The 49,301-nt window shown below is 73.6% G+C and carries 53 protein-coding genes (1 of these 53 only partly in view); 22 read left to right on the top strand and 31 right to left on the bottom strand.

The window, feature by feature from the left end; all coding sequences use genetic code 11:
• Positions 1-118 precede the first annotated feature (118 nt).
• Complete coding sequence (locus ABZY13_RS22545) at positions 119-958, bottom strand: SigB/SigF/SigG family RNA polymerase sigma factor (RefSeq protein WP_356633471.1); 840 nt, start codon at positions 956-958, stop codon at positions 119-121.
• Between the two features lie 170 nt (positions 959-1,128).
• Complete coding sequence (locus ABZY13_RS22540; RefSeq protein WP_356633469.1) at positions 1,129-1,551, bottom strand: ATP-binding protein; 423 nt, start codon at positions 1,549-1,551, stop codon at positions 1,129-1,131.
• A gap of 186 nt (positions 1,552-1,737) precedes the next feature.
• On the opposite strand from ABZY13_RS22540, the gene ABZY13_RS22535 reads away from it, so the two are divergent.
• Both ABZY13_RS22535 and ABZY13_RS22530 read left to right on the top strand, forming a co-directional pair.
• The gene (locus tag ABZY13_RS22535) at positions 1,738-1,953 is read left to right on the top strand and encodes a hypothetical protein (RefSeq protein WP_356633467.1); all 216 of its coding nucleotides are present in this window, start codon (positions 1,738-1,740) and stop codon (positions 1,951-1,953) included.
• A 268-nt stretch (positions 1,954-2,221) separates the two neighbouring features.
• Positions 2,222-2,680 carry a cyclic nucleotide-binding domain-containing protein gene (locus tag ABZY13_RS22530; protein WP_356633465.1) on the top strand — a complete coding sequence of 153 codons (459 nt, stop codon included), beginning with the start codon at positions 2,222-2,224 and terminating at the stop codon, positions 2,678-2,680.
• Between the two features lie 12 nt (positions 2,681-2,692).
• On the opposite strand, the gene ABZY13_RS22525 is transcribed toward ABZY13_RS22530, so the two are convergent.
• Entirely contained in the window at positions 2,693-3,307 is a 615-nt protein-coding gene (locus ABZY13_RS22525; protein WP_356633463.1) for a LysE/ArgO family amino acid transporter, read from the bottom strand.
• Positions 3,308-3,395: 88 nt separating this feature from the next.
• Between ABZY13_RS22525 and ABZY13_RS22520 the strand changes: the two genes are divergently transcribed.
• Positions 3,396-4,298 carry a LysR family transcriptional regulator ArgP gene (locus ABZY13_RS22520; RefSeq protein ID WP_356633461.1) on the top strand — a complete coding sequence of 301 codons (903 nt, stop codon included), beginning with the start codon at positions 3,396-3,398 and terminating at the stop codon, positions 4,296-4,298.
• Positions 4,299-4,611: 313 nt separating this feature from the next.
• Here the strand turns inward: ABZY13_RS22520 and ABZY13_RS22515 are convergent, their stop codons facing one another.
• The gene (locus tag ABZY13_RS22515) at positions 4,612-5,061 is read right to left on the bottom strand and encodes a DUF6098 family protein (protein WP_356633459.1); all 450 of its coding nucleotides are present in this window, start codon (positions 5,059-5,061) and stop codon (positions 4,612-4,614) included.
• A 73-nt stretch (positions 5,062-5,134) separates the two neighbouring features.
• Positions 5,135-5,884: a hypothetical protein gene (locus ABZY13_RS22510; protein ID WP_356633457.1), complete on the bottom strand. Its 750-nt coding sequence runs from the start codon at positions 5,882-5,884 to the stop codon at positions 5,135-5,137.
• A gap of 106 nt (positions 5,885-5,990) precedes the next feature.
• On the opposite strand from ABZY13_RS22510, the gene ABZY13_RS22505 reads away from it, so the two are divergent.
• Positions 5,991-6,341, top strand: coding sequence for a DUF488 family protein (locus tag ABZY13_RS22505; protein WP_356633455.1), 351 nt, complete (start codon positions 5,991-5,993; stop codon positions 6,339-6,341).
• A 25-nt stretch (positions 6,342-6,366) separates the two neighbouring features.
• Here the strand turns inward: ABZY13_RS22505 and ABZY13_RS22500 are convergent, their stop codons facing one another.
• Positions 6,367-8,040: an FAD-binding dehydrogenase gene (locus ABZY13_RS22500; RefSeq protein ID WP_356633483.1), complete on the bottom strand. Its 1,674-nt coding sequence runs from the start codon at positions 8,038-8,040 to the stop codon at positions 6,367-6,369.
• A gap of 17 nt (positions 8,041-8,057) precedes the next feature.
• Positions 8,058-8,693 (bottom strand): helix-turn-helix domain-containing protein, encoded by a 636-nt coding sequence (locus tag ABZY13_RS22495; protein ID WP_356633453.1) that lies wholly within the window; start codon positions 8,691-8,693, stop codon positions 8,058-8,060.
• 170 nt (positions 8,694-8,863) lie between these two features.
• Here ABZY13_RS22495 and ABZY13_RS22490 point away from each other — a divergent pair, with 170 nt between their 5' ends.
• From ABZY13_RS22490 to ABZY13_RS22480, 3 genes are all read left to right on the top strand, one after another.
• Entirely contained in the window at positions 8,864-9,490 is a 627-nt protein-coding gene (locus ABZY13_RS22490) for an alpha-ketoglutarate-dependent dioxygenase AlkB (RefSeq protein WP_356633451.1), read from the top strand.
• 87 nt (positions 9,491-9,577) lie between these two features.
• Complete coding sequence (locus ABZY13_RS22485; protein ID WP_356633481.1) at positions 9,578-10,324, top strand: MBL fold metallo-hydrolase; 747 nt, start codon at positions 9,578-9,580, stop codon at positions 10,322-10,324.
• Between the two features lie 9 nt (positions 10,325-10,333).
• On the top strand, positions 10,334-11,572 hold the full coding sequence (locus ABZY13_RS22480; RefSeq protein WP_356633449.1) for a DUF4032 domain-containing protein: 1,239 nt from the start codon (positions 10,334-10,336) through the stop codon (positions 11,570-11,572).
• On the opposite strand, the gene ABZY13_RS22475 is transcribed toward ABZY13_RS22480, so the two are convergent.
• A complete protein-coding gene (locus ABZY13_RS22475) occupies positions 11,569-12,441 on the bottom strand; it encodes a universal stress protein (RefSeq protein WP_356633447.1) in 873 nt (290 codons plus the stop codon). The two genes, ABZY13_RS22480 and ABZY13_RS22475, sit on opposite strands and share 4 nt — an antisense overlap.
• Positions 12,442-12,731: 290 nt before the next feature.
• On the opposite strand from ABZY13_RS22475, the gene ABZY13_RS22470 reads away from it, so the two are divergent.
• The 4 genes from ABZY13_RS22470 to ABZY13_RS22455 all read left to right on the top strand — a co-directional run bounded on the left by ABZY13_RS22470 (position 12,732) and on the right by ABZY13_RS22455 (position 16,379).
• Positions 12,732-13,403: an AIM24 family protein gene (locus tag ABZY13_RS22470; RefSeq protein WP_356633445.1), complete on the top strand. Its 672-nt coding sequence runs from the start codon at positions 12,732-12,734 to the stop codon at positions 13,401-13,403.
• Between the two features lie 125 nt (positions 13,404-13,528).
• On the top strand, positions 13,529-14,488 hold the full coding sequence (locus tag ABZY13_RS22465; RefSeq protein WP_356633443.1) for a threonine/serine dehydratase: 960 nt from the start codon (positions 13,529-13,531) through the stop codon (positions 14,486-14,488).
• Between the two features lie 384 nt (positions 14,489-14,872).
• Positions 14,873-15,844, top strand: a complete 972-nt coding sequence (locus ABZY13_RS22460) for an LLM class F420-dependent oxidoreductase (RefSeq protein WP_356633441.1) — start codon at positions 14,873-14,875, stop codon at positions 15,842-15,844.
• A gap of 109 nt (positions 15,845-15,953) precedes the next feature.
• On the top strand, positions 15,954-16,379 hold the full coding sequence (locus ABZY13_RS22455) for an SsgA family sporulation/cell division regulator (protein WP_356633439.1): 426 nt from the start codon (positions 15,954-15,956) through the stop codon (positions 16,377-16,379).
• 118 nt (positions 16,380-16,497) lie between these two features.
• Here ABZY13_RS22455 and ABZY13_RS22450 read toward each other — a convergent pair whose 3' ends face one another.
• The 7 genes from ABZY13_RS22450 to ABZY13_RS22420 form a co-directional block, all read right to left on the bottom strand.
• Positions 16,498-16,995, bottom strand: a complete 498-nt coding sequence (locus ABZY13_RS22450) for a DUF6328 family protein (protein ID WP_356633437.1) — start codon at positions 16,993-16,995, stop codon at positions 16,498-16,500.
• A 71-nt stretch (positions 16,996-17,066) separates the two neighbouring features.
• Positions 17,067-18,050 carry an aldo/keto reductase gene (locus ABZY13_RS22445; RefSeq protein WP_356633435.1) on the bottom strand — a complete coding sequence of 328 codons (984 nt, stop codon included), beginning with the start codon at positions 18,048-18,050 and terminating at the stop codon, positions 17,067-17,069.
• A 12-nt stretch (positions 18,051-18,062) separates the two neighbouring features.
• Entirely contained in the window at positions 18,063-19,280 is a 1,218-nt protein-coding gene (locus ABZY13_RS22440; RefSeq protein WP_356633433.1) for an FAD-dependent monooxygenase, read from the bottom strand.
• An 84-nt stretch (positions 19,281-19,364) separates the two neighbouring features.
• Entirely contained in the window at positions 19,365-20,075 is a 711-nt protein-coding gene (locus ABZY13_RS22435; protein ID WP_356633431.1) for a ribonuclease H, read from the bottom strand.
• 44 nt (positions 20,076-20,119) lie between these two features.
• Positions 20,120-20,917, bottom strand: a complete 798-nt coding sequence (locus tag ABZY13_RS22430; RefSeq protein WP_356633429.1) for a VOC family protein — start codon at positions 20,915-20,917, stop codon at positions 20,120-20,122.
• 147 nt (positions 20,918-21,064) lie between these two features.
• Positions 21,065-22,264, bottom strand: coding sequence for an esterase-like activity of phytase family protein (locus tag ABZY13_RS22425; protein WP_356633427.1), 1,200 nt, complete (start codon positions 22,262-22,264; stop codon positions 21,065-21,067).
• 96 nt (positions 22,265-22,360) lie between these two features.
• Positions 22,361-22,843, bottom strand: a complete 483-nt coding sequence (locus ABZY13_RS22420) for a VOC family protein (RefSeq protein WP_356633425.1) — start codon at positions 22,841-22,843, stop codon at positions 22,361-22,363.
• Positions 22,844-23,057: 214 nt separating this feature from the next.
• Here ABZY13_RS22420 and ABZY13_RS22415 point away from each other — a divergent pair, with 214 nt between their 5' ends.
• Together ABZY13_RS22415 and ABZY13_RS22410 are read left to right on the top strand one after the other, a co-directional pair.
• Positions 23,058-23,711: an ATP-dependent Clp protease proteolytic subunit gene (locus ABZY13_RS22415; RefSeq protein WP_356633423.1), complete on the top strand. Its 654-nt coding sequence runs from the start codon at positions 23,058-23,060 to the stop codon at positions 23,709-23,711.
• Between the two features lie 2 nt (positions 23,712-23,713).
• On the top strand, positions 23,714-24,316 hold the full coding sequence (locus ABZY13_RS22410; protein ID WP_356633479.1) for an ATP-dependent Clp protease proteolytic subunit: 603 nt from the start codon (positions 23,714-23,716) through the stop codon (positions 24,314-24,316).
• Between the two features lie 21 nt (positions 24,317-24,337).
• Here the strand turns inward: ABZY13_RS22410 and ABZY13_RS22405 are convergent, their stop codons facing one another.
• On the bottom strand, positions 24,338-24,679 hold the full coding sequence (locus ABZY13_RS22405) for a helix-turn-helix transcriptional regulator (protein ID WP_356633477.1): 342 nt from the start codon (positions 24,677-24,679) through the stop codon (positions 24,338-24,340).
• Between the two features lie 302 nt (positions 24,680-24,981).
• Between ABZY13_RS22405 and ABZY13_RS22400 the strand changes: the two genes are divergently transcribed.
• On the top strand, positions 24,982-25,824 hold the full coding sequence (locus ABZY13_RS22400; protein ID WP_356633475.1) for an RNA polymerase sigma factor SigF: 843 nt from the start codon (positions 24,982-24,984) through the stop codon (positions 25,822-25,824).
• 31 nt (positions 25,825-25,855) lie between these two features.
• Here ABZY13_RS22400 and ABZY13_RS22395 read toward each other — a convergent pair whose 3' ends face one another.
• Positions 25,856-26,311, bottom strand: a complete 456-nt coding sequence (locus ABZY13_RS22395) for an ATP-binding protein (RefSeq protein ID WP_356633421.1) — start codon at positions 26,309-26,311, stop codon at positions 25,856-25,858.
• A gap of 178 nt (positions 26,312-26,489) precedes the next feature.
• A complete protein-coding gene (locus ABZY13_RS22390; protein ID WP_356633419.1) occupies positions 26,490-27,680 on the bottom strand; it encodes a DUF6777 domain-containing protein in 1,191 nt (396 codons plus the stop codon).
• Between the two features lie 139 nt (positions 27,681-27,819).
• Here ABZY13_RS22390 and ABZY13_RS22385 point away from each other — a divergent pair, with 139 nt between their 5' ends.
• Positions 27,820-29,085 carry a streptophobe family protein gene (locus tag ABZY13_RS22385; protein WP_356633417.1) on the top strand — a complete coding sequence of 422 codons (1,266 nt, stop codon included), beginning with the start codon at positions 27,820-27,822 and terminating at the stop codon, positions 29,083-29,085.
• Here the strand turns inward: ABZY13_RS22385 and ABZY13_RS22380 are convergent.
• From ABZY13_RS22380 to mgrA, 5 genes are all read right to left on the bottom strand, one after another.
• Complete coding sequence (locus tag ABZY13_RS22380) at positions 29,082-30,077, bottom strand: serine/threonine-protein kinase (protein ID WP_356633415.1); 996 nt, start codon at positions 30,075-30,077, stop codon at positions 29,082-29,084. The genes ABZY13_RS22385 and ABZY13_RS22380 overlap by 4 nt on opposite strands.
• Positions 30,074-30,637, bottom strand: a complete 564-nt coding sequence (locus tag ABZY13_RS22375) for a hypothetical protein (RefSeq protein ID WP_356633413.1) — start codon at positions 30,635-30,637, stop codon at positions 30,074-30,076. Before ABZY13_RS22375 ends, ABZY13_RS22380 begins: the two co-directional genes overlap by 4 nt.
• Before the next feature lie 9 nt (positions 30,638-30,646).
• Positions 30,647-32,989 (bottom strand): FHA domain-containing protein, encoded by a 2,343-nt coding sequence (locus tag ABZY13_RS22370; RefSeq protein ID WP_356633411.1) that lies wholly within the window; start codon positions 32,987-32,989, stop codon positions 30,647-30,649.
• 46 nt (positions 32,990-33,035) lie between these two features.
• Positions 33,036-33,446: a hypothetical protein gene (locus tag ABZY13_RS22365; protein WP_356633409.1), complete on the bottom strand. Its 411-nt coding sequence runs from the start codon at positions 33,444-33,446 to the stop codon at positions 33,036-33,038.
• A gap of 525 nt (positions 33,447-33,971) precedes the next feature.
• Entirely contained in the window at positions 33,972-34,964 is a 993-nt protein-coding gene (gene mgrA / locus ABZY13_RS22360) for an L-glyceraldehyde 3-phosphate reductase (RefSeq protein ID WP_356633407.1), read from the bottom strand.
• 106 nt (positions 34,965-35,070) lie between these two features.
• Between mgrA and ABZY13_RS22355 the strand changes: the two genes are divergently transcribed.
• Both ABZY13_RS22355 and ABZY13_RS22350 read left to right on the top strand, forming a co-directional pair.
• Positions 35,071-35,955, top strand: coding sequence for a LysR substrate-binding domain-containing protein (locus tag ABZY13_RS22355; RefSeq protein WP_356633405.1), 885 nt, complete (start codon positions 35,071-35,073; stop codon positions 35,953-35,955).
• Positions 35,956-35,980: 25 nt separating this feature from the next.
• On the top strand, positions 35,981-36,496 hold the full coding sequence (locus ABZY13_RS22350) for a DUF664 domain-containing protein (protein ID WP_356633403.1): 516 nt from the start codon (positions 35,981-35,983) through the stop codon (positions 36,494-36,496).
• On the opposite strand, the gene ABZY13_RS22345 is transcribed toward ABZY13_RS22350, so the two are convergent.
• The 5 genes from ABZY13_RS22345 to ABZY13_RS22325 form a co-directional block, all read right to left on the bottom strand.
• Positions 36,460-37,557, bottom strand: a complete 1,098-nt coding sequence (locus tag ABZY13_RS22345; RefSeq protein WP_356633401.1) for an adenosine deaminase — start codon at positions 37,555-37,557, stop codon at positions 36,460-36,462. The two genes, ABZY13_RS22350 and ABZY13_RS22345, sit on opposite strands and share 37 nt — an antisense overlap.
• Before the next feature lie 52 nt (positions 37,558-37,609).
• The gene (locus ABZY13_RS22340) at positions 37,610-38,017 is read right to left on the bottom strand and encodes a VOC family protein (protein ID WP_356633399.1); all 408 of its coding nucleotides are present in this window, start codon (positions 38,015-38,017) and stop codon (positions 37,610-37,612) included.
• Positions 38,018-38,151: 134 nt separating this feature from the next.
• Positions 38,152-39,042: a glycoside hydrolase family 19 protein gene (locus tag ABZY13_RS22335; protein ID WP_356633397.1), complete on the bottom strand. Its 891-nt coding sequence runs from the start codon at positions 39,040-39,042 to the stop codon at positions 38,152-38,154.
• Between the two features lie 153 nt (positions 39,043-39,195).
• The gene (ssuE, locus tag ABZY13_RS22330) at positions 39,196-39,801 is read right to left on the bottom strand and encodes an NADPH-dependent FMN reductase (protein WP_356633395.1); all 606 of its coding nucleotides are present in this window, start codon (positions 39,799-39,801) and stop codon (positions 39,196-39,198) included.
• Between the two features lie 335 nt (positions 39,802-40,136).
• Entirely contained in the window at positions 40,137-40,307 is a 171-nt protein-coding gene (locus tag ABZY13_RS22325; RefSeq protein WP_356633393.1) for a hypothetical protein, read from the bottom strand.
• Positions 40,308-40,523: 216 nt separating this feature from the next.
• On the opposite strand from ABZY13_RS22325, the gene ABZY13_RS22320 reads away from it, so the two are divergent.
• The gene (locus tag ABZY13_RS22320; protein ID WP_356633391.1) at positions 40,524-41,009 is read left to right on the top strand and encodes a nucleoside deaminase; all 486 of its coding nucleotides are present in this window, start codon (positions 40,524-40,526) and stop codon (positions 41,007-41,009) included.
• A 204-nt stretch (positions 41,010-41,213) separates the two neighbouring features.
• On the opposite strand, the gene ABZY13_RS22315 is transcribed toward ABZY13_RS22320, so the two are convergent.
• Positions 41,214-41,939 (bottom strand): chaplin, encoded by a 726-nt coding sequence (locus ABZY13_RS22315; RefSeq protein WP_356633389.1) that lies wholly within the window; start codon positions 41,937-41,939, stop codon positions 41,214-41,216.
• Positions 41,940-42,216: 277 nt separating this feature from the next.
• Between ABZY13_RS22315 and ABZY13_RS22310 the strand changes: the two genes are divergently transcribed.
• Positions 42,217-44,010 carry an alpha/beta hydrolase gene (locus tag ABZY13_RS22310; RefSeq protein WP_356633387.1) on the top strand — a complete coding sequence of 598 codons (1,794 nt, stop codon included), beginning with the start codon at positions 42,217-42,219 and terminating at the stop codon, positions 44,008-44,010.
• A gap of 107 nt (positions 44,011-44,117) precedes the next feature.
• Entirely contained in the window at positions 44,118-45,134 is a 1,017-nt protein-coding gene (locus ABZY13_RS22305; RefSeq protein ID WP_356633385.1) for a Gfo/Idh/MocA family oxidoreductase, read from the top strand.
• Between the two features lie 57 nt (positions 45,135-45,191).
• On the opposite strand, the gene ABZY13_RS22300 is transcribed toward ABZY13_RS22305, so the two are convergent.
• Positions 45,192-45,599, bottom strand: coding sequence for an SsgA family sporulation/cell division regulator (locus ABZY13_RS22300; RefSeq protein WP_356633383.1), 408 nt, complete (start codon positions 45,597-45,599; stop codon positions 45,192-45,194).
• A 351-nt stretch (positions 45,600-45,950) separates the two neighbouring features.
• On the opposite strand from ABZY13_RS22300, the gene ABZY13_RS22295 reads away from it, so the two are divergent.
• Positions 45,951-47,291 carry a SpoIIE family protein phosphatase gene (locus ABZY13_RS22295; RefSeq protein WP_356633381.1) on the top strand — a complete coding sequence of 447 codons (1,341 nt, stop codon included), beginning with the start codon at positions 45,951-45,953 and terminating at the stop codon, positions 47,289-47,291.
• Positions 47,292-47,300: 9 nt separating this feature from the next.
• Here the strand turns inward: ABZY13_RS22295 and ABZY13_RS22290 are convergent, their stop codons facing one another.
• Positions 47,301-48,806 carry a hypothetical protein gene (locus ABZY13_RS22290; protein WP_356633379.1) on the bottom strand — a complete coding sequence of 502 codons (1,506 nt, stop codon included), beginning with the start codon at positions 48,804-48,806 and terminating at the stop codon, positions 47,301-47,303.
• A 232-nt stretch (positions 48,807-49,038) separates the two neighbouring features.
• Here ABZY13_RS22290 and ABZY13_RS22285 point away from each other — a divergent pair, with 232 nt between their 5' ends.
• Positions 49,039-49,301, top strand: the 5' end (the start) of a protein-coding gene (locus ABZY13_RS22285; protein ID WP_356633377.1) for an aminoglycoside phosphotransferase family protein. 916 nt of this gene lie beyond the right edge of the window; only the first 263 of its 1,179 coding nucleotides appear in the window; it begins with the start codon at positions 49,039-49,041; its stop codon lies beyond the right edge, outside the window.

Below are 49,301 nucleotides of genomic sequence, written 5' to 3'. Positions count from 1 at the left end.
GTACTCGACGCGACGGCCAGCGACGGCCAGGTTCTCGAGGGTTGCGGTCATTGCGGGTTCCTTTCGCCCGCGGATGCGGGCCCGGCCTTCTCATACGTCGTGCGTCGCGCCCTTGGCGTTACGCGCGGCGCGGGCGGCCCAGCGCCTCGTCCCGGACACGGGCGCAACTGCGGCTGATGAGACGGGAGACGTGCATCTGGGAGATGCCGAGCCGGTCCGCGATGCGGCTTTGCGTCATGTCCTCGAAGAACCGCATGTAGAGGATGGCGCGTTCGCGTTCCGGCAGGTTGCGCAGGCTCTCCTTGGCGGACTCTCGGTCGACCACGGTGTCGTACGAGGAGTCCGGCGCGCCGAGCGTGTCCGCGAGGCTGTATCCGTCGTCGTCGGTGGACAGTTCGGCGTCCAGCGACAGGGTGCTGAAGCTCTCCAGCGCCTCCACGCCGGCCGCGACCTCCTCCTCGGTCAGCCCGGTGTGCGCGGCGATGTCGGCGTTGGTGGGCTCGGGAGAGCCCGGGCTCTGGACGAGTTCGCGGCGGGCGACGCGGACCTTGTTGCGCAGTTCCTGCACCCGGCGCGGCACCCGCAGGGCCCACATGCGGTCCCGGAAGTGCCGCTTGACCTCGCCGGTGATGGTGGGCACCGCGTAGCTCTCGAAGGCGCCGCGCGAGGGGTCGTAGCGGTCGACGGCCTTGACCAGGCCGAGGGCGGCCACCTGCCGCAGGTCCTCCAGGGACTCGCCGCGGTCGCGGAACCGGCCGGCGATCCGGTGGGCCATGGGCAGCCAGGCCGCCACGAGTTCGTCGCGGACGGCGTCCCGTTCGGGTCCGTCGTCGAGGGTTTCGAGACGCGCGAAGAGGTCGGCGGTGTCGGGAGCGTCGTCGTGGCGCCGTCGGGGGTGGGGGGCGGTGTGGGGCTGGTCGGTCGTGCCAGGACGGCTGGTCGACATCTCGATGAGCATGCGGAATCGCTCCTGAACGGTCTTTTTCAGTGACTTCAGGGATGAACCGCGGGAAGGGGGGTCGCCCGGTTCGGCCGGAGGCCGCCGGAGCACACACCGCTCCCCGCTGGCGCGCCTCCGGTCCGAAGCACGAAACTGCGAATGCCCTGGGGCCGGAAGGACAAACTCCTCTACCGGCGGACGTTTTCCGCGAGTGGGACCTCGACGGTGATGCGCTTGCCGCCCGAGGGCAGCCCGGACACCCGGACCTCGCGCGCGAGCCGGCACACGATGGGCCAGCCGCGGCCACCGGGGGTGCGCCTGCCCTGTGCGTCGAGCGGCGCCCGCACCTGCGGCATCCGGTCGCTGCGGTCGCTGACGGAGAGCCGTACCTCCTGCCCGACGACGTCGACGTCGACCTCGGTGACGCCGCCGCCGTGCAGGATGGCGTTGGTGGTCAGCTCGGAGGCGACGAGCAGGGCGTCGGCGAGGGCGGCCTCGTCGCACGGCATGCCGGCGGCCCGGCAACGGTCCGCCACCGCGTGCCGCACCGCCCGGCGGACGTCGGCGGGCCGGCAGCCGTCCCGGGGTTCGGTCCAGTGCTGCGTACTCACCTGGTCAACTCCCCTGGCCTGTCGATGGTGCCCGGCCGCGCCACTGTCACTTTTCGGCTCACCCCCGACGGCCGGGGCAAACCCGCCAGGGGCCACTCATCGCCCGTATGACCGCATTCAGGGCAGATGTGAGGGGAATCGCGGACCCACACCCATCGAAGCGCGGGTCGGGGGTATGTGTAGCGCATGACGGATGTGGTGGATTCGGACGAACTGATGCGGCGCATCCAGCGCGGCAGGGCCTGCGCGGCGTCGCAGGAGCGCGCCTGGCGCACACGCGGCGAGACCCTGCGGGCGACCGATCCCGAAGCGGCGCGCGAGGCGGACACTCGGCGGCTGGCCTACGAGGCGGTGCTCACGGTGCTGGACGAGATCCTGAACCCGGGGAAACACACCCATTGACCCGGGGAAACGTGAAACGGGTCACTTGACCGGCTTTCGGGTTCGAGGAACCGCCGAGAATGGTTTATCGTTCATACATACGTGGTGACGGAGTCGAGCATCGGATCCTCCCGCACCACGGGCGACTGCCCTGGCTGGTTTCCCCCGTCCAGCCAGGGCTCTTTTCTTCCCCCTCCTCCCCGCCGAGGTGCCCCGGACGGCCGCAGCCGCTGAAATGGGGCATAGGAACAGCACCGGGACCCCGATCGCCGGCGAGGAGCCCAGCGCCATGACCAGAGCGACGAAACTGCTGACCGCCCTGCCCCCGCCCCAGCGCGCGCGGCTGATGGAGCTGGGCCGTGAGGTGTCCTTCCCGGAGGACACCCGGATCTTCGAACCGGGCGGCGCCGCCGACCGCTTCTGGGTCATCCGCTCCGGGGCGGTCTCGCTCTACCAGCAGGTGACGTCGCTGCACCGGGTGACGGTCGCCGGCCTGGGCGCGGGCGACCTGCTGGGCTGGTCCTGGCTCTTCCCGCCGCACCAGTGGGACTTCGGCGCGGAGGCCTTCAGCCCCGTGCGCGCCTACGAGTTCGAGGCGCGGCCCGTGCTGGCGGTCTGCGAGGAGGATCCGCGTCTCGGCCTGACCCTGGTGCGGCTCGTCGCCGAGATCCTCGCGCACCGGCTGGAGACGACCCGCGGCCAGTTGCTGGAGCAGTACGCCGCCGCGCACCGGCGCGGCGCCCGCTGACCGCCCGACCGGTCAGCTCCCCGCGAGAAGGGTCACGCCCAGCGTGATCATGGTCGCGGCGACGAGAGCGTCCAGCACCCGCCAGGCGGCGGGACGGGTCAGCCAGCGGCCCAGCAGCCGGGCCCCGAAACCGAGCGCGGCGAACCAGCAGAGGCTGGCGACCGCCGCCCCGATGCCGAACGTCCAGCGCAGCGGCCCCTGGTCGGCGGCGAGGGAGCCCACCAGGAACACCGTGTCCAGGTAGACGTGCGGGTTGAGCCAGGTCATGGCGAGGCAGGTGAGCACCGCCCGCCGCCGTGACCCGGCCCCCTCGCCGTCCGTGCGCAGCGCGCCCTGCGGTTTGGCGACCCGGCGGGCGGCGAGCAGTCCGTAGCCGATCAGGAAGGCCCCGCCGATCCAGCCGACCGCCCTCAGCGCGCCCGGCCAGGCCACCACCACCGCGCCGACGCCGGCCACGCCGAGTGCGATCAGGACGGCGTCGGAGAGGGCGCAGATGGCGACGACGGGCAGAACCGCCTCGCGGCGGGCGCCCTGGCGCAGGACGAAGGCGTTCTGGGCGCCGATGGCGACGATGAGCGAGAGGCCGGTGCCGAAGCCGGCGGCCGCGGCGGTCAGTGCGGTGGACATGCCCTCGACGCTACGGAACCGATCACCGGACGTACAGCTAAGGATTCTTACCTATCATTAGCTGCTCTTCATCGGCTGCGAAGGATGTGTGATGACCGAGCTTCCCCTCGACCAGGTGCGGACCCTGCTCGCCGTCGTGGACGAAGGGACGTTCGAGGCGGCGGCGGTCGCCCTGCATCTGACGCCCTCGGCGGTGAGCCAGCGGGTGAAGGCGCTGGAGCGGCGGACCGGCCGAGTGCTGGTACGGCGGACGAAGCCCGTGCAGCCCACCGAGTCCGGCGAGGTCGTGGTGCGGCTCGCCCGGCAGCTGGCGCGGCTGGAGCGGGACGCGCGCGCCGAGCTGGGCATGAGCGCCGCCGGGGAGCCGACGCGGGTGTCGGTGGCGGTGAACGCCGACTCTCTGGCCACCTGGTTCCTGCCCGCGCTCACCCGGGTCCCGGCCGAGCTGCGGCTCTGTTTCGAACTGCGCCGGGAGGACGAGGCCCATACGGCGGCACTGCTGCGGGAGGGCCTCGTCATGGCGGCGGTGACCTCGTCGCCCGAGCCCGTGGCGGGCTGCTCGGTGCGGGCCCTGGGCAGGATGCGGTACCTCGCGGCGGCGGCGCCCGGTGTGGCCGAGCGGTGTCGGGACGGCCCGCTGCGGGAGACGCTCCCGGACGCGCCGGTGGTGGTCTTCGACCGGCGGGACGACCTCCAGGACGCGTTCGTGCGGGGCCTGCTGGGCGGCACGGGCGGCGCCGGCCCCTTCCGGCACCACATCCCGGGCTCCGAGAACTTCACGGAGGCCGTGGTGGCGGGCCTCGGGTGGGGCATGGTCCCCGAGCCCCAGGCCCGCCCGCTGCTGGAGTCGGGACGTCTGGTCGAACTGGCCCCCGATCGCCCGGTGGACGTCCCGCTGTACTGGCAGCAGTGGCGGCTCGACTCCCCCGCCCTGGCGGCGCTGTCCCGAGCGGTGACGGAGACGGCGGCGGAGTCGCTGCGGGGGCGGTGAGGCAGCGCGGGCCCAGTGCCGCGCGGCGGGCGGCCGGGGCGGGGCGGCCGAACCACGCTGTCGCCCGGGACGGCGACACCCCGCGCGGCCGCCCGGAGGCCCGCCCCGCCCGTGTCCCGCCCGGCCCGCGGGCCCCGCGAGGCGCGGGCGGTCGGGGCGAGCCGGGGCGGCAGCCTCCGGGCGCGCGGTGGGCGGGCGCGTCCTCCCGGCCGCCGCGGCGAACGGGTGATGCGCCACGCCGGTCCCCCGGGCCTTCCGCACCCGCGCCGCGCGCCCGGAGCAGTCCGCCGACACCCGGTGGAAGCGAGCCCGGTCAGCGGCCGCCCCTGCGCAGGGGCCCCCACTCGTTCTCCTGGTTCTCCACCTCCGTGCGGGCCTCCTCGATCACGGAGGGGTCGATCCAGCGCAGCGGGCCGACATCCGTCACCAGCGGCTCGTTGTCGGGGCCGCGGCCGTTCTCGCGGGCCTGGAGGACCCAGGGGCGGACGCCGGGGCCCTTCTCGTGCGGGAGGTGGGCGTAGTCGTAGAGGCGGCGGGCCACCCACAGTTTCACCGACCGGTCCTGCCACCACTCCTCGACGTCGAGCGGATTGGCCGAGAGACCGGTCATGGGCACGCCGGTCAGGTCGTCGATGCTGGAGACCGACCGCAGGTCGGTGGCCGGGCCGCGCGACCAGCGCACGTACAGGCCCCGCCGCTCCTCGACGAGGCCGGCGAGTTCCTCGAGTGTGCTCACGACCGGCAGGTCGTCCGATGCGCTCATGGGGTGACCTCCCTGTTCGCCGTCCGGCGACCGGAGTACCCGAACCTCGCGGTCGGAATCGGCGGTCCGCCCCTCACCGGGCCAGCGACCCGGCGTCGCCCATGGCCACGACCGGGCGCAGGTCGGGGTCCAGGGTCAGCAGCAGCTCCCGCATGTGCTCCTTGCGCAGGCCGACGCAGGCCTGGGTGGGGCCGCCGTGGTCGACGTGGAACCACACCCCGCCGCCGCGGTCCTCCCCCAGCGGGCGGGTGCGGTCCAGGGGCGAGGTGCCGGGCTCGCGGTTGTAGTCGATGGCGACCACGTAGTCGAAGGAGCCGGCCAGCGGCTCGCCCTCGAAGCCGGAGCCGGTCGCGGTGAACGCCGCCGAACGGTCGTAGGGCAGCTTCGTGCCCGGATCGGGCAGCAGTCCGCCGGCGTCCGTGAGGGTGAAGACCCCGACGGGCGAGCGCAGGTCGCCGAGGACGTGGTGGTCGGTCCAGCCCTTGAGCGCGTTGTGCGCGGGCCAGCTGCGGCCGGCCTTCCAGCCGGTGGCGGTGCGCCGGTGGACGACGACCTCGGACTTCGAGGAGTCCCGGCCCCGGCCCGTCACCACGACGACCTGCCGGGACCGGGGCGGGACCTCCGCGAGCGTCTTGGGGCCGAGGCCCGGAACCTGGCGGGGAAGGGTGGCCGGGCGGGGCGTCGGCGCGCCGGCCGTCACCGCCTCGGCGTGGGTGGAGCCGGGCCCGTGCGCCGGGGCCGCTGGGGTCCCGCCGGCGCCGCAGGCGGTGAGCAGGAGGACGGCGGCCGCCGACAGGAGGATCCTGGGTGTGCGTGTGGTCATGGAATGACATTGACCGGCACGGGTGAGGAACGCGTCCGGTTCCGGGCCCGCTTCCACCCGCCCGGCGTACTCTGCCGGCACCGCACCCCTCGAGAAAGGCCCGAGCGTGACCGTGCGAGTGCGCCGCGTACAGGAACCGCCCGAACCCGGGGACGGCGCCCGGGTCCTCGTCGACCGGCTCTGGCCGCGCGGCGTGTCCAAGGACGCGGCGAAGGTGGACGAGTGGCCCAAGGCACTCACCCCGTCGACGGAACTGCGCCGCTGGTACCACGCGGGCGAGGGCACGTTCGAGGAGTTCCGGGCGCGGTACGAGGCCGAGCTGGCCGCGCCCTGCGCGGCGGAGGCGCTGGAGCGGACGCGTGCCCTGGCCGGCCGGGGCACGGTGACGCTGCTGACCGCCGTCAGGGACCCCGGGCGCAGTCACGCCGCGGTGCTGGCCCGCCTCCTGGAGAGCTGACGCAGCCGGCGGGCCGGGCGCCGGGTCAGCCGGTCTGCCGGGCGGCGGCCCGTCCCGCCGCCCGGCCGGAGAAGAGGCAGCCGCCGAGGAAGGTGCCCTCCAGGGCGTTGTAGCCGTGCACGCCGCCTCCGCCGAAACCGGCCACCTCGCCGGCCGCGTAGAGCCCGGCGAGCGGTTTGCCGTCGGCGCCGAGGGCCCGGGAGTCGAGGTCGGTCTGGATGCCGCCGAGGGTCTTGCGGGTGAGCACGTGCAGCTTGACGCCGACGAGCGGGCCGGCCGCCGGGTCGAGGATGCGGTGCGGGGTGGCGACGCGGCCGAGGCGGTCGCCGAGGTAGCGGCGGGCGTTGCGGATGCCCTGGACCTGGGCGTCCTTGCTGTAGGGGTTGGCGATCTGCAGGTCGCGGGCCTCGATCTGGCGGCGGAGCGCGGCGGCGTCGAGGAGCGGCTCGTCCGTCAGCTCGTTCATCCGGTCGACGAGCTGTTCGAGGTTGGGGGCGGTGACGAAGTCGGCGCCGTGGTTGAGGAAGTCGGCGACGGGGCGGGGGGCGCCCTTGCCGAGGAGCCGTTCACGCAGGAAGCCGGCCCGGTCCTTCGCCGTGATGTCGGGATTCTGCTCGGAGCCCGACAGCACGAACTCCTTCTCGATGATCCTTCGGGTGAGGACGAACCAGGAGTGGTCGTGGCCGGCCAGGCCCTCGGCGGTGCGCAGGTGTCGCAGCGTGCCCAGGGTGTCGTAGCCGGGCAGGCAGGGCTCGGGCAGCCGGCGGCCGAGGGCGTCGAACCACATCGAGGACGGGCCCGCGAGGACGCGGATGCCGTGGCCGGCCCAGATCGGGTCCCAGTTGCGCAGGCCCTCCGTGTAGTGCCACATGCGGTCGCGGTTGACCAGCCGGGCGCCCGCCCGCTCGCTGATGCCGAGCATCCGCCCGTCGACGTGGGCGGGGACGCCGGTGACCATCTCGGCGGGCGGGGTGACCAGGCGGGCGGGCCAGTGACGGCGGACCAGGTCGTGGTCGGCGCCGATGCCGCCGCTGGTGACGATCACGGCCTCGGCGGTGAGTTCGAAGTCGCCGGCGCGGTCGCGGTTGGAGGCGACGCCGCGGGGCGAGTCGTCGGGGGCCAGCAGCGTGCCGCGCACCCCGCGGACGGCGCCGCCCTCGACGATCAGCTCGTCGACCCGGTGGCGGTGGTGGAACGCGAGCAACCCGTCGCGCGCGGCCTCGCGGGCGTACCGGACGAACGGCTCGACCACGCCGGTGCCGGTGCCCCAGGCGACGTGGAAGCGGGGCACGGAGTTGCCGTGGCCGTGCGCGCGCAGGTCGCCGCGCTCGGCCCAGCCGACGGTGGGCAGGAAGGAGATGCCGTGCCCGTCGAGCCAGGACCGCTTCTCCCCGGCGGCGAACTCGACGTAGGCGCGGGCCCAGCGCACCGCCCAGGAGTCCTCGTCGTCCAGGCGGTCGAAGCCGGCGCTGCCCTGCCAGTCGCTCCAGGCCAGTTCGAAGGAGTCCTTGATGCCGAGCCGCCGCTGTTCGGGCGAGCCGACCAGGAACAGCCCGCCGAAGGACCAGAAGGCCTGGCCGCCGAGGTTGGCGGCGTTCTCCTGGTCGAGGAGCGCGACCCGGCGGCCCCGGCTGGTGAGTTCGTGCGCGGCGACCAGGCCCGCGAGGCCCGCTCCGACGACGATGACGTCCGCGTCCATGGCGAGGGTTCCCTTTCTCATACGGCTTGTCCGGCGGCGGCGCCGCCGGACGTCAGCAGCGCGGTGAGCAGCCGCCCCAGCCAGGCGCGGGCGTGCTCGACGTCCCTGTCCAGCAGCAGCTGGACGGTGACTCCGTCGTACGCGGCGACCACCGCGTGGGCGGCGGCCTCGGCGTCGCCCAGGGCGGCGGGCAGCCGGGTCCGGGCGCGGGCGAGCCGCCGCGCGATCGCGTCGCGCAGCCCGGCCCGGTGCTCCAGCAGGGTCCGTGCCACGTCCGGGTCGCGCGCGGCGTGCACCAGGAAGTCCGTCTTGACCAGCAGCCAGTCCAGGTCGAGCAGCAGCACCCCGGTGACCCGGTCGACGGCGGCGGGCACGTCGAGGTCGGGGCCGTCGTCCAGTGCGAGCGCCTGCGAGACCTGCCCGGCGATGAGGTCGGCGCGCTGCCGGTACAGGGCGAAGAACAGCTCGTCCAGGCTGGCGAAGTTGGAGTAGAAGGCGCCGCGGCTGTACCCGGCGGCCTCGCAGACCTCCTCTATGGAGACCCGGCCGAACCCCTTGGCCGCGAACACGGTGAACGCGGCGTCGAGCAGCCGCGCCCGCGTGCGCTCCCGGCGCCGGGTGACCCGTGGCGCTGCCGTGTCCCGCGCTGTCATGGGCCGCCTCCGTTCGATACGCGAACGTATCCGATGCACCGGTGTATCGAAAAGGGCTCCGGCGTCGGCATTTCCCCTGCCGAGCCTGCCGGGAACCGGCCGGAGCGGGATGGGAGTCCGGTCCCCCGCCCGGCTAGAACGTATATTCGAACAAGGAGTACCGTGGAGGCATGAGCACGCACCTCCAGGGCTCCCTGTTCGACCAGGCCGACCGGCTGGCGCTCGGCCCCCTCGACGGCGTCCGCCGCACCGGCCTGGGCGCCGGCGCGTGGATCGACGTACTGCCCGGCTGGCTGAGCGGCTCCGACGAGCTGTTCGAACTGCTCGCGTCCGACGTCCCGTGGCGGGCCGAACGCCGGAAGATGTACGACCACGTGGTCGACGTGCCCCGGCTGCTGGCGTTCTACGGCGACGGGGAGCCGCTGCCCCACCCGGTCCTGGAAGAGGCGCGCCGGGCGCTGAGCGCGCACTACGCCGACGAGCTGGGCGAGCCGTTCACGACGGCTGGGCTGTGCCACTACCGCGACGGACGGGACAGCGTGGCCTGGCACGGGGACCGCATCGGGCGGGGGAACCGCGAGGACACCATGGTCGCCATCGTCTCCGTCGGCGCGCCCCGCGATCTGCTGCTGCGCCCGGTGGGCGGCGGCACGACGGTGCGCCGGCCCCTGGGCCACGGCGACCTGATCGTGATGGGCGGCTCCTGCCAGCGCACCTGGGAACACTGCGTGCCGAAGACGGCACGCGCCTCGGGACCGCGCATCAGCATCCAGTTCCGGCCGCACGGCGTGCGGTGACGCCCGGCGGATCGACGGTGGGCGACGCCCCGCAGGACCGCGGTGACTGCGACGGACCGCGGTGACGCCCGGCGGATCTGCTTTGCTGTGCGCATGGAACTGCGACAGGTCGCGGACGGCGTCCACCTGGTGCACGGCAGCGACACCAACTGGGTCCTGCTCACCGAGGGCGACGCCATCACCCTGGTCGACACCGGCTACCCCGGGGACCGGCAGCTGCTCCTGCGGTCCCTGGCGGCGGTGGGCGGGTCGCCGGAGGCGGTGACGGCGGTGCTGGTGACGCACGCGCACAACGACCATCTGGGCTCGGCCGAGTATCTGCGCGCCGCCCACGGCACGCCGGTGCACCTGCACGAGGCCGAAGTGCCGCACGCGCGCCGGGAGTTCCTGCACCAGGTGCCGGTCGGCCGGGTGCTGCGCAACAGCTGGCGCCCGGGTGTGCTGCCCTGGTCGCTGCGCGCGCTGCGCGCCGGCGGCACCGCGCACGTCCCGGTCGCCGACCCCCGGCCCTTCCCCACCGCCGGCCCGCTCGACCTGCCGGGCCGCCCGGTGCCCGTGCACACCCCGGGCCACACCCTCGGCCACAGCGCCTTCCACCTCCCCGCGGCCGGGGTCGTGATCTCCGGCGACGCCCTGGTCACCGGTCACCCCACGTCCCGCGTCGAGGGCCCGCAGCTGCTGCCCGACATGTTCCACCACCGGCGCGAGCGCGCCCTGGCCTCGCTGGAGGCCCTCGCTGCCCTGGACGCGGACGTCCTGCTGCCCGGCCACGGCCCCGTCCACCGGGGCCCCGTACGGGAGGCGGCGCACCGGGCGTTCGAACGAGCCGTTTAAGGTTCGGCCATGGCATTGCACATCAGCGCCACCAACCCGGAGCACCCGGCGCTCCTGCTCGCCCTCCCCTGGCACCTGCCGCTGGAGGAGTGGCCGGACGACGTCCTGGTCCCGCTGCCCCGCGGCATCTCCCGGCACGTCGTGCGCTACGCGCGCGCCGGGGACGAGGTGATCGCCGTCAAGGAACTGGCCGAGCGCCCCGCGCTGCGCGAGTACGAGCTGCTGCGCGACCTGGACCGGCTGGGCATCCCGGCGGTGGACCCGCTGGCGGTCGTCACCGGGCGTTCCGGCGAGGACGGCGGGCCGCTGGAGTCGGTGCTGGTCACCCGGCACCTGGGCGGCTCGATGCCCTACCGGTCGATGTTCGAGACGACCATGCGGCCGGCGACCATGCACCGGCTGATGGACGCCCTGGCGGTACTGCTGGTGCGGCTGCACCTGGCCGGGTTCGCCTGGGGCGACTGCTCGCTGTCCAACACCCTGTTCCGGCGCGACGCGGGCGCGTACGCCGCGTACCTGGTCGACGCGGAGACCGGCGAGCTGCACCCGAGGCTCAGCAACGGCCAGCGCGACTACGACCTGGATCTGGCGCGGGTGAACATCAGCGGGGAGCTGCTCGACCTGGAGGCGTCCGGGGCGCTGCACCCCTCGGTGGACCCGGTGGAGTTCGGCACCGAGATCTGCGCCCGTTACCAGGGCCTGTGGCGGGAGCTGACCCGCACCTCGGTCTATCCGGCGGGCAAGTACCACTACATCGAGCGCCGCATCCGCCGGCTGAACGATCTCGGCTTCGACGTCGCCGAGATGCAGATCGAGCAGATGTCGAACGGCGAGACGGTCACCTTCGTGCCCAAGGTCGTCGACGCGGGCCACCACCAGCGCCAGCTGCTGCGGCTGACCGGCCTGGACACCGAGGAGAACCAGGCGCGCCGGCTGCTGAACGACCTGGAGTCCTGGATGGCCACCCAGGACGACTACGCGCCGGGCGACCCGCTCGCCGCCCGCCCGGAGGTCCTCGCCCACCGCTGGGTGCGCGAGGTGTTCCGGCCGACGGTGCGCGCGGTCCCCGCCGAGCTGCGCGAGGGCATGGACGCGGCGGAGATCTACCACCAGTTGCTGGAGCACCGCTGGTACCTGTCGGAGCGGGCCCAGCACGACATAGGCCTCGACACGGCCGTGGAGGACTACGTCACGAACATCCTGCCCCGCGCACGGCAGACCATGGAGCCCGCGACGCCCGAGGACTAACCGGCGGGCGGCACCACCGCGACCGGGCACTCGGCGTGGTGCAGCACGCCGTGCGCGACGGAACCGATGCGCGCGCCGACGGCGGTGGCGCGGGCGCGGCGGCCGACGACCATCAGCTGCGCCCGCCCGGCGACGGACAGCAGCACCTGGCCGGCGCTGCCCATCTCGACGTGCTCGGCGACGGGCACGTCCGGGAACCGCTCCCGCCAGGGCGCGAGGGCGTCGGCGAGGGCCTTGTGCTCGTACGGCTCCGGGCCCCCGGCCTCGTCGAGCGGCTTGAGCGCGCCGGGGGTGTAGCCGAAGACCGGCGGCAGGGTCCACGCCCGTACCGCGCGTACGGCCGCTCCGCGCGCGGCGGCCGTCTCGAAGGCGAACCGCAGCACGGCGGCACTGTCCTCGGGGCCGCCCTCCTGACCCACGACGATCTCCCGTCCGTCCACCTCGGTCGCCGCCCGGTCCCCGGAGCGCACCAGCACCACCGGCCGCTCGGTCCCGGCGATCACCTGCCGGCCGACGGACCCGAGCAGGAACCCGACGACCCGGCCGTGCCCCCGCGAGCCCAGCACCAGCATCTCGGCCCCGGCCGCGGCGGCGACCAGCGTCTCGGGCGCGCCACCCTCGACGACGCCGACGGACACCTCGAGGCCGGAGTGCCGCCCGGCGACGCCCCGGACGCCCTCCTCGACGGCCTCGCGCACCCGGCACTCCTGCTCCCGCCGGTCCCGCGGCAGACCTTCGCGGGCCTCGAACCGCCAGGCGTGCACCGCCCGCAGCCCGGTCCCGCGGCGGACGGCCTCCCGCCCGGCCCAGCCCAGCGCCGCGAGGCTCTCCTCCGATCCGTCCACACCCACCGCGATCGGACGCGTCATACGGCGCGCCTCCCTCCGAGTCGATCATTCCGTCGCGCCCAGTCTTCCCCATGGGCGGGAGACGTGTGACACAGGCCGCCGGCACGGCAGCGCGGACCGTCCCGAGGTGCGAGCCGGGCGAGGAGCGGGTTCCGGGACTTCGCCACCGGCGGGCCGTCCGAGTCCGGGCCCGAGCCGGCGCCCCCGGCGGGCCGCCCCGCCGACCGGCCGACGCCGGGCCCGGCCGGAGCGGTTGCGGCGGACTGGGCGAAAACGCTGCGATCCTGAGCGACTGCGGACAGGATGCCCTCATGAAGGGTGATCTTTTCTCCAGTGCGCACATGGTGCAGCCGGCCCTCGCGCCGGGCATGACGGTCGAGAACGCCAAGTGCATCCGGTACACGGTCGACGGCGAGATGCTCGCCCGGCAGGGCGCGATGATCGCGTACCGCGGCGACCTCGCCTTCGAACGCAAGGGCCAGGGCGTCGGCGGGATGCTCAAGCGGGCGGTCACCGGTGAAGGGCTGCCGCTCATGGCGGTGCGCGGCCGGGGCGAGGCGTGGTTCGCGCACGAGGCGCAGAACTGCTTCGTCATCGAGATCGAGCCGGGTGACGAGTTCACCGTCAACGGCCGCAACGTCCTGTGCTTCGACGACTCGCTCACCTACCGCATCGCCACCGTCAAGGGCGCCGGCATCTCCGGCGGCGGCCTGTTCAACAGCGTGTTCACCGGCCACGGCAGGCTGGGGCTGGTGTGCGACGGCAACCCGCTGGTCCTGCCGGTCTCGCCGCAGCAGCCCGTGTACGTCGACACGGACGCCGTGGTCGGCTGGAGCGCCGGGCTCGAGACCTCGCTGCACCGTTCGCAGTCCATAGGGTCGATGCTGCGCGGCGGCAGCGGCGAGGCGGTCCAGCTGATGCTGCGGGGCCAGGGGCATGTGGTGGTCCGTCCGAGCGAGGTGACGCCGGCCAAGACGCAGTAACGGGGGCCGCGCCTCGGTCGCGCGGCCCTTCCGGGAAGCCGTTTGACCCCGGCCGCTTCGCGCGAAAGGCTGCGACGGGCGCGGCCTTCACCTCCCCCGGGCGCCGCGCCGGAAAGGTGAGTTCCTTGATCGGCATCCTGGACGTCGAAGCCGCCGCCGAGCGGATCTCCGGACATGTCCTGCGCACCCCCACCCTGCCCAGCCCCGGACTGTCCGAGCTGCTCGGCCTCCCGGTCACCGTGAAGCTGGAACTGCTGCAGCGCACCGGCTCCTTCAAGGCGCGCGGCGCCACGGCGAAGCTGCTGTCGCTGAGCGAGGCCGAGCGGGCCGCCGGGGTCACGGCGGTCAGCGGCGGCAACCACGGCGTCGCCCTCGCGGTCATGGCCGCCGCCCTCGACATGAAGGCGACCGTCGTCATGCCGCGCACGGCTCCCGAGCGGTCGGTGGCGATCGTCCGGGACACCGGGGCGACCGTCCATCTGACCGACGACATGAGCGGTGCGTTCGCGCTGGCCGAGCGGCTGGGCGAGGAGGGGCTGACCGTGGTCCACCCCTTCGACGATCCGGTGGTGATCGCCGGACAGGGCACGGTCGGCCTGGAGCTGGCCGAGGACGCCGGGGAGCTGACCGACGTGATCGTCAGCGTCGGGGGCGGCGGACTGATCGCCGGCGTGGCGACGGCGCTGCGCGCGCTGCGCCCCGGCGTGCGGGTCTGGGGCGTGGAGACCGAGGGCGCCGAGTCGATGTCCCGGGCTCTCGCGGAGGGCGGCCCGGTGCCGGTCGCCGTCACGTCCATCTCCACCACGCTCGGCGCCCCGGCGGTGTCCCGGCTGACGTACGACCATGTGTCCGCGCTGGTCTCCGAAGTGCTCGTGGTGCCCGACCGGGAGGCGGTGCGGGGCTGTCTGGAGCTCGCCGAGCACGCCAAGGTGTGGACGGAACCGGCGGCCGGCTGTCTGCTGCCGGCCGCCCGGCTGGTGCGGGAGCGGGTCGGGGGCGACGCCCGGATCGGCCTGGTGGTGTGCGGGGGCAACGCGAGCACCGGGGACGTGTTCGGCTGGGCGGAGCGGTTCGGCCTGCGCTGACGGGGCGCCGGCTCCGGCCGGCGCGGTGCTCCCGCGGACGGCGACCCGCTCACCCTCGCGGTGACCCACAGCGAGCGCGTCGGCCCGACCCGGTCGCCGTCTGGCGGGACGACGTCGAACCGGACCTCGGCCGCAGTGCCGGCTGCACGCGGCTCGGCGTCCTCAGCGCCGTGCTCGGCGCCTCCCGGTCGGCGGCGGTCCCCCGGTCGCCGGCCGGGGTGGTCCAGCGCAGTGAGCAGCCGCGCCCGCCGCCGATGAGGAAGCCGCGGCCGAGGGTGCGCACCCGTTCGCCGCCCGGCGTGCTGTCGAGCACACCTTCCGCGTGCCCGAGGACTGATTCCGATGCCCCGTTTTCGTTTCTCCCGACACGGAAACCCGCCCTCTATGGTGCAAATCGGATACACGATGATGACCGAGCAGGCCGGCCCCAGGGACCTCGTCGACCATGTGGTGCGAGCCGAGGAGGCGGGCTTCGACTTCTCGGTGACCTCGGACCACTACTTCCCGTGGCTGCGCTCCCAGGGGCACTCCCCCTACGCCTGGGGCGTGCTGGGCGCGGCGGCGCAGGCCACGTCGCGCATCCCGCTGATGACGTACGTGACCTGCCCGACGTTCCGCTACCACCCGGCGGTGGTGGCGCAGAAGGCGGCGACGATGCAGTTGCTGTCCCAGGGCAGGTTCCGGCTCGGCCTCGGTTCGGGCGAGAACCTCAACGAGCACGTGGTGGGCGGCGGTTGGCCGTCGGTGGACGTCCGGCACGAGATGCTGGAGGAAGCGGTCGAGATCATCCGGGCGCTGTTCGAGGGCGGTCACGTCAACCACCGCGGCACGCACTTCGACGTGGAGTCGGCCAAGCTGTGGGACCTTCCCGACGAGCCGCCTCAGATCGGGATCGCCGTCTCCGGCGAGCGCTCCTGCGCGCTGGCGGGCCGGCTCGCCGACCTGGTCATCGCCACCGAGCCGAAGCGGGACCTGCTGGAGTCCTTCGACCGGCACGGCGGCACGGGCAAGCCGCGGGTCGGTCAACTCCCGGTCTGCTACGACCCGGACCGGGACGCGGCGGTGGCGCGCGCGCACGACCAGTTCCGCTGGTTCGGCAGCGGCTGGAAGGTGAACTCCGAGCTGCCGCACCCGGATGGGTTCGCGTCGGCGACCCAGTTCGTCACCCCCGACGACGTCGCCGGGTCCATCCCGTGCGGCGACGACCCGGAGGACTTCGTCAAGGCCGTACTCCCCTACGCCGAGGCCGGGTTCACGGAGATCGCGCTCGTGCAGATCGGCGGCGACTCGCAGCCTCGGTTCCTGGACTGGTCGGCGAAGACGCTGCTGCCGGCGCTGCGCGACGCGGTCGGCTGAACGGACCGGCGTCGCCCGGGCTCCACCGGATTCACCCACGGGACTGAGCATCACCCACGGGACGGGGGTACTAGGGGTTTCTACGACCGTTCACCCCGGAGGCCCTGTCGTGAACCCCTTCGTGCACAAGACCCTGGTCATGCAGCTTCAGGCGGGCACCACGGACCGCTTCCCCGTGCTCGCCCACCTCAGCTACGACGCCGACGACCCGTTCGCCGTCACCGCCGTCTTCAGCCATGACGGCCATGTGCTGGCCCGGTGGCAGCTGGACCGGGAGATGCTCGGCGAGGGGCTGCGCCGCCCGGTCGGCGTCGGCGACGTCCGGTTCCGGCCGGAGTCGACGGGGGTGTGGGAGGAACTGCGCATGGAGTTCCTCGGCGACCCGCGCGTGAACGGCGAGCGGCACCACGCGGTGGTGTTCGCCTGGGCCCCGGCCGTGGCGGCGTTCCTGCGCCAGACCCACGAGGTCGTCCCGCCCGGTGAGGAGCAGATCCGGGTGGACGACTTCCTGTCCGAGGTCATCCCCGAGCGGTGAGCCGGTGAGCCGGTCCGGGCCCCGGCGGGCACGAGGCGGCGGGCGCCGGATGCCGGCGCCCGCCGCCTCGTCGCCTTCGTGCCCTCGCTCCGGCCCCGGCGTACCGGTTGACGATGCGTCAGCGACTGGTGTACCGGTGGCGCGTCCACAACGGCAGCGCGTACCAGCACAGCAGGTACCACAGCAGCACGCCGGCGACCAGCCAGGGCACATAGCCGTCGTGCGTGGCCACCCGCAGGATCAGCAGCAGCGAGCAGGTCATGGTGGCCAGCAGCAGGACCAGCCCGACGAAGGTGAGCCGGGACGCCCAGGTCACCGCCTGCGGCTTGACCCGCCGGCCGGAGACCAGCCGGTGCAGCGACACGGGCCCTATGAGGGCGCCGGTCGCCGCGGCGCCGAGCACCACGGTCACGATGTAGATCGCCCGGTCGGTGTCGTCCAGCTCCCGGTAGACCGGAGTGAACACCACGGTGAGAAGGAAGCCGAAGAGGATCTGCACGCCCATCTGCGCGACGCGCACCTCCTGTATCAGCTCCACCCACATCCGGTCGGCTCTCTCCTCCTCCGTCTCGTTGCGCCCCCTGGGCCTGCTCGGGCTGTCGTTGCTGACCGACACGGTTTCCTCCCCGGTGGAACTGGAACAACCAGAAAATGTGTTCCCCTCCGGGTTCCCCGTGATCGGGGCGACTACCAGCGGTTCTCCACCTGGGCCTTGATGCGCCGGTCGTACAGGTCGCGGATCGCGGCGAGCGTCTCGTCGGACAGCGGCGGCAGCTTGGCGGCGGCGGCGTTGGCGCGGGCCTGCTCGGGCGAACGGGCGCCGGGGATCACGGTGGTGACGCCGGGCTGCTGGACGATCCAGCGCAGGGCCAGCTGGGCGGGGGTGTATCCCTCGGGGGCGAGGGCGGAGAACTCGGCGGCGGCCTCCACGCCGGTGGCGTAGTCGACGCCGGAGAAGGTCTCGCCCTGGTCGAAGGCCTCGCCGTGCCGGTTGTAGGTGCGGTGGTCGTTCTCCGGGAACACCGTGTCCTTGGTGTACTTGCCCGACAGCAGGCCCGAGGCCAGCGGCACCCGGGCGATGATGCCGACGCCGGCCTCCCGCGCGGCGGGCACCACCTCGAGCAGGGGCTTCATCCGGAAGGGGTTGAGGATGATCTGCACGCTGGCCACGTTCGGCCGGGCGATGGCGGTCAGCGCCTCGGCGCAGGTCTCCACGCTCACGCCGTAGGCGGCGACGCGCTCCTCCTCGACCAGGGTGTCGAGGGCGTCGAAGACCTCGTCGGAGGAGTAGACGGGGGTGGGCGGGCAGTGCAGCTGGACCAGGTCGATGCGGTCGACGCCGAGGTTGCGCCGGGACCGGTCGTTCCAGGCGCGGAAGTTGTCCAGCACGTAGTTCTCGGGGATCTGGTCGACCCTGCGGCCCATCTTGGTGGCGACCAGCACGTGCAGGTCGGGCCTGCCGCTCAGGAACGCCGCGATGGTCCGCTCGCTGCGCCCGTCGCCGTAGACGTCCGCGGTGTCGAAGAAGGTCACTCCCGACTCCGCCGCCGCCTCCAGCACCGCGAGGGCTTCCTTGTCGTCGACGTCGCCCCAGTCGGCGCCGAGCTGCCAGGTGCCGAGGCCGATGACGGACGCGTGCTGGGACGACCTGCCGAATTCACGTTCTTCCATGGCGTCAGTCTGTCATCCGCGGCGGGCGTGCGCGGTACGGGAGTGGACGGTACGGGCGAGCCTCGGGCCGAGCCAGCGCTTGAACCGGCGCAGCGGCTCCAGCTGCCCGGCGGCCCGGTCGAGCCGGTAGTAGAGCTGGGGCGGCACGTACGGCAGCAGGGGCGAGTGGCGCTGGCCGAGCAGGGCGAACATGCGCTCGGGCGGCAGGTGGATGTAGCGGGTCAGGTTCTCGTACCACTGGGCGCTGTGGCGGGCGGCGCTCTGCGCGGACAGCAACGCCGTTGTGCGTTCGCGCTCGTAGCGGGTGAGGGCCTCGGGCAGGGCGGCGTGCTCGCTCAGGGCGCCGGCCAGGGCGATGGCGTCCTGAAGGGCGAGGGTGGTGCCGGCGCCGATGGAGTAGTGGGTGGTGTGGGCTGCGTCGCCGACCAGGACCAGGTTGCCGCGGTGCCAGGTGCGGTTGGTGAGGGTGCGGAAGGTGAGCCACTGGGCCGCCGGGGCGGTGGGCGAGGACCGGCCGATCAGGCGGTGGCCGTCGAGCACGCCGGCGAACAAGCGTTCCAGCAGGGCCAGTCCGTCCGCCTCGCAGGCCCGGTCCAGGCCGAGCCCGCGCCAGGTCTCGGGGGCGCATTCGACGACGAAGGTGGAGCGGTCGGGTCCGAACGGGTAGCCGTAGCACCAGATCCAGCCGTGGGCGCTCTCCACGAAGGCGAAGGTGAAGGCGTCGAACGCCTTGGTGGTGCCGAGCCAGATGTAGGGGTTGCGGCCCAGGACGGTCTCGGTGCCGAAGTGGCCGGCGTACCGGCCGCGCAGTGCGCTGCGGACGCCGTCGGCGGCGACCACCAGGTCGGCGTCGGGCAGCAGGTCGGGGGTGACCTCGTGTTCGTGGTCGACGCGCACGCCGAGGGAGCGGGCACGGTCGGCGAGGATCTCCAGCAACCGGTGGCGGCCGATGCCGAAGCCCTGGTCGCCGCTGTGCCGGGCCGTCAGGTCGCGGACGTGGGCGACGCCTTCGCTCCAGCGCGCCGAGGCGGCGTCGAGGTCGCGGGCCGAGACGGGGTCGTGCTCGTGGAGCGTGTCGAGCAGTCCGCGCCAGTACGTCACCCCCCAGCCGTAGGTCGAGCCCTCCGGGTTGCGCTCGTGGACGGTGATGTCGTGGGACGGGTCCCGCAGCTTGAGCAGGATCGACAGATACAGGCCGGCGGGCCCGCCGCCGACGCAGGCTACCTTCACGCACACCCCTAGTCACTCGGTGCATCCATACGGCAACGCACCGTAGCAGTCAGGGGTGGGCAGGAAGCTTCCCCGCGGAACGTGTCAGCTCGCGGTACGGCACTCCGGGTGGCCCCAGCCCTGGGCGTTCTTGGCGATCTGCTCGCCGGCGGCGTAGGAGCGGCCGCAGACGCAGCGGCCCGGGAACTTGGCCTTGAGGGTGCGGGAGGAGCCGGCGCCCGAGCCGGCGCGGGGCCGGGCGGCGGCCTTGGCCGCGGCGGACCGGCGGCGCGGGGCGGTCGGCGGGGTGTCCGGGGACGGCGGCGGCTCGGGCGAGCCGAGGTCGCTGCCGGCGGGCTGCTGGACGACGGCGGCCTGACTGGCGGCCCGGTCGGCGAAGTCGTTGAGCGGGTCGCCGTCGACCTGGTGGGCGGGCACGTAGCGGAACTCGACGGAGCGGCCGTCGAGCAGTTCGTCGATGCGCACCACCAGGTCCTGGTTGGCGACGGGCTTGCCGGCCGCGTTCTTCCAGCCGTTGCGCTTCCAGCCGGGCAGCCAGGTGGTGACGGCCTTCATGGCGTACTGGGAGTCCATCCGGATCTCCAGCGGCACGTCCGGGTCGGTCGAGGCGAGCAGCCGCTCCAGGGCGGTCAGCTCGGCGACGTTGTTCGTGGCCCTGCCCAGCGGTCCCGCCTCCCAGCGGGCGGGGCTCTCGCCCTCGTCGGCGACGACCCAGGCCCAGCCGGCCGGTCCCGGGTTTCCCTTCGACGCCCCGTCGCACGCGGCCACCACTCGTTCACGCATGTGTCCGATCATGCCACGCCGGGCGGACCGGCCGGCCCGCCCGGGGGGTCGGTCGCTCACACGTCCGTGAGCTGCGGCATCTCCCCGGAGGTGGTCGTCACGTCGATCACCGAGAAGAGGGCGCCCTGCGGGTCGCCGAGCGCCGCGAACCGGCCGAAAGGGCTGTCCATCGGGCCGAAGTGCAGGGTGCCGCCGTGTTCGGTGGCGCGGGCGACGGCGTCGTCGCAGTCGGGGACGGAGAAGTAGACGTTGATGTACGGGGGCGCCTCGGGCGGGAAGTCGTCGGACATCTCCATCCGGCCCAGCACGGGATCCCCGTCGACCCTGAACACCCGGAAGTCCATCGGCTCGTGTTCCATCTGCTGCGCGGTGTAGGGGAAGACTGCGGGGAAGAACGCGTCGGACGTGCCGGGTTCTCGGGTGAAGATCTCCGCCCAGCAGAACGCGCCCGGCCGGCCCATCTCCGTGTCGAAGCCCTCGTGGGTGCCGCCCTGCCAGACGCCGAAGACGACGCCGCCCGGGTCACGGGCCAGGCACATGCTGCCGAACGCGCCGACCTCCATCGGTTCCATCAGGATCTCGCCGCCGTTGTCGCGGATCTTCGCGGCGGTGGCGTGGACGTCCGGGGACGCCAGGTAGAGACACCACTGCGACCGGCCCTCCTGGCCGGGCATCGGCGGTACGACGGCCGCGGCGGCCTTGCCGTCCGCGTAGGCCTCGGTGTAGTTGCCGTGCTCCGACGACGCCTCGCTGAAGGTCCAGCCCAGAACCTCCCCGTAGAAGCTCTTGGCCGCTTCGACGTCGCCGAACATCGCGTCGGCCCAGCACGGGGTTCCCTCGGGTTTCACGGCCATGGCTGCGCGCCCCTCTTCCGGATGCGATGACTTGTCCGGTTCCTCACGCTAGCCAGGCCCGGCCCGGCCCGCGCGCGGGGCGACGCCGTCCGGGCCGCCGTGACGGGTCCGGCCGCCGCCGGGCGTCCGGACCCGTCACGCGGGTGGTCAGCGCAGCGCGCGCGGATCGGCGTGCAGGCGGTCCGCGAGGCGGATGGTGATGAACTCGTTGTCGTCCGCCTCGCCCGGCGTGCGCCCGGACGAGAAGGGGAAGTTGTTGTCGTTCAGTACGGCCAGGGTGCGGTCGTCGAGCAGGACGACGTCCTCGATGGTGGTGAACGGGAAGCGGAAGGTCTCGCCGAAGCCGCCGATCCCCTGCGGGTTGGCGAGGTCCAGCAGGTCCGCCACCAGGGTCTTGTCCATCACGCCGTCGCCGTCGCGGTCGCGGCTGTCGGCGAGGTAGATCCGCTTGAAGCGGGCCGCGTCGCCCTGGCCGCCGTCGCGCTCGATCACCAGGAAGCGATGCCGGTCGACCGCGATGGCGTCGCCGATGGCGTGCGCGGGGGACTCCAGGCGGTAGACGAAGTGCTCGCCCGTGTAGGCCCGTCGGCGCAGGTCGAACTCGCTGAAGCGCAGATCGCCGGGCGTGTCGCCGGTGACAGTGCCTTCCAGGAGCGGGTAGAGGCGGCGGCCGTCGACGGAGCGGGCCAGGCCCTCGAAGCCCTTGCTGCCGCCGATGGTCGGCTGGGCGCCGTCGAGGTGGGGGTTCTCCGGCGCCTGGACGCCGGGGAGCGCGATCGGCGCCTCCAGGAGGCGTCCGCGGGCGGAGAAGTGCAGCAGGAACGGACCGAACTCGTCGCCGATCCAGTACGTGCCGTCGGCGGCCCGCACGATCGACTCGACGTCGAAGTCCGCGCCGGTCAGCCTGCGGTCGGCACGGGTGAGGGCGAAGGGGACCCGGTGGTCGGGGTCCCTCAGCCCGAAGCCGCCGAGGACCTCCAGCTCGCCGCTCTTCGTGTCGGGCTTCACCCGGTGCACGCGCAGCAGGTAGTCGGCGCTGTTGGCCTTGTTGCCGTAGCCGTTGTCGGACAGCACGTCGAAGGTGCCGTCGTGCCGGTTCACGATGCCGCTGAAGCCCTGCACCGGCTGGCCGGCGAAGGGCGCGGCGATGCCGTTGAACGGGCCCGCGCCGATGAGGGCGCCGGAGGGCTCGCTGCCGGGGACGAAGGTCTCGGCCGGCAGGGAGGCGAAGCCGGTGAGCGCGGCCCGCCCGAAGTCGCCGTCCGGGTGACCCTTTCCGGCCGCCGCGGGAGAGGCCAGCGCCACCGTGAGCACTGCGGCGCCGAGCATGATCGAAGTTCTTCTCATGGGGCGCACGCTAGAGACGCCGTGTGACCGGCACGCCAACGCCGGGAGACGAATCCGGACACCTGTCCGGACCTCGTCTCCCGGGCGGCCCCGGCCTCACTCCCCCGCGGCCGCCTTCTCCAGCGCGGCGATGTCGAGCTTGCCCATCGACAGCATCGCCTTGATCGCGCGCCCGGCCCGCTCCTCGTCCGGGTCGTCGATCAGCTCCGGGAGCCGGGTCGGGACGACCTGCCAGGAGACGCCGTACCGGTCCTTGAGCCAGCCGCAGGGGCCGGGCTCGCCGCCGCCCTCGGTCAGCCGGGTCCAGTAGTAGTCGACCTCGTCCTGGTCGGCGCAGTCGATCTGGAAGGAGACGGCCTCGTTGAACTTGAACGCCGGTCCGCCGTTGAGGCCGACGAACCGCTGGCCGTTGAGGGTGAACTCGGCGGTCATCACGCTGCCGGCGGGGCCGGGACCGGCCTCGCGGTAGCGGCTGATCCGCCCGAGGGCGGCGTCCTTGAAGACGGACACGTAGTAGTGGGCCGCCTCCTCGGCCTGGCCGTCGAACCAGAGGCAGGTGGTGAATCCGTTGTTCGTCATGGGGACCTCCCGGGGCGCGAAACGCTGACACCTGTACGACCGGGGCGCGCCCCGGAACTCATCGGTCGCCGGCCGCTTCGCCCGTGGCGAATCTGCCGCGGGCAGACAGACATTCCACGGCCGGGGAGCGGGGCCGAAGGTGGAGGCACGGCGCGCCGGACCCGACGGGGCAGGCGCGCGACGGACACGTTCGACGACTCGACAAGGAGCGCCGATGTCACCATTCCTCGCCGGCACCCGCCCGGCCCCGCTGCCCCGGGCCGCGGAGGGCGACACGCCGCCCACCCGGTTCGACGACCAGCTCGCCGCCCAGCTGCTCGGCCAGCGCATCGTGCTGCTCGGCACCCAGGTGGACGAGGTCTCCGCCAACCGGGTCTGCGCCCAACTGCTGATCCTGTCGGCGGAGGACGCGCACACCGACATCAGCCTGTTCGTGAACAGCCCGGGCGGGTCCGTGCACGCCGGGCTCGCCATCTACGACACGATGCGGCTGATCCCGAACGACGTGGCCACGCTCGCGATGGGGTTCGCGGCCAGCATGGGCCAGTTCCTGCTGAGCGTGGGCACGGCGGGCAAGCGGTACGCGCTGCCGAACGCGCGGATCATGATGCACCAGCCGTCGGCGGGCATCGGCGGCACGGCCGCGGACATCGAGATCCAGGCGGACAACCTGGAGTTCACCAAGCGGACCATCGAGCGGATCACCGCCGAGCACACCGGCCAGAGCCCGGAGACGATCTCCCGCGACGGCGACCGCGACCGCTGGTTCACGGCCGAGGAGGCCCGCGAGTACGGCTTGGTGGACCGGGTCGTGGACTCCTTCGCGGACGTCCTGCCGGCCGCTTCCCGGCGACGGATGGGGCTGTGACGATGGGAACGTACACGATTCCGAACGTCGTGGAGCGCACCCCGCGCGGCGAGCGGTCGTACGACGTGTTCAGCCGGCTGCTGTCGGAGCGGATCGTCTTCCTCGGCACCGAGATCGACGACGGCGTCGCGGGCGTCGTCATCGCACAGCTCCTCCATCTGGAGTCGGCGGCGCCGGACAGCGAGATCGCGATCTACATCAACTCGCCCGGCGGCTCGTACACCTCGCTGATGGCGATCTACGACACCATGACGTTCGTGCAGGCGCCGATCTCGACCTACTGCGTGGGCCAGGCGGCCTCCACGGCGGCGGTGCTGCTGGCGGGCGGGGACCCCGGGCGGCGGTTCGTGCTGGAGCACGCGCGGGTGCTGCTCGGCCAGCCGGCCAGCGGCGGCCGGCAGGGCACCGTCTCCGACCTCGCGCTCCAGGCCAGGGAGATGGTCCGCATCCGCGGCCAGGTGGAGGAGGTGCTGGCCCGGCATACCGGGCACGACGTGGCCACGCTGCGGTCCGACATGGACCGCGACAAGGTGTTCACCGCCCGGGAGGCGGTGGCGTACGGGCTGGCCGACGAGGTGCTGGGCCGGCGCCTGCCGCGGATGTGAGGCGCCGGCCCGGCGGGGGCGTCAGGCGGCCAGGCACAGCCCGTCGTACGAGGACCCGCGCGTCGCGTGCCGCGCGCTCGCCGTCCGGGAGGTGAGCCGGATCAGCTCGCCCTGGGCGCGCGCCAGGAGGTCGCCCAGGCTCAGGCCGAGGGCGCGGGCGGCGGCCGCGAGGACCTCCGAGGAGGCCTCCTTGCGGCCACGCTCGACCTCCGACAGATAGGGCATGGAGATCCGGGCGGCGTCGGCGACGTCCTTGAGGGTGCGTTCCTGGGCGAGGCGCTCGGTGCGCAGGACGTCCCCGACCAGGTCGCGCCAGAGCGGCTCCCTGGCCGCGGGGCGCTCGGGCTGAGGGCGAAGGGGGATGACGGGGGCTCGGTTCGGCGCTCGGCCGCTTCGGCTGCTCACCCCTTCAGCCTAGGAATCCCGGCCGCCGGGGGAAGGGAGGGGCATTCCGCCCTGGGGGGAATCTGCGGGGCGACCGCCGGTTTTCCGCCACTCGGGCACGGCGCGGGCACGCGTGGGGCATGTTCGGGCACACACTGGGTAGCCGCAGGTGTACGCCGGCGAGTACGGGGTACTCGCGGGCCACACCGCGGCAGGGTCGCGGACACTGTACGAGTAGCCGCAAAGGCAGACGTCGAACCATGACTTTCGTGGGAGAGGCAATGGACACCGCCGTGATCCGGTCGGAGGCAACGGTCGTCGAGGTGGACCCCAGGGCCGTGGCCCCGCGGGACGCGCGCGAGCTGTCCCGCCAGTTCTTCCAGCGCCTGACGGAGCTGGAGGAGGGCACCCACGAGTACCAGTACGCGCGCAACACCCTGATCGAGATGAACATGTCGCTGGTCCGCTACGCGGCCGGCCGGTTCCGCAACCGCGGCGACGACATGGAGGACATCGTCCAGACCGGGATGATCGGCCTGATCAAGGCGATCGACCGGTTCGAGCTGTCGCGCGGGGTCGAGTTCACGTCGTTCGCCCTTCCCTACATCGTGGGCGAGATCAAGCGCTTCTTCCGCGACACCACCTGGGCGGTGCACGTGCCGCGCCGGTTGCAGGAGATGCGGGTCGAGCTGGCCCGGGCGCGCGAGGAGCTCGCCAGCCGCCTCGACCGCGAGCCGACGGTGGCCGAGCTGGCGACGCTGATGAACGCCTCCGAGGACGAGGTGATCGAGGCGCAGATCGCCGCGAACGGCTACAACTCCTCGTCGCTGGACGCGGCCCTGACCGGCGACGGACCGGAGAACGGCGAGGCCGTCCTCGCCGACTTCATCGGCGTCGAGGAGCACGGGCTGCGGCTGGTGGAGGACTTCCATTCGCTCGCGCCGCTGATGGCCGAGCTGGACGAGCGCGACCGGCAGATCCTGCACCTGCGGTTCGTCGAGGAGGCCACTCAGGCGGAGATCGGCGAGCGGCTCGGCTGCTCGCAGATGCATGTCTCGCGGCTGCTGAAGCGGATCATCGTGCGGCTGCGCCGGGGGATGCTGGGCGAGCTCGGCTGCGCCTGACCCGGCTCACTCGGGCTGCGCCCGGACCGGTTCACTCAGCGGTCAGCCGCACGACCGCGCCGACCCGCTTGCCCACCGGCACCCGCTCGACGGTCACCCGCGCGGCCAGCGCGTTGACGATCTCCAGTCCGTGCCGGCCGACGCGGGACGGGTCGCGCGGGAAGAGCCGGGGCAGGGCGGGGCTGCTGTCGCAGACGTGGACCGTCAGGGCGCCGCCGGTGCCCTCCAGCTCGAGGATGTACGGGCCGTTGCTGTGCCGGTCGGCGTTGGTGACGAGTTCGCTCACCACCAGGAGCACCTCGCCCTCGGTACGCGGGCCGATCTCGGCGCACCACTCGGTCCTGAGCTGCTCCAGGAAATGGGCGGCGAGTTCACGCGCCTCGGCGATGCTGCCGGTCGCGCCGGTGTAGTGCGCCGCCCGCCGCAGCGGTTCCACGGGCACGTCGAATCCCTCCGGTACGACGGCCCCGTCACGGTGCTCGATCATGCGTGTCTCTCTCCGAAGCCGGCCTGGCCGGACGCTGCTGCACCTGTCCTCGTACCCCGGGCCGGGCACGGCAGTCCAGAGTGCAGCAGACGTCACAGTGTTCGCAGGACGGTACCGGGCCGGCTCGGGAGTCCCGAAGCCGGCCGGTGGCCGGCGCGAGGTGACGGGGATGGCGCGCCTATGTCCCGGAGTCCGGCGGCGCGGAGTCCGCCGGAGCCTCCGGCGCCTCCGGTGCGGCCGGTGACTCGGGGGACCGCGGCGGGTCGGGGTCCTCGGGCGCCTCGGGCTCGGGGGCGGGGGGTTCGGACGGGGTGGGTGTCTCGGGCTCCGGTCGCGGGGCTGGTTCGGAGCCGTCCTCCGGGTGCGGGGAGCAGGCGACCGGGGGGCCGCCGGGTTCGGGGGAGCAGGAGGCGGAGGCGGCCGGTGTGGAGACCTCGGCCGAGGGGGTGCCGCGGTCCTTCGGCGGTTCGGTCTCCCTGTCCTTCTTCCCGGTGTCGCCCTTCGGCCGGGCGATCCACTCGCCGCGCTCGTCGTCGTAGAGCACGAACTCCTTCACGGGCTTCGGGGCCGGGTTGACGAAGACGACGTTCGAGGGGCGGTAGGAGGGCCAGGTGTCGCCGGTCCGCTCCGGTGTGCCGCGCAGGGCGACGGGCGGGGTGAGCGGGTTGCCGCAGGCGCAGCGCACGCGCGGGACGCCTCGGCCGTCGACGAGGACGGCCGTGCCGGCCTGGAGGACGGCCTGGTAGGGGGTGGCGACGCCGTCGCGGTAGCCGTGGTTGGTGACGCGGGTGTCCAGGCGCAGCTGCACGGGCGTCAGGGAGCGCAGATGGGCGGGGACCTCGGAGGGGCGCACGTCGGCGACCGCGGCGAAGGCCCGGTTCTTGGCCGGGTCCCTCTCGAGGAAGCGGATCTGCCGCTCGACGTCGCAGCTGGCGGAGTTACGGGTGCCGCCGTAGAGGCCCGGGTCCCCGCCGTCGACGCCGCGCACGGCGCCCGGGGGCGCGGACTCGGTCGCCGAGGGGGTGGCGGGAGGTGCGGAGCTGTCCTTGGCGGTGGACTCGGTGAAGGGGTCGGGGCCGCTCTTGCCGGCGGCCTGGAGGAACAGTTCGCCGCCGCCCCCGGCCACCGTATTGCTGCCGCCGTCGGGGCGCGTGAGGACGAACGCCACGGCCACGGCGGCGGCCGCCAGTACGGCGAGCACGGCGATGCGCGGGACGGACCGCCACCAGGGGCGGCGTGGCTGCGGGGCCTGGCTCGCACCGCCGCCGGGCGGTGGGGACGGCGGGCCGGACGGCGGCTGGGAGGGGCCCGACAGGGGGCCCGAGGGCGGGCCGGTGGGGCGGCCGGAGGACGGCGGTTCGACGCTCACGAGCTGTGCTCCCCTTTTCCCCCGCTCCCCCCTTTTCGGATTACCTCAATTGTGAGCGCCGCTCCCCGAGGGTCCGCAAGCGGACGCGGACGGCCCACTCGGCGGGCGGGCGCCGTCGGTGCTGCTTAGCGTGGCAGGCGTGAGCGTGCGAACCCCCTCCGACCGGGCCGTCGCCGCCCGTCATGGCTGGTCCCGGGCCCTCGCCGTCGTGCTGGCGGGACTGCTCGCCATGGGGGTCGTCGCCGTGCTGGGGCTGTGGGCGGCCGGGGCGGCGGACCTGCCCGACGGGGCGCTGTGGCGGGTGACCGCCGCGACGCTGGTGACCGCCGTCGGCGGCGCCGTGGAGATGACCGGCGACGCCGGAGGGCTGGCCGAGACGGAGGCGGAGCTGACGGCCGTCCCGCTGTCCGTGACGCTCGTCGGGGCGCTGGTGATCGCGGCGGGCTTTCTGCGTCCGCTGCGGCACCGGGCGGTGGCGGGCGGGCGCGAGCTGGCCGGCTGGGCGGGGCGGATCGCCGCGCTGTGGCTCCTGGCCGTGCTGGGCCTCGGTCTCGCCGCCCGGCAGACGTTCGAGGTGTCCCTCGGCGAGGGCACGATCGCCGACATCGGCGACCTGCTGGGGGTCGCCCCGCGGGTCGGCTTCGCCGCGGACGTGCCGCTGAGCCTGCTGTTCGGGCTGCTGTGGCTGGCGGGCGTGCTGCTGCTGGCGCTGATCGTGGCGCGCGGGGCGCCGCTGCCGGGGCGGCTGCTGCGGTTCCAGGAGTCGGTGCGCCCGGCCGCGTACGCCATGGTGGCGCTGCTGCTGGCGCAGGTGGTGCTGGGGCTGGTGGCCGGCGTGTTCGTGGCGGCGACGCGCGATCACCCGGCCGAGACGTTCGCGGTGATCCTGCTGGGGCTGCCCAACCTCGTCTGGCTGGCGCTGACGCTGGGCCTGGGCGCCACCTGGGACGGCCGGGTGGAGGGGCCGTTCGGGCTGCCGATGCCGCCGGTCCTGGACGAGGTGCTGCGCGGCCCCGAGGTCGCCGCGCTGAACGTGGGGACGCTCGCGGAGCACGACGGGCGGGTGTGGTGGCTGGTGGTGGCCGACGTGGTGCTGGTCGTGGGAGCCGCGTTCGTGATGGCGGCGCGGTCGCCGGCCCGGACGCGGGTGTGGCAGCACGCGGTGCGCCTGGCCGTCGCACTGGCGCTGACGGCCTTGATGATCTGCCTGATCGGCCGGGTCTCGGCGTCGTACGGCCTGTCCGTGCTGGGCATCGGCGATCTGGGCGGCGCTCTGGACGGGGAGCTGTTCCTGCGCCCGCGCCTGTGGTCGGCGCTGGGACTGGCGCTGTTGTGGGGTGGGGCGGCCGGTCTCGTCGGCGGGCTGCTCGCGGCGCGGGTGCGGCGGCGGGGGCAGGCCCGCTAACCGGGCCGTCCGAAGACCGGCGCGGCCCAGGAGGGCGGCGGTTTCGGCTCCGGGCCGTGCGGGCGTACGGCGTCCCGGTCCACCTTCGTCGTCGGGTGGCCGGCGTCGTGGGCGCCGGCGAGGGCGGTGCGCAGGTCGGCGACGAAGGCGAGGCAGGAGTCGTGGCGGTCGCCGGGGGTCTTGGCGAGCGCCCGGGCGAAGACGGCGTCGACGGCGGCGGGCAGGTCGGGGCGGGCCCCGGTCGGGGGCGGCGGCTCGTCGTACTGGTGGGCCCAGAGCAGGGCCATGTCGTCGTCGCGGCGGAACGGCGGATGCCCGGTCAGGCACTCGTGGACGACGCAGGCGAGCCCGTAGACGTCGCAGCGGCTGTCGACGGGCCGCCCGGAGATCTGCTCGGGCGCGACGTAGTCGAGGGTGCCGACGAACTGGCCGACCTGGGTGAAGCCGGTCAGCGACAGGGACTTCTTGGTCAGCCCGAAGTCGGTGAGGTAGACGTGCTCGGGGTGGTCGCTGTCGGTGCCGCGGGCGACCAGGATGTTGCCGGGCTTGACGTCCCGGTGGACCAGGCCGTGCTCGTGGGCGGCGTCCAGCGCGGAGGCCACCTGTCCGGCGATGCGCACGGCGGTCGCGGCGGGCAGCGGGCCCCGCCGGTCGAGGAGGTGGCGCAGGTCGCTGCCGGCGACGTGGCGCATGGCGATGTAGAGGATGCCGTCGGTCTCGCCGGCCTCGAAGACCGGCACGATGTGCGGGTGGTCGATCTGGGCGGCCACCCGGGACTCGTGGGTGAAACGCCGCCGGAAGGTGTCGTTGCGGGCGAGTTCCGGGGCGAGCAGCTTGAGCGCGACCGTGCGGTCCAGGCGCAGGTCCCGCGCCCGGTACACGACGGCCATGCCGCCGCGGCCCAGCTCGCCCTCGATGCGGTACCCGGCCACCTGCCGGCCGATCGGCCCGGAGGCCCGGCCGGAGAACGGTCCCGCGTCGGCCGCCGTCACCGCTCGCCCTCGGGCGTCACGACCCGCGTCGGCGGATGGTCGGGCACGGTGGCGCCGGCCGGCGGCCGGTCGGCGCGCGGCGGCTCGTCCACGGCGAGGGCGGCCAGCCGTGCCCCGTCGCAGTGCGCCCACTGCCCGGTCTCGGCGTCGTACAGCCAGACGGATTCCCCGTCGACGACGACGCCGATCCGCTCGCCTTGGGTGCGGGCGCGGAAGGACTCGCCGTCGAGGCCGCCGCTCATGAGGTCCCGCACGGCGGCCCGGTAGCCGGCCAGGGCCTGCTCGGCGCGGGCCAGCAGGGGGCGCGGGTCCGCGGTCCCGGTGAGCCGGGCGCCCGTGGTGGGCGGGTCGTCGGGCAGGGTGATCAGGCGGCGGGCGTCGACCCAGGCGGACCAGCCGTTGGCGCACAGGACGCGGCCCCAGTCGCCGAGCCGTTCGACGAGCCGGACGGGCAGCAGGGGGTCGAGCGGCACGGTGGGCCGGTCGGGGTCCGGGCTCTCCCAGGCGGGCACGCCGTCCCTGGGGACGACGTGCGTGGGCCGGAAGCCGGGGGTCGCCATGGCCTGCGCCTACTTCCGCATCACGACGGGCTCGCGTCGGCGCAGGAGCCGCGCCACCAGGAAGCCCAGCGCCAGGGAGAGGACGAGGAGCATGCCGACGTTCACCAGCCAGGTGCCGGACGCGTGGGCGAAGAGCGGGTCGCTGCTCAGCTCTCCGGGCGAGATGCGGGCCAGGTCGACGGTGCCGGCCATCGCGGCGAACGCCCACCGCGAGGGCACGAGCCAGGACAGCTGGGTCAGCCCGGGCACGCCGTCCAGGGAGAGCAGGGCGCCGCAGAAGACGACCTGGACGATGGCGAGCAGCACCAGCAGCGGCATCGTCACCTCTTCCTTGCGGACGAGGGCGGAGACGAACAGGCCGAGCATCATCGCCGTGAACGCGAGCAGGGCGACGGCGACGGTGATCTCGACAAGGGGCGGCATCAGCACCCCTCGGCCGCCGGGGACGCCCAGGTCGACGCCGAGCAGCGCGACGAGGGTCAGCACGACGGCCTGCACGACCGTGACCGTGCCGAGCACCACCACCTTGGACATCAGGTAGGCCGATCTGGACAGGCCCACCGCCCGTTCCCGCCGGTAGATCACCCGTTCCTTGACCAGTTCGCGCACAGCGTTGGCGGCGCCGGTGAGCACGCCGCCGACGCACAGGATGAGCAGGACGTTCATGGCCGACTTGCGGGTCAGCTCACCGCCCGCGAGGGCCCGGGCCATCGCGCCCATCACGAAGGGCAGGGCGATCATGACGGCGAGGAAGGTGCGGTCGGCGCTGAGCGCGGCGGCGTAGCGGCGCACCAGCGTGCCGAGTTGGGCGCCCCAGCCGCGCGGGCGGGGCGGCCGGTACAGGATCACGGGCCCCTCACGGGGCAGCCGGGGCTGCGCGGAGGCGTCCCGGACGTACTGCCGGTGGGCCGGTGAGGCGCGGTACTCCTTCGCCCAGTCGCGGTCCCGGTCGGCCTCGAACGCCTCGAAGGCCTCCGGCCAGTGGGCGAAGCCGAAGAACGCGAGCGCCTCGCCCGGGGGTCCGTAGTAGGCGACCTTGCCGCCCGGGGCGAGGACCAGCAGCCGGTCGCAGACGTCGAGGCTGAGGACGCTGTGGGTGACGACGATGACGGTGCGGCCGTCGTCGGCGAGGCCGCGCAGCATGTGCATCACGGAGCGGTCCATGCCGGGGTCGAGGCCGGAGGTGGGTTCGTCGAGGAAGAGCAGGGACGGCTTGGTGAGCAGTTCCAGGGCGACGCTGACCCGTTTGCGCTGGCCTCCGGAGAGGCTGTGCACGGGCTGGCCGGCGCGCTCCACCAGGCCGAGTTCGCGGATGACCTCGTCCACCCGGGCGCGCCGCTCGGCCTTGGCGGTGTCCTGGGGGAAGCGCAGTTCGGCGGCGTAGGTGAGGGCGCTGCGGACGGTGAGCTGGGCGTGCAGGATGTCGTCCTGGGGGACGAGTCCGATGCGCTGCCGCAGTTCCGCGTAGTCGTGGTAGAGGTCGCGGCCGTCGTAGAGGACGGTGCCGTGGTCGGCGGGGCGCTGCCCGGTCAGGGCGTTCAGCAGCGTCGACTTGCCGGCGCCGCTCGGGCCGACCACGGCGAGCAGGCACTTCTCCCCCACCGGGAAGGACACGTCGTCCAGCAGGGTCTTGCGGCCGCGGTCCACGGCGACGGTGAGGTCCTGGACGTCGAGGGAGATCTCGCCGGTGTCGACGTACTGCTGGAGCTGGTCGCCGACGAGGCAGAAGTCCGAGTGGCCGACGCCGACGATGTCGCCCTGGCGGACGGGGGCCGCCTCGTCGACCCGCAGGCCGTTGAGGTAGGTGCCGTTGTGGCTGCCGAGGTCGACGATCTCGTAGGCGCCGTCGGTGTGGGCGCGCAGCTCGGCGTGGTGGCGGGAGACGACGAGGTCGTCCACGACGAGGTCGTTGTCGGGGGCGCGGCCGATGCGGATGGTGCGGGTGGGCAGCGGGCGGACGCTGGTCGGCTGACGGAAGGTGTGGGTGAGCGCGGGGTGGGAGACGCCGGAGGGGCGCTCCGGGGGCGGGGCGGGCGGGCCTGCCAGGACGACGCGGGGGCCGTCGTTGGGGTTGCCGAAGCGGACGACGCTGCCGGGGAGGACCTCGCACTGCTCGACGCGGTGGCCGTCGGCGTAGGTGCCGTTCGTGCTGTGCTCGTCCAGGAGCGTCCAGCGGCCGCCCTGCGGGCGCAGCACGGCGTGGTGCCAGGAGACACGGCTGTCGTCGAGGACGATGTCGCACAGCGGGTCGCGGCCGACGTGGTAGTCCCGGTTCGGGACCATCACCGTGGAGCCCGTCTCGGTCTCCAGCACGAGTTCGGGCGCCATCGACGCGGCAGGCCGCTCCGCCATGCCTGAATTCTACCGATTCACCCGGAAGTGTGCCGGGTGATCGCGGTCAGGCGACGGGGACGACGAGAGCAGGGGCGGCGCGCTGCATCCGCAGGGCGTCGACGGACTCCGCGAGCAGTTCGTATTCGGTGGTGTCGTCGCTGGTGGCGATGCGCACCAGACGGCCCGCGGCCAGCTCGTCGGCGACCAGTTCCTGTCGGCCCACGTCGGCGCACCAGGCGCGCAGGACGGTCGGCACGTCGGTCACGCCGGCGCCGACCGGAACCAGTGCGCCCGGCGGGTACGCCGGGGATTCGGGCCGGGGATCGAGCCGTTCGGCGATCCAGGTCGCGCGGTCCCGCAACCACCACAGGGCGAGCGCCAGGGTGGGCGCCCGGTAGGTGCCGAGGGGCACCCCGATGCGTTGCCCGCCGCAGGTGCCGTACGCCGTGACGTGGCACAGGAATTCGTCGTGCACGCTCCGCCTCCCCGCCGCGCCGATCGCCTGCCGGTGGCGCCTCATTCGGTGCGGCTCCTGTGCCGTGAAAAGCATCCCTGGCGTTTGAGTATCTTCACTCTTGAATCACTGTCACCACGCCTTTTTGGCCAGTCTCCTGGCATATTCACCACGCGTATTGGCCGGAATTCCACGGGTGATGATCGCTGGCCGGGCGACCGGGATCACCGGCCGGGAAGGCACAAGGAGACGGAACGGAAAGGCGCACGCGGAATTCATAACACCCTCCGCAAAGCCGTGGCCAAGGGATGTTGGACATATCCCGGCGGTTTGTCGACGCTCGCGGACGCAATGGCGGCACTTCCGCGCGGCGATCGTCATGAATGCCGCGGATCGCGTCCTGGGCGCCCGGCCCGAGAGGGCGAGGACTCGCCGCCCGGCCGACGCGGGCGACCGGGGCCGGTGACAGCACGCAGGGCCGACCCCGGCGGGATCGGCCCTGCGTCGCCGGGAACGCGGCGCACCGCTGCCCCCGGACGGGGCGGTTTACGCCTTGACGACGGCGTCGATTCCGGACAGTTCCTCCGCGTCGAAATCCAGGTTGGCGGTCGCCGCCACGCTGTCCTCCAGCTGCCGGGCGCTGCTCGCGCCGACCAGGGCGGAGGTGACCCGGCCGCCGCGCAGGACCCAGGCCAGGGCCATCTGGGCCAGGGACTGGCCGCGGGCGGCGGCGATCTCGTTGAGGGCGCGCAGGCGGCCCACCAGTTCCTCGGTCACCGCGTCGGAGTTCAGGAACGGGCTGTCGCTCGCGGCGCGGGAGTCCTCGGGGATGCCGTCGAGGTAGCGGGCGGTGAGCAGGCCCTGCTCCAGCGGGGAGTAGGCGATGGACCCGACCTGGAGCTCGTCCAGCGCGTCGAGCAGGCCCTCCTCCTCCGGGCGCCGGTCGAGCATCGAGTAGCGGGGCTGGTGGATGAGGAGCGGGGTGCCGAGCCCGGCGAGGATGCGGGCCGCCTCCCGGGTCTGCTCCGGCGTGTAGTTCGAGACGCCCACGTACAGCGCCTTGCCCTGCTGCACCGCCGAGTGCAGGGCCCCCATCGTCTCCTCCAGCGGCGTCTCGGGGTCCGGCCGGTGGGAGTAGAAGATGTCGACGTACTCCAGACCCATCCGCCGCAGGCTCTGGTCGAGCGAGGACAGCAGGTACTTGCGCGAGCCCCACTCGCCGTACGGCCCGGGCCACATCAGGTAGCCGGCCTTGGTGGAGATCACCAGCTCGTCGCGGTACGGCGCGAAGTCGGACTTCAGCGCCTCGCCCAGCGCGGACTCGGCGGCGCCGGGCGGCGGGCCGTAGTTGTTGGCCAGGTCGAAGTGGGTGACCCCGAGGTCGAAGGCGCGGCGCAGGATGGCGCGCTGGGTCTCGACCGGCCGGTCGGGCCCGAAGTTGTGCCACAGACCGAGCGACAGCGCGGGCAGCTTCAGGCCGCTGCGTCCGGTGCGCCGGTAGGGCATGTCCGCGTAGCGGTCGGGGTGTGCGGTGTACAACGCGACTCCAGAGAGGTTGGCACGACAGACACACCACTGTGTCCCGACCGGCGGCAGCAGTCCAACAGAAGAATGCGATGGAATTCAGCGACTACGCTTCTCAGTCATGGAACTGCGCCATCTTCAGCACTTCGTCGCCGTGGCCGAGGACCAGCACTTCACCCGCGCGGCGGAACGGCTGCTGGTGTCCCAGTCCGGGCTCTCCGCCTCGATCCGCTCCCTGGAGCGGGAGCTCGGCACCGCCCTGTTCGTGCGCACGACCCGCAGGGTCACCCTCACCGAGGCGGGCCGCGCCCTGCTGGGCGAGGCCGAGCGCGTCCTGGCGCAGGTCCGCTCCGCCCACGAGGCGGTGGCCGCCGTGCAGGGCGTGCTGCGCGGCACCCTCGCGCTCGGCACCGAGCAGTGCATCGCCGGGGTGAACGTGGCCCGTCTGCTCGCCGCGTTCCGCCGCCGGCACCCGGACGTGGAGGTCCGGCTGCGCCAGGCGGGCTCCGGCGCGCTGGTCGAGGAGGTCGCCGCCGGACGCCTCGACCTCGCCTTCGCCGTGCGCATCGAGGAGGACACCGACCAGCTGCGCAGCGTGGCACTGGCCGGCGAGGCGATGACCGTGCTGTGCCATCCGGCGCACCCGCTCGCCGCCGAGGGCGCGCCCGTGACGCCGGAGGACCTGGGCGGCGAGGTCTTCGTCGACTTCCACCCCGACTGGGGCCCGCGCCGGATCACCGACGCCGCCTTCGCCGCGGCGGGCGTGCGGCGGTCCGTGGCGCTGGAGGTGAACGACGTGCACGGGCTGCTCGACCTGCTGGACGAGAACCTCGGCATCGCCGTCGTCCCCCACCACTTCCGGCACAAGCGGGCCTCGCTCACCGCGCTCCCCCTCAAGGGCGCCGGCGACGCCGTCTACGAGACCGTCGCCCTGCTGCCGCCCCCGCAGGCGACGAGCCCGGCGGCGCGGGCCCTGATGAAGCTGCTGGAGACGGGGAGCGCGTGAGCCGCCCCTGGGCCATGGTGGACGTATGCACGCGAAGGACATCCTCATCGACGGCTACGGCCGCATCCGGGAAGAGGTCCACGCCGTCCTCGACGGCCTGACCGCCGACGAACTGGCCGCCCGCCCCGGCCCGGACGCCAACCCGATCGCCTGGCTGGTGTGGCACCTGACCCGCGTCCAGGACGACCATGTCGCCGACGCCTTCGCACTGGAGCAGGTGTGGCTGTCGCAGGGCTGGGAGAAGCGCTTCGGCCTCGGCCTGCCCCGCCACGACACCGGGTACGGGCACACCTCGGCGAAGGTCGCCAAGGTGCGCGTCGGCTCCCCCGACCTGCTGACCGGCTACTACGACGCCGTCCACGAGCAGACGCTCGGGGCCCTGCGCGGCCTCGCCGCCAAGGACCTCGAACGCGTCGTCGACGAGAACTGGGACCCGCCGGTCACCCTCGGCGTCCGCCTGGTGAGCGTCCTGTCCGACGACCTCCAGCACGTGGGACAGGCCGCCTACGTGCGCGGGCTGCTGCCGAACGCGTCCGCGTAGCCGGGCAGGACGACGTCCTCGATCAGCGTCCTGCGCTCGTCGAACGGGATGAACGCGCTCTTGACGGCGTTCACGGTGACCGTGCGCAGGTCTTCGAGCGTCCAGTGCGCCTGCTCGACCAGCAGGGACATCTCGCGGGTCATCGTCGTGCCGGAGACCAGCCGGTTGTCGGTGTTGAGGGTGACGCGGAAGCCGAGGTCCTTCAGGGCCGTGATCGGGTGCTCGGCGATCGAGGCGGCGGCGCCCGTCTGCAGGTTGGACGTGGGGCACATCTCCAGCGCGATCCGCCGGTCGCGCACCCAGCCGGCGAGCCGCCCGAGCTTGCCCGCCGTGAGGTCGGGGATGTCGTCGGTGATGCGCACGCCGTGCCCGAGGCGCTGGGCGCCGCACACCTGCACCGCCTGGTGGATGCTGGGCAGCCCGTGCGCCTCGCCGGCGTGGATGGTGAACGGCACGTTCTCGTGGCGCAGGTGCTCGAAGGCGGCGAGGTGGTCGGCGGGCGGGAAGCCGTCCTCGGCGCCGGCGATGTCGAAGCCGACGACGCCGGAGTCGCGGTGGGCGACGGCGAGACCGGCGATCTCCCGGGTGCGGTCGAACATGCGCATCCCGCACAGCAGGGTGCGGACCCGCACGGGCGTCCCCGCGGCGGCGGCCTTCGCCATGCCGGCCGCGAGGCCCTCCTGGACGGTCTCGACCACCTCGGGCAGGGTCAGTCCGCCGCTGACCATCAGCTCGGGGGCGTAGCGCACCTCGCCGTAGACGACGCCGTCGGCCGCGAGGTCGAGCACGTACTCCTCGGCGGCCCGCAGCAGGCCCTCGCGGGTCTGCAGCACGGCGAGGGTGTGCTCGAAGGTGGCGATGTAGCGGACCAGGTCGCCGGAGCCGGCGGCGTCGACGTACCAGGCCGCGAGGGCTTCGGGGTCGGTGGTCGGCAGGGCGTGGCCGATCTCGGCCGCCAGCTCGATCAGCGTCGCGGGGCGCAGGGCGCCGTCGAGGTGGTCGTGCAGGACGGCCTTGGGCAGGCGGCGGAGGACGTTGGATTCTATGCGCGTAGATTTCATGGTGCGGTGTTCCTCGGCGAAGACGGTTCGACAGGGGTGGGCGGGGAGCCCGTCACCCGGCGGGCTGGAGCAGGTCCCAGGTGTTCCCGTACAGATCACGGAAGACGGCGACCGTGCCGTACGGCTCGCGCCGCGGCTCCTCCAGGAAGGTCACGCCGGCGGCGAGCATCCGGGCGTGGTCACGGGCGAAGTCGTCGGTGTGCAGGAAGAAGCCGACCCGGCCGCCGGTCTGGTCGCCGACCCTGGCCCGCTGGGCCTCTCCCTTGGCCCGCGCGAGCAGCAGCCCCGTACCGCCGCCGCCCGGTGCGCCCGCCGCACCGCCCGGCTCCACGACGACCCAGCGGGAGCCGTCGGGACGGGGGGCGTCCTCGGCGAGACGGAATCCGAGGGCTCCGGTGTAGAAGCGGATCGCCTCGTCGTAGTCGTCCACGACCAGGGTCACCAGGGCGACGCGGGACATCGGGGCCTTTCGGGGAGGGCTGATTGACGGGTGAGGTTATACGTAAAACGCGAGGCGCGCCAGTCCCCTCCCCAGGGACCGGCGCGCCCGTGCTCCCGCGACCTCGGCAGTGGGGGCCGCCGCCCGGCCCCGCCTCAGCAGTACAGGTTGCCGCCCGGCTGGACTCCGAGGATCTGGGTGAACTGCTGGTACTTGGTCACCCGGCTCTGCACCTGCGCCGGGTTCCTGCCGTCGCACTCCATCGAGCCGTTGATGGAGCGGATGGTCTGGCCGAAGCCGGCGCCGTTCACCATGGCGTTGTGCGGGGTCATGGTGCCGGGGCCGCTCTGGGTGTTCCAGTACCACAGGGCCGTCTTCCAGGCGATGGCGGCGTCGTTCTGCACCAGCCAGGGGTTGCCCAGCAGGTCGATGCCGAGCGCGTCGCCCGCGGCCTTGTAGTTGAAGTTCCAGCTGAGCTGGATCGGCCCGCGCCCGTAGTAGGCGGCCTGCCCGGCCGGACAGCCGTACGGCCGGCCCCAGTCGCAGTAGTGCGGGTAGTTGGCGGTGTTCTGCTCGACGACGTGCACCAGTCCGCCGGTCTCGTGGCTGACGTTGGCGAGGAAGGCGGCGGCCTCCTGCTTCTTCGTCGTGTCGCTGCCGGTGGTGGCGAAGCCGGGGTAGGCGCTGAGCGCGGCGGTCAGGCCGCGGTAGGTGTAGAAGGCGTTCCGGTTCGGGAACATCTGGTTGAACTGGGCCTCGCTGACCACGAACGTGCCCACGGGCGTGCCGGAACCGGTGTCGCAGGCGTACGGCTCCCAGTACCAGGTGCTGATGGTGGGGTCGTAGCCCGGGTTGTCGTGCTCGGCGATGTACGCCTTGCCGTCGGTGTAGCGGACGATGTCGCCGGTGCGGTAGGCCTTGCCGGCCACCCAGTTCGGGTAGCTGGAGCAGGCGGCGGCCGACGCCGTGCCGGCGGGGACGAGGACCGGGACGGCGGTGGAGAGGGCGATCGCGGCCACGACCGCGGAGATGCGGCGCCTCGACAAGGGGATCAACTCCTTCACGGGGGCACGGCCGCTCCTCGGACGAGGGCAGGGCGGAGCCGGCCTTCCGCGCGTGCCGGGCGAACCGGCCACGGCGTGAGGGGCGGCCGTGGTGGGGGGTGTGGAGGCACACTCAACCGCATTGGTATGTACCAGTCAAGGGTGTAGACCAGTCACCGACGACACGACCGCCCCCGCCCCGCTCGGCTCAACTCGCCGCCGGCAGCGCGGGCTTCGTCCCGAGCGCGGCCGGAACCGGTCCACGGCCCGTGCGAGCGCCTCGTCGGCGTGCGACGCGAGAGTGAGGGCGCCGTCGTCGTGCACGGTGATCTCCCTGTCGAGGGTGAACCGGCCCTGCACGACGTGCGCCGCGCCCATGGAGTTGAGGACGGCCCGCAGCGCGTAGTCGATGGCCAGGACGTGGGCGGTGGTGCCGCCGGTGGCGAGCGGCAGCACGGTCTTGCCGGCGAGGGCGTCCTGCGGGAGCAGGTCGAGCAGGGCCTCGAGGACTCCCGAGTACGACGCCTTGTGGACGGGCGTGCCGACGACGACGCCGTCGGCACGGGCGAAGAGTTCGGCGACCCGCACGATGTCCGGGCGCCGCACGTCCGCACCGAGCAGCGCCTCGGCGGGGACGGCGCGCACGCCGAGCGGGGCGGCCCGGTGGCCCTGTGCGGTGAGGCGCCGGTCCAGGTGGGGCAGGAGAAGCCCGGTGCGGGAGGAGGCGGAAGGGCTGCCGGAGACGGACAGGACGGTGGCCATGGGTCCTCTTTCCGGCCGGCCGGCTCACGGGGCGCCGGCGGATCCGCTCCGGGTTTCCGTGGCGCGCCGCACCGCAACAGGCGTGAAGCCGCGCCGGGTTCGGGCGCGGCGATCAGGGGGAGGAGTGCGGCCGACCGGTGCCGCGCAGCGGCTGCGGCGCGCGAGGGAGAACGCGGATCGGATCAGGCCGCGGTGCTACGGCCGGCGCTGGAGACGCGCGCGAGGTCGACGTGGCGTCGCCTCGTGAGGTCCGGTCGCAGGGTCATGCCGTCGATCGTGGCAGCGGCGGGCGAGAACCGTCGAGGAACACCCGGCGGTTCTCGCATCGCGGGACGTCACCGACCGTCGTCGTCCGGCCGCACCACCACGAGGAAGGCGTCCGACTCCAGATCCATCACCACGGTCGCGGGCTCGCCCTCGGCCCGTCGCCGCGCCGCGTACTCCTCCGCCGGCCACGATCCGCGCGGGGCCCCCGCAGGAAAACGCTCCAGCACCTTGGCACCCATGACGGCAGACACCTCCACCTCTCGGACAATCGGCATCTTTCCTGTCATGCGCCTGCCCCGGATGTGCCCGAGCATGTTCACCTCCCGTCCGTCAATACGACAATTCAGAGATCCCTCGTCCGGGGGAAGGCCGCCCGGCCACGGGGGTGGCGGCCCCTAGGCTGTGCCGCGACTGTCCGAGCCACGGGGCCGTAGGCCCGAGGGAAGGCCGCACTCATGGTGAAGTACGCCGAACTGCCGTATCTCCGCCGCTGCGTGGAGCTCGCACGGCACGCGTTCGAGGCCGGGGACGAGCCGTTCGGGGCGCTGCTGGCCGACGCGGAGGGGCGGGTGCGCGCCGAGGACCACAACCGGGTCGTCGCGTTCGGCGACCGCACCCGGCACCCGGAGTTCGAGCTGGCCCGGTGGGCGGCCGAGCACATGTCGCCCGAGGAACGGGCGGGCGCGACCGTCTACACGTCCGGTGAGCACTGCCCGATGTGCGCGGCGGCGCACGGCTGGGTCGGGCTCGGCCGGATCGTGTTCGTGGCGTCCTGCGAACAGTACGCGTACTGGCTGGACGAGCTGGGGGTGCCCGCCCCTCCGGTGCGCTCGTACCCGGCCAACGAGATCTCGCCCAGGGTCGTGGTGGAGGGACCGGTGCCCGAACTCGTCGAGGAGGTGCGGGAGTTGCACCACCGGTTCTACGCCGGCCGCATCTGAGCCGGCCTGCGGGGCGCGCGCCCGGCGCCAGGCGGGCCTGACGAAGGCCCACCGGCTCGGGAGGTCTGCCGGTGGGCCTTCGCGTCCGGTGGGCCTCGGCGTCGCGGTGCCGGGCGGACGCATCCGGCCGACGTGCCGGGTGGGCGCGTCGGCGTCCCGCATGGCGGGCGCAACACGCTCACGGCACCGGGCGGGCGCGTTCCGTCAGCGCGTCGCCCCGGGCCGGAAGCGGCGGAACAGCGCGGCGCCGCCGAGGACCGCGGCCGTCGCGCCGACGGCCGCGGGCAGCAGGGCGTCGGCGCCCGTCTCGGCGAGGGCGACCTCGGGCGCCGGGGCGTGCGGCTCCGGCGCCGCCGGGGCCGGGGGCGTCTTGGGCGGGGCGACCGGCTCGGGATCGGGTTCCGGCTCGGCGGGTCGCGCGGGACTGTCGGGGCCGTTCACGGATTCGTTGCCGACTGCCGGGTTGCCGATGCCGCCGACGTTCACCGAGTTCCCGGTGATGTTGACCGGGACGTCCACCGGGAGCTGTGCCGCGTTGCCCGAGAGCACGCCGGGCGAACCGGCCGCGAGGCCGTCCGCCGAGGCTCCGTCGGCGGGGGCGCCCGCACGGTCCCGTGCCGGGCCGTCCGCCGCGTGAGCGCCGGCGCCGCCCTCGCGCCCCGCGGCGTCCCCGCCGTCGTTGACGCAGCGGTTGCCCGCGGCGGGGTTGAGCAGACCCACCACGCTCACGGTGTTGCCGCACACGTTCACCGGGACGTGGAGCGGCACCTGGACGGTGTTGCCGGAGGCCGCACCGGGTGAACCGACGGCGGCGCCGTCCGCCGAGGCGCCGCCGTCCGCCGCCAGCGCGAGATGTGCGGGGAATGCCGCGGCCATCGCACCCGAGGCGACGGCGACGGCGAGCACACGGTTCCGGGTAGCCCGTTTCATGGGTCCCTGCCTTCCAGACGTCATCGCGGGCATTCGCCCGCATGGCGTAGAACGCGGACAGGGCCATCCGGGTTATGCCCGGCCGGTCTTTCACTCCTTCGAGTGGCCCGGCGTCGAACGGGCGTCGAGCCGGTCGAGCACGCGACCACACCGCGCCGCCGCACGTCACGCTCCGCAAGCGTCGCCCGCCGCCCGGAGGCGGGGCTTGCGGGGCCGACCTATCGTGATCGAGGGCGCCGGGCACCGGTCCGCAAACGGGGCGCCCCTGGAGGCATCGATGCTGGCCAAGCTGACGACGCGGCACGCGCTCCGGCGCTGCGCGGTCACCGGGGCCGCCGGTCTGGCCCTGCTGGGGGCCGGGCTGCCGGCGGCGGGCGACGGCCCGTCCGGCCCGTCGCCCGCCCTGGACCGTTTCTACCGCCAGAAGGTGGCCTGGGCGGCGTGCGACGGCATGGAGGCGCCCAGGGATCTGCAGTGCGGAAAGGTCGCCGTGCCCGTCGACTACGGCCGGCCGGGCGGCGCCACCCTCGAACTGGCCCTCGCCCGCTACCGGGCGACCGGCGACAAGCGGGGCTCGGTGGTGCTGAACTTCGGCGGCCCCGGCGGCCCGGGCGTTCCCGAACTCGCCTACGGCGGCGAGGACTTCATGGGCCTGACCGACAACTACGACGTGGTCGGCTTCGATCCGCGCGGCGTCGGCCGGTCCTCCCCGGTCAGCTGCGGCGACTCGTACGAGAGCCCTGACGTGCCCGACGCCGCCGACGAGGCCCTGCGCGATCCGGGGGCGGTGTTGCGGCAGTTGGAGAAGGCGGCCGACCGGTGCGCCCGGCACTCGGGGCCCGTGCTGCCGCACATAGGCACGGTGAACGCGGCGCGTGACCTCGACGTCATACGCCAGGCGCTCGGCGACGACCGGCTCAACTACCTCGGCTTCTCCTACGGCACCCGGCTCGGCGCCGTGTACGCGGCGCAGTTCCCGGACAGGGTGGGCCGGCTGGTGCTCGACGGCGTGGACACGCTGACCGAGCCGCTGGCCGAGCAGGGCCGGGCGAGCGCCGCCGGACAGCAGACGGCTCTGGAGGACTTCATCGACTGGTGCGTGCGGGACATCGCCTGCCCGTTCGGCCAGGACGCGCGCCGGGCGCGGGAGGAGGTGCTGCGGCTGGTCCGCTCGCTGGACGAGGACCCGGTGCCGACGGCGTTCAGCGGCGCCTTCACCGGCCAGGACCTGGTGGGCGCCATCGGGCAGGCGCTCTACAGCAAGGATCTGTGGCCCTCGCTGGAGCGGGCGCTGGCCTCGCTCGTCGAGGACGGGGACACCCGGCACGTCGAGGCCTTCGCGACCGGCGGCTTCGCGCTCCCGCACAAGGGCCGGGCGGGCGACGGGACGCGGGGCGGTGCGGGCGACCGGAGCCGGGACCGGGCCGGGCAGCAAACGGAGAACCGGGCCGGGCACCGCACGGAGGGCCTCGCCGGGGACCGGACGGAGAGCCGGCCCGGGGACCGCCCGCCCGGTCGGGTCGGATACCGCCCGGCGGAGCGCGCCGGGGACCGTTCGAAGGACCGGCCCGGGCCCTCCCCCACGCCCGGTGACGGCGCCCTGGTGGATCCCGAGGAGGTCCCCCTGGACAACCTGCCCGCGGCGCTGATGGCGATCAACTGCGCCGACGACCCGGACCGCCCCACGGCCGCGCAGATCACCCGGAACCTCGGCCGGCTGCGAGCCGAGTACGAGCAGGCTTCCCCGGTCTTCGGCCGCTATCGGCTCACGCAGGTGCTGATGTGCTACGGCCGCCCCAGGGGCACCGACTACATCCGGACCGAGGTGAAGGACCTCGACACCCCGCGGATGCTCCTCGTGGGCACCCGCGGCGACCCGGCGACGCCGTACCGCTGGACCGTGCAGACCGCGAAGCGGCTCGGCCCGTCGGCCGTGGTGCTGGACAACAAGGGCGAGGGGCACACCGGATACGCGTCGTCGGAGTGCGTGCAGCGCAAGGTCGACGCCTTCCTGCTCTACGGCTCCCTGCCGGACCGCGGCGGCTCGTGCGGCGCGGAGGAGGACGAGTGAACGGCGGCGGGACCACCCGCACGGCCGTCGGCGCGCCGCGTTGCTGACACCGCCCGCCACCTGCGCCTACGCTACGCCGGGACGGTCGGCGACGAGGGAGGGCGGGCGTGGGCGAACTGCTGGGCGTGGCGGTGCTGGGTGCCGGACACATGGGAGCCGACCACATACGCCGACTGGACCAAGTGGTGAGCGGTGCCAGGGTGGCCGCGGTGGCCGACCCGGACGTCGAGCGGGCGAAGGCGGCCGTGGCGGGGCTCGACGGGGTCACCGTGCACGGGGAGACGCAGGCCGCGCTGGACGCGCCGGGCGTGGGGGCGGTGCTGATCGCCTCGCCCGGTCCCGCGCACGAGGAGGCCCTGCTCGCGGCCTTCGCGCGGGCTCTGCCGGTGCTGTGCGAGAAGCCCATGGCGCCGGAACCGGCGGGCGCCCTGCGGGTGATGGAGGCGGAGGCGCGGCTGGGCCGGCGGCTGGCGCAGATCGGCTTCATGCGGCGCTACGACCGCGAGTACCGGCAGCTGAAGTCCCTGCTCGACGGCGGGCGGCTGGGGCGTGTGCTGATGCTGCACTGCGTCCACCGCAACGTCTCCTCGCCGCCCGGGTTCACCAGCGACATGCTGATCAGCAGTTCGGTGTCGCACGAGATCGACGCGGCCCGCTGGCTGCTCGGGCAGGAGCTGACGGCCGTGACGGTGCTGCGGCCCCGGGCCTGTGGGAGCGCACCCGAGGGGCTGCTGGACCCGCAGTTCGTGCTGTTCGAGACGGAGGGGGGCGCGCTGGTCGACGTGGAGGTCTTCGTCAACTGCGGCTTCGGCTACCAGGTCCGCTGCGAGGCCGTCTGCGAGGCGGGCAGCGTCCGGATCGGCGAGGACCGCGCCATGGTCGTCACGGCGGAGGGCGGCGCCCGGGAGGAGGTGGCGCGGGATTATCTCGTGCGGTTCGCGGACGCCTACGACCGCGAGGTGCAGGCCTGGGTCGACGCCGTGCGCCGGGGGCGGGTCACCGGGCCGAGCGCCTGGGACGGCTACGCGGCCGCCGCGGTCGCGGAGGCCGGGATACGGGCCCTGCACAGCGGTGCCCGCACGCCCGTGGAACTGGCCCCTCGCCCGGGGCTCTACGCGGGCTGACGCCCGGCTGTGCGCGAGCCGGCGCCGGGGACCCGCGTACGCGGGCGGCTCCGGCGCTCACACCGCGCCGAACAGGCTGATCAGCCCGCGGTCGACGGCTTCGCCGACGTCCTCCCGGCCGGGCTCCACCACCGCGTGGCTCGCCCGTACGAAGCCCCGCAGGGCGCCCGTGTCGAACTGGAGCAGGGCGAGCCCGTGTCCCGAGTGGAACTCGATGACCGTGCGGTCCGAGCCGCACGGCCAGACGTGGACGTCGCCGGCGCCGGCCGGGCCGCTCAGGCCGTCCTCCAGCAGGGAGCGGGCGAAGGTCCAGGTGACCCCGGCGCCGCCCAGGCACACCTCGGCGGGGAAGTCGATGTGCACGGCCAGCGGATCGGCGCAGGTGTAGCGGAGCGTCGCGGGGACGGGAAGCTCCTCGTCCAGCGCGGTGATGAGGCAGGCGAGTACGTACTGCTCGAGCGTCATGTTGTTAGGAGTCGGCAAGGGCCCTTCGCATACGCGCCACCGAGGGCAATATCTGTGAGCTGCGTCACATGAAGCCAGGGCTTTCCCCAGGGCGAACACATGCCCGTCGAACAGGTGACGCAGGCCCCCGAAACATCGAACGGTCCGTCAAGTCACGTACAAGCAGCAGGACTTGACGTTTTCCGCACAGGCCGCCCCGGTACGATACGACTACTCCGTGAAGACTGTGGCATATGCCAGAAGCACGGCCGCGTCGCGTGTTGCCAAACCTCTTACAGAGCGTCGCGCACTGTGCCACAGTCGTAACGGTCCCTCCTCGCCTTGGCCGTACCGTCTCCTTCGGAGTGCGACATGCCGTCCCATCTGTCCGCGGACCACCCCGCCGCCCCGCCGCCGGGACGCGGCGCGGTCGAAGCGCTGATCTCGCAGACCAGGCGGCTCAAGGGCGAGGTCCACGCCGTGCGGCGGGACACGCGCGGCGACGGATCGGACCCCCGGGACCGCTGGCAGCGGGCGCTGTACGACCTCGCCCTGCACCAGCTTCAGGACCTGGACGAGCACTTGGCGCAGCTGCGCGACGGCCCGTCCGCCGTCCCCGCGCAGGGCACGCTGCTCAGCCGCGTCGGCAGCGCCGAGTGGAACCTGCTCACCGACGAGGCCGGCTGGTCGGACGAGCTGTACGAGATCCTCGGCCGCGACCGGTCCGCTCCCCCGCTCTCCCTGGACGAACTGCCGTCGCTGGTGCTGGAGGAGGACCGGCCCCTGCTGACCGCGATGGTCACGGGCTGCCTGGTCGACGCCCGGCGCATCGACGGCGAGTTCCGGATCGTACGGCCGGACGGCGCCGTACGGACCGTGCACATGATGGGCGAGCCCGTGCTCGGAGCCGACGGCGGCACCGCCTCGATGTGGGCCGTGCTGCGGGACGTCAGCAAGCTGCGCCGCAGCCGGGAGGCGGTGAGCGAGACCCGTGACTCGCTCACCGCCCCGCCGCGCGCGCGGACCGGGCACGGGTCGGCGGTCGAACCGCGGGAGACCGCGCCCTCGCCGTGGCACGACCTCCTGCGGCTCCCGCACCCGGGCCCGAAGGGCCTTGACCTCGCCGCCGGCAGGCTGCCCTCGGCGACGGACGCGCCGGACGGCGACTGGTACGACGCGCTCGAACTGCCCGGCGGCGACACCCTGCTCGCCGTCGGCGGCCTCACCGGGCACGGCGCCACGACGGACTCCGGCACCGCGATGCTGCTGGGCGCCCTGCGCGGCATGGCGATGGCGGGCGGCCGGCCGGGACAGCTGATGGCCCGGCTCGGCCGGCTCCTCGACACCGCGGGCCGCGCCGTCTGCTGCCGCTATCTGCCGCGCACCCGCACCCTGGTGTGGGCGCAGGCCGCGGGCCCCGCCCCGCTGCTGTTCCGTGACGGGACGGGGCGTCGGCTGGACGCGCCGGACGGCGTCCCGCTCGGCGCCGGCCCCGACGCCGCCTACGGCGAGGCCGAGGAAACCCTCCGAACGGGCGATGTGTTATTGCTGCACACCGACGCGCCGAGCGCCGGACCCCAACTGCTCGGCCTCGGCCCGCGCCTCGCCGAGGCGCACACCGCGCAGGACTGCCTGCGGACGGTCGTGCGGGAGTGGGGCGGACCGGAGCGCGCGGACGGCGCCCGTGTGCTCGTCGCCAGGGTGACCTCGTAAGGGAACGGCCTACACCCGGCCGCTGCCGCCCTCCTTGCCCTTCGCGTTGCCCTTCGTGCGGGGCAACGCCAGTCTGATCTCCTCGCGCAGCTCCTGGATCCTGGGGTAGCTCGCGTACTGGGCGGTGAGCCGGTACATCTCGCGCAGCCGGTCCCAGGTGCGGCGTGAGGAGTTCTGCCCCATCGACACCAGGGCCAGGCGCGCGAACCGGTCCGCCTGTTCGGGGTCGTCCGCGATGAAGCACGCGGAGGCCATGGACAGGAAGTCGAAGATCTTCGACCGCTGCTGCGCCTCCACCCGCAGCGCCAGCGCCTTGTCGGCGAAGTGCTGGGCCTGCGCCGCGGCGTCCGGCTCGAACTCCGCGAGCGTGCGGTAGGCCAGGGCCTGCATGCCGTACAGGTCCGCCTCGTTGAACAGCTGCATCCAGTTCGGCGGCGGCACGTCCCCCCTGTCGGAGACGAAGAGGTCCTCCGCCCGGCCGAGGGTGCGGCGCATGGCCTGGCCCTTGCCCATGGACGCCTGCGCCCATGCCTCGATCGTGTGGAACATCGCCTGGGTGCGCGGCAGCAGCGCCGGGCCGGAGCCGGAGTGGGCGAGCTTCATCAGGTCGAGCGCCTCGTCCGGCCGGCCCAGGTGCACCATCTGGCGGGCCGCCCGGGAGAGCGCCTCGCCGGCCCGGGGCCGGTCGCCGCCCTCGCGCGCGGCGTGCGCGGCGATGACGAAGTACTTCTGCGCCGTGGGCTCCAGCCCGACGTCGTGCGACATCCAGCCCGCGAGGACGGCCAGGTTGGCCGCCACGCCCCACAGGCGCCGTTGGAGATGGGGAGGGTGACGGTAGGCGAGCATGCCGCCCACCTCGTTGAGCTGGCCCACGACCGCCTTGCGCTGGAGCCCCCCGCCGCGGGAGGCGTCCCAGGCCCGGAACACCTCGACCGAGGTCTCCAGTTCCTCGATCTCCTGCGATCCGATGGGGGCGGCCTCGTAGCGGTCGTACCCGGCGGGGTCGGCGTGCAGGGGGTCGTCGAGGAGGGGAGCGTCGGCAGCGAGGGCCGGATCGGTGTGCAGCCAGTCGTACATGGCAGTGCTGAGTGCTGATCCCGCGGCGAGCGCGGCACCCGCGCCCACCAAGCCGCGTCGGTTGAGCATGAGGTCCATTCCCGTGAATTCGGTGAGGACCGCGGCGGTCCGCTCGGGCGCCCACGGCACTCCGTCGGGATGCTCCGCACTCCCGCCGCCCTGCCGTTTCCCCGCACGCCCGGGCCGGACCAGACCGAGATCCTCGATGGTCACGACACGGCCGAGACGCTCGGTGAACAGAGCCGCCAGCACCCGTGGCACCGGATCGCGCGGGATCTCTCCCATGTCGATCCACCGCCGCACCCGCGAGGTGTCGGTCGCCAGCTGCGGATGGCCCATGGCCGCCGCCTGCCGGTTCACCAGTCTCGCGAGCTCCCCCTTGGACCAGCCGGCCAGGCCGAACAGGTCCGCGAGGCGGGTGTTGGGTTGTCCGCTCACGTAAGCCCCCAGGTTCTCGGCTGAGTTGACAGTAGCCCCGGGTGACTTGCCGGGCGACTATTCGCCAGGGTTCGCCAGGGTGCGCCAGATGGTGTGCCACCGGGCATCGGGTGTCGGGTAGGAACGCGCCACCCCGACCCGGTCGCCGAAGGACATTCCCCAGGGTGCTCCCGGGCGGCCGGGCCGGGGTCCGCACTGACGTCGCAGGCACACGAAGGGATCTGTATCGCCCATGTACGCAGCATCGTCCTCCGTGTCCGCACCGCCCCGCCCGCTACGCCCGCGCCCCTCCCAGGCGCCCGTCTCGCCCCGGACCGGCGACTCCCCCCTGCAGGGCGCGGGCGGCCCCTATCTCTCCCCCGGGCGGCCGCAGGTCACCGCCCTCGTGGGCGGCGGGCCACGGCGGGTCGCGGGGACGGGCACCCCACCGCTCAGCGGGCGGCTCGACCTGTCCGGCGCGCAGGGGGCCCAGCTGCGTACGGCGCTCGCCTCGGT

Source organism: Streptomyces sp. NPDC006610, from assembly GCF_040611575.1.
Taxonomy (GTDB): domain Bacteria; phylum Actinomycetota; class Actinomycetes; order Streptomycetales; family Streptomycetaceae; genus Streptomyces.
The sequence above is the reverse complement of the archived record's forward strand: the minus strand, read 5'-3'. Positions and strand labels throughout refer to the sequence as shown.

Bases quoted from the DNA above. Each gene is read 5' to 3' on its own strand.
- ABZY13_RS22545 (WP_356633471.1), bottom strand. From the start codon at position 958: ATGCTCATCGAGATGTCGACCAGCCGTCCTGGCACGACCGACCAGCCC.
- ABZY13_RS22535 (WP_356633467.1), top strand. From the start codon at position 1,738: ATGACGGATGTGGTGGATTCGGACGAACTGATGCGGCGCATCCAGCGC.
- ABZY13_RS22530 (WP_356633465.1), top strand. From the start codon at position 2,222: ATGACCAGAGCGACGAAACTGCTGACCGCCCTGCCCCCGCCCCAGCGC.
- ABZY13_RS22525 (WP_356633463.1), bottom strand. From the start codon at position 3,307: ATGTCCACCGCACTGACCGCCGCGGCCGCCGGCTTCGGCACCGGCCTC.
- ABZY13_RS22515 (WP_356633459.1), bottom strand. From the start codon at position 5,061: ATGAGCGCATCGGACGACCTGCCGGTCGTGAGCACACTCGAGGAACTC.
- ABZY13_RS22510 (WP_356633457.1), bottom strand. From the start codon at position 5,884: ATGACCACACGCACACCCAGGATCCTCCTGTCGGCGGCCGCCGTCCTC.
- ABZY13_RS22500 (WP_356633483.1), bottom strand. From the start codon at position 8,040: ATGGACGCGGACGTCATCGTCGTCGGAGCGGGCCTCGCGGGCCTGGTC.
- ABZY13_RS22495 (WP_356633453.1), bottom strand. From the start codon at position 8,693: ATGACAGCGCGGGACACGGCAGCGCCACGGGTCACCCGGCGCCGGGAG.
- ABZY13_RS22490 (WP_356633451.1), top strand. From the start codon at position 8,864: ATGAGCACGCACCTCCAGGGCTCCCTGTTCGACCAGGCCGACCGGCTG.
- ABZY13_RS22480 (WP_356633449.1), top strand. From the start codon at position 10,334: ATGGCATTGCACATCAGCGCCACCAACCCGGAGCACCCGGCGCTCCTG.
- ABZY13_RS22475 (WP_356633447.1), bottom strand. From the start codon at position 12,441: ATGACGCGTCCGATCGCGGTGGGTGTGGACGGATCGGAGGAGAGCCTC.
- ABZY13_RS22470 (WP_356633445.1), top strand. From the start codon at position 12,732: ATGAAGGGTGATCTTTTCTCCAGTGCGCACATGGTGCAGCCGGCCCTC.
- ABZY13_RS22460 (WP_356633441.1), top strand. From the start codon at position 14,873: ATGGTGCAAATCGGATACACGATGATGACCGAGCAGGCCGGCCCCAGG.
- ABZY13_RS22445 (WP_356633435.1), bottom strand. From the start codon at position 18,050: ATGGAAGAACGTGAATTCGGCAGGTCGTCCCAGCACGCGTCCGTCATC.
- ABZY13_RS22435 (WP_356633431.1), bottom strand. From the start codon at position 20,075: ATGATCGGACACATGCGTGAACGAGTGGTGGCCGCGTGCGACGGGGCG.
- ABZY13_RS22430 (WP_356633429.1), bottom strand. From the start codon at position 20,917: ATGGCCGTGAAACCCGAGGGAACCCCGTGCTGGGCCGACGCGATGTTC.
- ABZY13_RS22425 (WP_356633427.1), bottom strand. From the start codon at position 22,264: ATGAGAAGAACTTCGATCATGCTCGGCGCCGCAGTGCTCACGGTGGCG.
- ABZY13_RS22420 (WP_356633425.1), bottom strand. From the start codon at position 22,843: ATGACGAACAACGGATTCACCACCTGCCTCTGGTTCGACGGCCAGGCC.
- ABZY13_RS22415 (WP_356633423.1), top strand. From the start codon at position 23,058: ATGTCACCATTCCTCGCCGGCACCCGCCCGGCCCCGCTGCCCCGGGCC.
- ABZY13_RS22410 (WP_356633479.1), top strand. From the start codon at position 23,714: ATGGGAACGTACACGATTCCGAACGTCGTGGAGCGCACCCCGCGCGGC.
- ABZY13_RS22400 (WP_356633475.1), top strand. From the start codon at position 24,982: ATGGACACCGCCGTGATCCGGTCGGAGGCAACGGTCGTCGAGGTGGAC.
- ABZY13_RS22395 (WP_356633421.1), bottom strand. From the start codon at position 26,311: ATGATCGAGCACCGTGACGGGGCCGTCGTACCGGAGGGATTCGACGTG.
- ABZY13_RS22375 (WP_356633413.1), bottom strand. From the start codon at position 30,637: ATGGCGACCCCCGGCTTCCGGCCCACGCACGTCGTCCCCAGGGACGGC.
- ABZY13_RS22370 (WP_356633411.1), bottom strand. From the start codon at position 32,989: ATGGCGGAGCGGCCTGCCGCGTCGATGGCGCCCGAACTCGTGCTGGAG.
- ABZY13_RS22355 (WP_356633405.1), top strand. From the start codon at position 35,071: ATGGAACTGCGCCATCTTCAGCACTTCGTCGCCGTGGCCGAGGACCAG.
- ABZY13_RS22350 (WP_356633403.1), top strand. From the start codon at position 35,981: ATGCACGCGAAGGACATCCTCATCGACGGCTACGGCCGCATCCGGGAA.
- ABZY13_RS22345 (WP_356633401.1), bottom strand. From the start codon at position 37,557: ATGAAATCTACGCGCATAGAATCCAACGTCCTCCGCCGCCTGCCCAAG.
- ABZY13_RS22340 (WP_356633399.1), bottom strand. From the start codon at position 38,017: ATGTCCCGCGTCGCCCTGGTGACCCTGGTCGTGGACGACTACGACGAG.
- ssuE (WP_356633395.1), bottom strand. From the start codon at position 39,801: ATGGCCACCGTCCTGTCCGTCTCCGGCAGCCCTTCCGCCTCCTCCCGC.
- ABZY13_RS22325 (WP_356633393.1), bottom strand. From the start codon at position 40,307: ATGGGTGCCAAGGTGCTGGAGCGTTTTCCTGCGGGGGCCCCGCGCGGA.
- ABZY13_RS22320 (WP_356633391.1), top strand. From the start codon at position 40,524: ATGGTGAAGTACGCCGAACTGCCGTATCTCCGCCGCTGCGTGGAGCTC.
- ABZY13_RS22315 (WP_356633389.1), bottom strand. From the start codon at position 41,939: ATGAAACGGGCTACCCGGAACCGTGTGCTCGCCGTCGCCGTCGCCTCG.
- ABZY13_RS22310 (WP_356633387.1), top strand. From the start codon at position 42,217: ATGCTGGCCAAGCTGACGACGCGGCACGCGCTCCGGCGCTGCGCGGTC.
- ABZY13_RS22300 (WP_356633383.1), bottom strand. From the start codon at position 45,599: ATGACGCTCGAGCAGTACGTACTCGCCTGCCTCATCACCGCGCTGGAC.
- ABZY13_RS22295 (WP_356633381.1), top strand. From the start codon at position 45,951: ATGCCGTCCCATCTGTCCGCGGACCACCCCGCCGCCCCGCCGCCGGGA.